Source organism: Ruminococcus sp. CAG:57 (genome assembly GCF_000435935.1).
Taxonomy (GTDB): Bacteria; Bacillota; Clostridia; order Oscillospirales; family Ruminococcaceae; genus Hominimerdicola; species Hominimerdicola aceti.
On the sequence record NZ_FR890678.1, the window covers coordinates 1 to 56,820 of the forward strand.

A 56,820-nucleotide genomic window follows, 5' to 3' on the forward strand; every position below is an offset into this window, starting at 1 on the left:
TTTTTTGCGCTGTCTACTTGACAGGGGGCGGGTCACTATGAGAGCCGTCGTTTTTTATGAGCTTCACTCCGTTCCGGTGCAGTTCCTCAACGTATTCCTCACTCGTCATCGTCCTGTTCCTCGGTGCTTTCGCTTCCCTCGCTCGTTTCAAGCGTGATCGTGTGGGTGTAGATCATGTGGTCGTTCAGACAGTCCAGAGAGCAGTAAGGCTGATTGGTGTCCTGATGCCTGTAATAGCTCTTGCCTGCGGGTATCTCTTTGTAACAGTTCGCACAAAACATTATTCCTCGTCCTTCCATAAATAAATCATAGCTTCATTGACAGCTCTCTGCGCCTGCATACGGAGCATATTGCCGATAGAGCCGACAAGATTGACAGCACCGATCTCTTTGGCTACCTGAAATTCACGGCTCGACTGCATAAGAAGCTCGGTCTGACGGTTTACAGCGTCCGTGACCTTTGTATCAAGCTCGTCAAGGTGCTTGTATATCTCGCCCTTGTCCACGATTGCCTGCAAGAGGTCGGGCCGCATATCCTCTATGTGGTGCAGATAGTACCTGATGTGGTCGGTGTGAAATACATAACGCTCCGTTTTGCCCGTCTTGGGGTTGATATGCGTGACCGTCTGCGTGTCGGTGTCAACAGCCCACAAGGGTGAGCCGCTGACTTCCTGTTTGCTTTTGAAGATCATGTGATCACTTCCGTTTCCGTGTGAAGTAATACGCTGCACCACCGACTCCTGCGAGAGCTGCAACTCCTGCAACAACAGGCAGAAGATTGGCTCCGGATTGCGCAGAATTGCCCTCAGAACCGCTTGTCGGAGCGTCGGGGGTATCGTTACCCTCTGCGGAAGAACCGCCCTCAGAAGCCTTTTCCGTTCCTCCTGCGACCTCTCCGATCACTCTCGGACTGTCCTCGCCCTTATCGTTTATCTCATAACCGCCTGTGCTTTCGTCGGGTTCGTCTTTCAGCGTACTGAACGGAGGAAAGCTGTCCACGGTATTGCCGTTCTTGTCGATCATCTGCCAGTTGCCGCCCTGAAGCGTGAAGCTGTAAAGGTTGTCCTCAGTCTCGATTGTCCAGCCACCGTCATTATCGTCCTCAAAGTCCCAGCCGTCAATAAGACTGCGGTAGTATTTGCGATAGCCGTGTGTGACCTCTCCTATATCGTTCCAGTTGTAAGCTCCCGTGCCGTAGTTCTCGTCAAGCCACTTGTCAAGCAGATGATGCTTGTACGATGCTTCGGGATAATCAAGCCCGTTATCGCCCTTGCCGTTCCAGAGATCTTCCCAAATGGCGGTTTCAAGACTTTCACGGTCGGGGGCTTCGGCAGCGGATGCTGTAAAGCCTGAGCTTAGTGCAAGTGCGGTGCAGAATAACGCTGTAATAATCTTTTTCATGATGATTACTCTCCTTTATATTTCAGGTATTGTTCTTAAAATAGAATTCTAACGCTTTTTCGATAGTTTCAGTGATCTCTTTTGGTTTTGTACCCTCTGCGAAATACTTGGTATAGGCGTAGTTGCTGATTTTCACACTTTTGGGCTTCGGTGTCTGCTCACTATCATCACCGTAGATGATACTGTGAACAGTATAACGGTCGATATATCCGTCGCTTTCGGCTGATGCACGGAGCATCTTGGCGATTTTATAGTCGATCTTATCTTCAACAGCACACTCGGCAACAACAGCCTGCGTATCTTCCGACAGGAAAGAAAGCTCCACACCTGTTCTGATAGCAATATCTCCGCTGTCCACAAGGGCTTTCAGCTCATCGATCAGCTTGTTGATGCGGATAAGGCGGACAACAGAGCCTTTGCTCACGCCGTACTCCTTGCCGACACTCTCGCTTGTGTCTAACTTTGAACCCACTGGATTCAAGGTTGTGTCGCCACTGATCTCGGCATTGGGATTTTCAAGAAGTGTCAACTCACGGATAATATCATTACGCTTGCCCGGTGAGAACATCTTACTGTGTCTGCTTGCGACAACAGCCGCTTGTTCAGATATTTTCAGGTCTGAAAATGACCTTTGGATAAGGTTGCTTTCGATGACATACATCTCTGCCTCGTCCTCGGTCAAACCCGTCTTGACGATAGCTGGCACGGTGGGCAGTCCTGCGAGTTTTGAAGCGTTCCAGCGGTTGTGACCGATCAGGATCTCATAACCGCCCTCGATAGGCTGTACGATGATCGGAGACAACACACCATTTTCCTTGATGCTGGCGACCATATCCTCAAGGCGTTCGCCCGAATACAGCTCAAACTTGTGGTTGTGGTAGGGGTGAAGCTGATCGCACGGTATCTGCTGAATAGCGGTCTGCGGTGCGGAGAGCATTGTTCCCAGGTCAAACTGCGGTGTATTCATCGTTTCATCTTCCTTTCCATGTCCGCAAGCTGTTTGCGAAGCTCACGGTTGTCAATATCAAGCTCCATGATTCGCTTTTTCAGCTTCTTGATCGAAACATCGGCACGGACGATCATATCCGCAAACCGCAGGAGCGTGTATTTATATCTGCGCTGATTGTAGTGAAATTCGTAGCAGAGCTTTCCTGAGAGCCTGTCACGGCTCTCGGAAAGGCTTGCAAGCACTTCCTTTGAAGTCTCTGCGATGATCTTGCTGTGGTCGGTGCTGAAATACTCGTTCAGCTCACCATCGCCGTGGGGAGTGAAAAGCCACGGCATTTTGTCGGTGTCAAAGGGCTTCATGACTCGTCCTCCTCGTCATCATCTTCATCGGTGCAGTAGTCAAGCCCGTTCTGGAGCTGAATGTAGATGCCGGAGTAGCGGTCATGCTCTGCGCCGTCGCTGTTCATCATCGCTTCAAGGAAATAAGCCTGTGCTTCTTCACGGTCGTCCCACACCTTGACTTCGCCGTAGCATTTGGTAGTGACCTTGCGGTTGGGGTTCATTGCGAGTTCGGGGATATTTAACATCTTGAAAGCACCTCCTGAGCCAATTCATCATATTCCTGACCTAACTTGTGACCTGTGAGACAAAGCGGTGTGCCGTTCTCGGAGCTTTTCGCCGCTTCAATGGACTTGCTGATGCTTGTCCTGAACAGCATTTCGCCGTACTTCTCGTTGAGTGTTTCGATCGCCGTTCTGCTGACCTTTGTGCGGTCAACCATAGTCGGCAGCACTCCGATGAGGTTCAGCTTCGGGTTGGTGTTCGCTTTGACAAGCTGTGTAAGTGCTTCGAGGGACTGCAAGCCGTCCATACTGAACTTCTGTGTCTGCACGGGTATCAGCACTCTGTCCGCAGCGGTGAGAGCATTGATAAGGAGCGTTCCGAGGGACGGCAGGCAGTCGATCAGCACGAAGTCATACGCTCCGATCACATCTTCCGTGAGTATCCTGCGGAGAATATGCTCCTTTGAGATCATCGTGACCATGAGCGTTTCCGCATTGGCGAGGTTAATGTCGGCGGGAATGTAGTCCACTCCTGCGGCTTCGCTGTGGCGGATAGCTTTCTGAGCTGTCTCGGCGGTCACGGGAGTTCCTGCGTAGAATGACATGATAAGCTGTGTCATGGTCGGGTTGCCGTCCGGCTCGTATTTCAGGTACTCGGAGAGATTTGCCTGCGGATCGAAGTCGATGAGAAGCACCTTCTTATCGTGTTTCAGGGCAAGGCAAGCTCCGAGATTATAGGCTGTGGTCGATTTGCCGACTCCGCCTTTCTGATTGCTGATTGCGATGATAGTCGTTTCCATTTTCTTATCCTCCTGTGATTTTGGCTCAGAACAGCGGATCGTCCTCTGTTCCTGCGTATGGGTTGCCGTTATCGGTCGGTGTGGTGTTCTCCTGCTTCTTCTTACCGCCTGAGAAGTGGATCTCCTCGACCTTGACCTCGATAGCCGAACGCTTCTGACCGTCCTTTTCATAGCGGTTGATGTGGACTGCACCGACAAGCGTTACCATATCGCCCTTGCCGAACCAATCGACTACCACATCAGCGTTGCGATTCCATGCGGTGCAGTCGAAGAAGTCTGTCTGTGCCTTCTCCTCGCCCTTACGCTTCGGGCGTTCGCAGGCAATGGTGAACTTGCAGAGGCGGTTATCGCCAACGGTCTTGATTTCGGGATCGGCAGTCAGTCTGCCGGCTACCATGAACTTGTTTAACATAGGATTTACCTTCCTTTCGTGGTCTGTGGTGTTTCGTGTTCCTGTTGTGCTTTTATTATACTATGCAATATCCCTATTGTCAAGTATAATTTTCAGAAGTTTTTGAATTTCGGCAATGCGCAGCAAATTATCTGATTTCCCCAGTGCAGCTTCACTATATTTTCGATTATACTTGACATATCCCCACTAATGTGATAGAATAACTGTAATAACCGATCAAGGGGTGATCTGATGTATAAGCACACTTGCCAGATCTGCGGAATGGAGTTTGAGTCTCCGTCAAGCAGAGCGAAATACTGCATCTACTGCCGTGACAAGGCTCAGGTCATGCGGAACAGGGCATACAAGGAGAAGAAGCAAGCCGGAGAAGCTGTTGCGATCGGCAGCGAACAGGTCTGCTCTATCTGTGGAAAGCCTTATAAGGTGACGGCTGGCTCTCAGAAGTATTGTAAGGAATGCCAGCAGAAGCAGGCTCGTTCCAAGAAAATATCCTCAAACGCTCAGTATGCCAAAGCGAATTACAAAACGCTGAAGCTGTATGTGTCCGCCGAGGAGCGTGATGCGATCAAGGCTTATGCGGAATCGCTCGGTATGAGCGTGAATAAGCTATTACTCACGGCGTTGGAGACTTTCAAAGAGTTGCAAAAGGAGAAGAAGCAAAATGAATCTGATTAAAAAACGAGTATCTTATAAATCGTCAAAAGATGGTAGTATCGAATATGGAGATTTATACAAGGCTATTCCTCAAGAACTGTATAATAGCTCTATTTTGGATTGTGTTATAGTTCGGTGCAATGAGTGCAATGAAATCGTAACTTATTGCAAAGAAATATATGACTTTCGCTTGAATGAAAAAAAGGGTTACTGCTTTTGCCCAGAATGTGCTAAGATTCTATTTAACATTTAATCACTCTAAATCCCCATTCTTTTTACGCTTGCGATCTTGCTGCTGCTCGCTGCGTTCCTGACGGAGAAATTCCTCAATGGTACGCTGTGCGTCGGCAAGGTCACGCGCCCGTTTATCTTCCTCACGAAACTGCATATCTTTCTGTGAACGCCCTTGCATAAGGGCGTTTATTTTTTGCTCCAAGCTCTCCACGGTCGGGATATGACCGGACGGGTAAAGCTCCAACACCTGAGCGCGGACTTTCCCGTATTCGTTCAGGTCATAGCTGTGGTCTTTGCGGTACTTCTTCGCAGCCAGACCGCTGAGAGTTTTCAGCTCCTCGGCGCACCTTTTGAACTTGCGGTACTGCCGCAGGACTTTCAGCTTGAATTTGAGATCGTCTATCTCCGTGTTCATGGTGTTCAGCTCGGAGAGAAGTGTTCGGCTGTGAGCATAGGTAGAGATAGCTTCACTGCGAAGATTTTCAGGCTCGATACCATACTCAGCGATCACATTCTTAGCAATACTGGCGAGCTTCATATTGCCACGGTCGATAGCGTCCTGAATAAACTTGTTCAGGGGCTTCTTCGTGATAACTCTGATCTTTGACCTCGGCACATAGATCATAACGCCCTTGTTCTGCTCAATACGCTGCCTGATCTGCTTTGTCTCGTAGAACCAGCCGAGTGTTCGGGCGCGTGTAAACTTGGCTCTCGGATTGCGTTCCTTCTGCTCGGCAAGCATAAATTTCAGGTCGATCTTGTGGTCGGGATTATACTCGACAAACACACCGAAATCGGCGCACTTCCTGAGAAAATCATCGAAGTCCTCGCTGACCTTGATGACCTGATCTATCGTGTATTTCAGCTTTGCCTTCCACGATAATCCCTGACGGTTCATATCCCATTCCCAATGGCTCTTGCCTTTACCCATTTCGGGGTGTTCGACTACGGAGAGATGATGCCGCCGGCATACCTCGTCTGCAAGGGTACGGAGCTTGTTGTATGACCTGTCTTTCTCTGTAAATCTGCGGTTCTCCAATGTCTCAAAAGTAAGCCCATTGATGAGGTTCGTATTATTGAAGATACAATGCAGATGAACATGACCTTTATCGGTATGGACTGCGAGATAGTATTGGTACTGATCTTTAAGGTATTTTTCGCACATTTCCTTGCCGATCTCCATAGCTCTTTCGGGAGTAACCTCCCCAGGCTTGAACGACATAATGAAGTGCTGGGCAATGACGGTGCTTCTGCCTGTACCTGTTGCTGTGACTTCAGCAAATTCTTTGGCAGCCTTGCTGGGTTCACGACTGCACATAAAGGTGCTGATCAGTCTGCCGTTGTCGGTCTTGGCAGCGGCAGCAATGTAGGCTATTGCTGAACCGACCGTAGCTGTGATTGGAAATATCTTAGTTGTTGCCATATCTTCTCAACTCCGTCCTTGATATTATCCATATCCTCACGGTAAACCTTGTCGGTACTGTTCACACGAACCGCTATCTGATTCACATTGTTGGAAATACTGCGGACAAGCCGTAACAATTCCTGCATATCCTCGGTGCTGAATTTCACGATAAGTGTATCAAAGAATGCGATACGCATAAACTCACTTTTAGACTTATAACCGCTGAGCCTGAACTTCTGCTCAAGGAAGTCGTATTCTTCCTGTGTCAACCGTACCTGAACGCTCCGTGTTCTCTTTATTTTATCTTTCATTCTCTCTCCTTTCTTTTCAGGGTTTTAGGGGCGGAAGCCCTCTGACAAGCATCTGCATTGAAAGTCACTCAAATCTCAATTTGTAGTGCATCAATGCCGTGCTTGCTAATTTTGAAACCGCCCTGATCGGGCGTTTTTCAAATTGAACCTGCGGCTCTCGGATTTTTCCTGCTTTGCTCAGGAATTGGAGCTGTGCGACTGAGCAAACATACCCCTTCACCTTACTACCGACATTTTCGGATTTTTGGGAAAGAAAAATCGAAATGTTCACAAAAAGTTTACAATTGACTATACTATAAAAATAGGGAGAACTATCCTGCATCCCAATAACTACTTTCCCTCAAAGCTTGACACTCAAAGATATACCGTGATATAATGAGGAAAAGGGGCTGAGATTTATGGCAGGTATGCGGTTCACGATCAGGTCTGAGGCTGACCTAATAAAAGCGATAAACAAGTACGGGTTTCTGCCGTTCTTCCGAAACAGTATCGAGGGCTTTTCCATAGAGGAGCATATAGCTCCTGAGCATTGGTATTATTCCGACAGCGCACAGTGGGATGCTTGGGACTGGAAAGGTCCGGTCATACAGAAAACAGGCTGTGCCTATGGAAAGTTTTTTGAACACAAGGCGGTATACATCAGCCGTGATTGGTTTCCGGACTTTGCAAACTATCGTCGTGACGGTTATGATTTCGATGCAAGGTATGATGAAGGGCTTGCAAAACATACTGACAAGGTGCTGTATGATCTGCTTGACAGTCATGCTCCCGTTATATCCAAAGAACTCAAACAGCTCGGAGATTACCGCAAGGGCGGCAATAAAGGTTTTGATACCTCTATCACAAGATTGCAGGAGCAATGCTATGTGATCACAAGCAACTTCATATACATGACCGACAAGCACGGGCAACACTACGGTTGGGGCGTAGCTGAATACTCAACTCCCGAAAAAATTTATGGGAGCCGCCTTTACCGATAAAGTCTATCAGCGAGAGCCGGAAGAATCCTATCAGCTTATCTTTGAACATCTGCGGAAGGTTCTGCCCCATGCAAGTGATGAACAGATAAAGAAGATATTGAAATAGAAAAAGAGCTGCACAGCTTTTGTGCAGCCCGATGAATAAACCTCCTGATTCTTGACACTCAAACTCCATTGTAGTATAATAGAGCAAGTGTGTGAAATCAGTAGGAGGTTATTACTATGATGGATTCAATTACAGTCGGTGCTAAGATCAAGATGACAGATACAGTCACCAGCGATTATCCTGTCGGCTCGACGGCGACGATTATTTACATAGACGAGATGGACAATGTTTTTATAGAATGGACAGATGGCAAGCTGTCCAAGTTCTCAGATAAACAGCTATTGAATGGCTTTGAGAAAACAGGTGCATAAAAGGTAGGCAGTCGGCAGCGATGTCGGCTGTTTTTCTTTTCCTGCCGATTGACCTTTTTCCGGCGGTATGGTATAATTATCCTAAGAGCTGATGCAAAAGGAGTGATGTATCATGGCAGTCTATATCGTATTCGACGTTGAAACGCCCAATCACGCAAATGACCGTATGAGTGCGATAGGCATTACTGCGGTCAGGGATAACAAGATTGCGGCAAATTACTTTTCGCTCGTTGATCCCGAAACACACTTCGATTATTTCAATACGCAGCTCACGGGCATAGATGCTGAGAAAGTCAAGGGCGCTCCGAATTTCGCAGAGCTTTGGAAGAAGATAGAGCCGATCATGAGCAAGGGTATCCTTGTTGCCCATAATGCTGTATTTGATATGAGCGTCCTCCGTGCGTGTCTGCGGAGTTACGGTATCAAATGGAAACCGTCTGCGGAATACCTGTGTACGGTCCAGATCGGCAGGCGTGTTCTTCCTGATATGAAGCATAACCTCAATGTAATGTGCGATCACTACGGTATCGCCCTGAATCATCATCAGGCGGACAGCGATGCCCGTGCCTGTGCGGAGATACTGCTGAAGTATATGGAAAGCGGCGTAGATGTCAATAAGTATGTAAAAAAATACTCCCTTACACCATAAAGCTGTGGTAATATATGTGCTTCCGAAGGACGGCTATGCCGTCCTTTTTCAGTTATCTCCAAGGTTTATGATGTGTTTCCCTTGCTTTTCAGCATACTGCATCGTCTTGTAAGCTCCGCCGCTGTTACGCTGAATACAGCAGACTATAAGATCTGATCGGTCTACAAGATTTCTGTTCCTGATCTGAATAGCTGACTTCGGGTGAGCATTTGCGGACTCCGCACATATCTCGACTTCATCATAGTAGCCGAGATATTCCTGTTCATTGTCACGGTATTCTGCTTTCATATATGGCAGAACCAGCGTAAAATGAGTATTACCATATCCGTACTGACGGACAGCTCTTTTAATGGCAGCAGAAGCAAGAAGGTCAAATTCTCCGTCCCTTCCTATGAGAAAGTCGATATACTCCTTCTGCCTGATAAGGTCGTACAAGAGTTTATCAAGAGCGTTCTCTATTTCTGATACTCGCTCGATGCTTCGATGCCCGAAAAAACTAACGGTGTAGATACTCAGCATATCGCTCATACTCCTTTGAAAACAGTATATACTAAGTATAACATGGTATCAATGTGGTGTCAATGTGACTGCATACAAAAGAAAGCTAAAGTGGTATGATAATAGTGAAAGTGAGGTATCGCTATGGCTATTATAAAAACATCGTTTACGCTTCGACTGGCTCTGATTGACCACGCAAAGATTAAGAAGATCGCTGAATCGCAGAATCGCTCCATTAACAACATGATTGAAACGCTTGTGAAGGATGCAATAAAGGAATATGAAAAGGAAAATGGAGAGATCAAACTTACTGATGAAGATATTATCGGTGAATGAGCGCTCCTTCCATTATGACAGACTTTGATCCCAATGGGTTCAAAGTAACCATTTGACGAGAGAGCTGTTGGGGAACGGCTCTTTTCTTATAATTACTGATTATATCCGGTTATCCGGTGTAATATATATCAGACAAGCATACAAACTCGGCTTTTGTTTGTTCCTATGCAGTACCATACAGAACAGATCGGATATTTCGATTAAAATGGAGGTGATAGCTGTGTACCGGACAATAACAATAGATGATAGTCTGCAATGATTGCCTTGCGGATTTCTTCTTTGCTGTAACAAATGCTGAGATTGTATGCCCATTGCATACAGCTTAAAGGCGGTCTGAGCAGATCAGACCGTTTTTTCTATGCCTGTTTGTGATAGAATGATGAAACTTCGCCTTGTAAGATGAAAAGTAGGTGAAATCGTTCCCGTTTGGAATATTATCAAAAAGGATAAAAAAGCCTTAATAAATCTATGCTTTTATCATCTTGCGGTTTATGGGAGGAGTGTAGGTCGGCTATCAGAAAACGGCGAAATACGGTGCTTTTGAATATGTGACCGTTCCCATTCGGGAACGCCTGACTACTGGCTTTTTCGCAGCTTATGGTTTATAATGATAGGGTACGCAGTCCATCATAGGACTAATTCTCTATACGGTGAACCTAAATGCGCGATAGGGTTACTCGATCACTGTATGGACAACTGAATAATGAGCGATCAAATGAACGAGTAATGTTTGATTGTCGGACGGATTATACCGAATGGCAGGATAACTATGTTCATTTGAGTATCTCCGTCCGACGGAAAGGACGGAGATTTCTTATGAGTAGTAATATTCTGATTCCTCGTATCGCTTTATTCAGCGAAATTGAAGAACCTCTCGATTATAAGGTGTTCGTGTATGGTACGAAAAACTCCCTTATGATCGACGCAGACACCTTTGGTGATGCACTTGCCCGTTACCTGAAAGAGTACAACATCAGCTATGATATGTTTGCCCGAATGACAGGCATCGGAAAAGGCTCTATTTCTCGTTATCTGAAAAATACCCGTCAGATCGGGCAGAAATACCTCTGTGCCGTATGTATCGCACTCAGGCTTCACCCTCTCCGGCGCGAGTATTTGTTTTCCAAGTCTGACAATGTTATTCCGGGTACTTATGGTTACAACGGTCTGGCAGCTCATATCATCAGAAACTATCTTGACGGCTGTGCATTCAGTGAAAAGTACACGCTTGAAGCTTGTAATAAGCGCCTGATTGAAATCAAGGCAAAGCCTCTTACAAAGCTGACCTCTATTACGGAGGGCAGCAAGTAATGGCGAGATTCATCTATATGCACCTCGGTGATGATATTCCAAAGAGAATAGAAAAGGAATACAACAAGATGCTCCGCAGGGAGAAGTACCTCGAAGAACGTGATGCGGAGTTCATGGCGCAGTCAACCGACTATGACAGAGTTCTTGAAGCGATACCCGATCCTGCAAGTCTCCCCATAAATTTGCTTGCTGAGGAGAACAGGAGAAGAAAAGACGCACGGCTTGACTATCTGCCCATCGCTTTGGAGAAACTGCGTCTCGATTTTCCGGAGGGATATAATGTGATCATCGACTATTTCTACTGCACAGAAAAGGTCACATTAACGGAACTCGCCACCAGATACGGTACTACGATAGATATTGTCAGATACAAAATCACAATTGCAAAAAAGAAACTCAAAGAGTATATCATCTTGCACGAAAATAACGGCTAAGAAATGTGCATAATGCCGATTTTTCTTTTTTGAAGAAAGAAATTTGCGAAAATCTTTCCCAAAAACGCAAATTTATCGGTAGTAAGGTGAAGGGGTTCGGCGGAGCAGACACCGAATGCCCCTCAAGTTCCTCCTTTCTTTTCATTGGAAAGGGTTATGTAGAGCTGAGAGGACGGCGCAGCTTCTTTGTCCATTTTCAGGCTGTGCCGTTCCCAAAGGCTCACATTCTTCTATCTCTATCTATGGTAAGCATAATATAGACTCCTTTCACTAAGACAGCAGAGATGCTGTCGGGAGAGCCTGAGCTACAGCTTGGGTTCTGCCAAAAACATCTCTGAATATGCTTGTTCCATTTCTCCTATTTTCAATTAGACAGCAATGCTGTCGCTCCTGCGACGGGGACGGATTCCGTTCCCGTCAATTGCAGGAGTTCTTTTACAGACACAAAAACACCGACAAGAAAGAGAGAGGGTGTTCTAATATGAATGAGATTTCAATCGCTGTGAGATACAACAACGATATGCGTACCGTCAGCGGACGGGAGCTTCATAAAGTTCTGAATGTCAGGACGCAGTATTCAATGTGGTTCGACAGAATGCGTGAATACGGATTTATCGAAAATACGGACTTTTTCACGGTAACCAAAAATGTGTACCGTGAAGATGGCAGACCAATGCCGCAGAAACAGATTGACCATAACCTGACCATTGATATGGCAAAGGAGCTGTGTATGATACAGCGTACCGAGATCGGTAATCGCTGCCGCAAATACTTCCTGAACCTTGAAAGACAATGGAACAGTCCCGATGCTGTTATGGCGAGGGCGTTACAAATTGCAGACCAGAAACTGGAGCTTGCAAATCAGCAGAATAATAATCTGATTGAAACAACCGCTGTTCAGGCGAAACAGATAGAAGTCATGAAGCCGAAAGCCGACTATTGCGATATGGTACTGCACTCCGAAGGGCTTATGCCCATAAGTACCATTGCGAAGGACTACGGCAAGTCGGCAATATGGCTGAACAAGTGGCTTCACGAACACGGTATCCAGTATAAGCAGGGACAGGTATGGCTTCCGTATCAGAAATATGCAGACAGAGGATATATGAAATCAAAGACACACACTGTTTATGATAAGAATGGTGATCTTACTGCCAAAGTCCATTCATATTGGACGCAGCAGGGCCGTATATTCATCTATCATCAGTTAAAGAAAGAGGGCATCCTGCCCCTGATCGAGCAGGACGATAGCTGAAATGCTGTCGGGAGTATCCGAAATTCGGGTACTGCCTACGGTGCTTCGCACACACCTCCTTGTTTTATTCGGCGGCTGATGTGCCGTCGGGAGCTACTACTCCTCGGAGTAGGGGCTGCCAACAGTACATCAATCTTTGGACATAAAAATAACCGACAGACGATGTATTACAGTATCTTGAAAACTGAATATGAAACATCAACGCTATTATGTTTTCTTTTTCTCCTGAGAGGAGGATCATCTATGGCGATAAGTGCAGATAAGAAGGATATAACCAACAAACTGCGTAAATATCCACCAGTTCTGACTGTAAAGGAAGTATGTGAGATTTTGAAGTTCAGGCCTACCAAAGTATATGGTATGATAAGCAACGGAGAGATAAAGCGCATAGATCATATCGGTCGGCATATCAGGATATTAAAAGCAGATTTGATCGACTTCTTAATTGCGCACAAAAACAACGGTTAAAATCCGGTCACAGCGCCGAAAACAGAGAATTGCGGTCACATAGTCTTGCATTATATTTGGTTCTGCGCTATAATGATAGAGTCAACAGCAGACTTCTACCGCTTTCAAATCGAAGGAGGATCATTATAATGAAAGCAAGTCTGCCTTATAAGTATATCACTTCCGTGAAGAACGGAAAACAGTATGTTGTTTTTGACTACAAGGACAGCGCAGGAAAGCGTAAGCGTAAATGGGTGAACACGGAACTTCCTGAGAAATGCACAAAGAAGGCTCTGAAAGAAGCGGTCGATCAGATCGTGGCAGAGTTTGACGAGCAGTTCAGAACGGGAACGATCGGTAAGACAAAAGCGAAATCTGCGGTGGATGTGCCGTATGCAGTTATGACGGAATCTGCTCCCGAAGCAAAGATGAAGCTGAGTGCCTATATCGACGAGTGGCTTACAGCAGTCAGACCGAACCTTGCCCGTACTACATTCAATTCGTACAAGAATTCCAACAAGCGTTTTGTAGAGTACCTCGATGAGCATTATCCCGATTTGACTCTTGGCACACTGAGATATACTCACGTTCAGGAGTTCCTCAATCACAAGCTCGATGAGGGGCGCAAGGGTAGCTGTGCAAAGCAGTATTATCTTGCAATTCACTCTGCTTTGGCGTATGCTGTTAAAATGGAATATATCCCGATACACCCTATGGACAAACTTGTCGTGCCGAGAGCAGATCGTTATGAAGCTACCTTTTATAATAAGGACGAGCTGAATACACTGTTCGAGACATTCAAAAATGATAAACTTGAGCTGATCGTGCATATCGCAGCCTACTACGGTCTGCGTAGAAGCGAGGTGCTTGGTCTGCGGTGGGACGCTATCGACTTCACCAATAAGACGATCACCATTCAGCGTAAGGTTATCAGTGACTATGACGAGGACGGTCACAGAAAGCTCTATGTGGAGAACAGGCTGAAAACCAATTCCACAAGAAGAACGCTCCCTCTGATACCGCACATCGAAAAGATGCTGTTGGATAAGAAGGAGCTTGAAGCTCACTTCAAGAAGATCAGCGGTAAATCATTCGATAAGGAGTTTGAAGGCTTCATCTGCCGTGACAACTTCGGAAAGTTAATCTCACCTGAGTATGTGACAACCCGTTTTCACTATGTCATTACCAAAGCTGGACTCCGTCATCTGCGTTTCCATGATTTGCGACATTCATGTGCGAGCTTATTGCTTGCGAATGATGTTCCGATGAAAGCAATCCAGGAATGGCTCGGACATAGCAACTATACAATTACGGCGAATCTTTATAGTCATTTGGAGTATAACGCTAAAGTCATTTCTGCGGAGACTATTGCAAGGGTGCTTGGCGGTGAAGCTGAAACAGAAGAACAGAAAAAAGTCACTGCTGAAACTGTTGAACCTGCACCTGAGAAGAAACCGGCACGAAAGAAGTCGGCAGCAAAAAAGACTGCGGACAAGAAATCCGCAAGCGTAAGGTCTACATCAAAAACAGCAGAAAAGCCTTCACCTAAAAAGTCAGGTGGTAGAAAAAAGAAAAGCGAAACACCCAAAGCTACGGGTGAATCACAAGTGTCAACATTATAAAATATAATATCGAAAAATGGATAGCGAGAAAAAGAGAACGAAAAAGAGCGATTTTGGTAGAAAAGTTGTTAGAAAAAAAGTGAGTTTCGACAATATATTCATCTACCACGAAAGCTGGTAAAGCCCATCAATACGCTGTTTGAGGGAAGAAAATATGGATTTGTTCATATAATCTCATTGACTAAATCAGCACTATATGCTATAATCAGTAAAACCGCAAACAAACCTCCAAAAAGGTGAATTGACTTTACTGTATGTCTGATTTTTCAAATATTTCTTACAACCCAATTGCTTCGACATGAATCCGATGCTCCACATCTGATATTCTTTTAGTGATTTACCATAGTCATTCAAACCTCTTGCTTCCTGACCCACGATCATAATGTTTTTCTTTCCCGCACCAAAATTATCACACACACCTCCTATAAAAGGTCTGGAAAATGTATAATTCATAGATGGCGTCACTTCTGAAGCAACCTTATTATACCAAGACGTAAATGCGTCCAGTAACTCCTCATTTATCTTTTTTACAGTTTCATTCTCTGCCATACCTACTCCTCCCCATATTTCAAAATAATGTCCCTAGCCACTGATACAACTCTGTCCGCCACGCTTTGAGGCTTGATTATTTTAACAAACTGACTATACTGCATAGTCCAATAAAACAGGGCGTTTTCATTGACCTTTAGTGATATTACGCATTTGTCATTGCTTTCTGACAACACGTTAAAGCCCTTACCAAACCAATCGATTATCTGCCCTATAAGGAAACGATCTACCTCAAGCTCTGCATTCACTGTCTCCCCACTGAACATATAAATATGGTCTTTCATGTATTTTGAAAGGTCAAAGCCATGGCTGTTGCCTGCCGTTTTTCGTATATCCTTCTGCGGCATATCTATCAACTGTATTTCCAGTATTTTATCGACCCGAAAATTTGCGATATTATCATATTTGTCAACATTGCAAATAAGGTAGTACCTGCCGTTTGCGGTCACTGTGTAATATGGATTAATTATATATTTGTCAGTTTTCTTCGGGTGCAGTTTTTTATCTGTTCCATATTCGCAGTATAAAAATTCTATCTGCTTTTTCTCCTCTATTGCCTGATTAAGCAACTCGACAGTATAAAGCACCTGTGCATTTTCTGTATGCCCAATAGTTTCATAATTCACTGAACCTTTAATTCTATTTTCAGCAAATGGACTTGACTGTTTTTCAATTTTGCTAATAAGTCTCTCCGTTTCTCTACCCGTAACATACCTTGAGAACAGCAAGCCGTCAGAAATAAGCTTTACCTCACTCGGCTCCAATGTGTGATTATAATATATATCGGTGATAATCACATTCACATCATCAACAGATTTCTGCGAACCATTTTTGCGCTCTATTTCTGTATATTCAATATCGAACCCAAACTCAATCAAATTCATAAGATTTCGCTTTACAGTTTTTCTGTCACAGGTAAGTTCAAAATCAGTTTGCAAGTATTCCTGTATATTTTTCTGCGTCAGCCTATGATCAACGTCAGAATGCCGTTTTATTACTTCCAGCGTCATTATAAGATTATTTTTTACAGGCTGTCTGCCCATACTTATCATCTCCTGTCTACGTATTTAATGCCAAACACGATGCGGTATTAGTTACTCATCTTTATTATATTGTACCGAGTTGCGTAGGACAAGTCAATGGATATGAGATGTTTTTCAGAATAAAATCAATGATTTTGTAGACATTTACAAATTTACAAATATGTTTTTGGCTACTATTAAAATCACAGAAAACTATCACAGCCTTTTCCCATACTATCGTATATCTCTTTACGAAGTTCTCTAAGTTTGGATTCACATTTGGCGATACTGTTAGTGTATGGAGATTTTTCTTTAAGTTCATTTGTAATATCATTAATTCACTTTTGAAATTCTTTATTCCGCTCTTGTATTTTGTCTGCTGTTTTTGCAAATTCTTTAAAAAAATTGATTATTCTTCGCATATTTCCATTGGCTGATGATCCCATTTCTATGTAAAAAGGAACGTTATTTCTGATCAAGCATATTGCATATTTTGACTTTTCAAGGTTGTTTCCGTCATATTCACGCTTTTTAAACCCTGCAAAAATTTTGTTATATGCCTCTTCAATTTTCCATATTCTGTCCTGATCTGACAGTGTGTTTGCTGTACCCTTTTTTCAAGATCAGATGGTTTTTTTTGCTGTGTGATATATTAAAGCCCGTGGACTTCCATATTGAGGAAACCCATGGGCTTTGTTGTACGTTTTTTACAGCGCTTTTTTTATATCATGCCAGACTTATGGGAATGTTCCCGTAGGTCTATTTGACCTGATTTTCTTTTATTATCCTGCCACTCTCAAAAGCACAAGCATTCTCAAGCGTTGTGCGGCTTATGGCGGCTAGGGCTTCTTCGGTGAAAAAGCCCTGATGAGAGGTGACGATAACGTTAGGAAAAGACAGAAGCCTTGCGGTCACGGAGCTTTCTAGGATATCCTCCTGTCGGTTTTCAAAGACGTTCTCCGTTTCTTCCTCATAAACGTCAAGACCCACTCCGTGGAATTTTCTGCTTCTGATACCTTTTATAAGGTCTTCGGTATTCACAAGCGCACCTCGGGAGGTATTTACGAAAACAACATTCTCTTTCATAAGGGAGATAGTTTCAGTATTGATAAGATGATAGCTTGCCTCTGTCAGCGGGCAATGGAGCGAGATAAGGTCGCTTTCCCGCAGGACTTCGCTAAGGGGATAATATTTCACAAAATCAAGGTCGGGGTTTTGATAAACGTCATAAGCTATAACACGCATACCAAAGCCGTGGCATATCTTGCACATTGCCGCACCTATCCTGCCTGTGCCTATTATACCAGCGGTCTTGCCATGAAAATCAAGTCCCATAAGACCATTCAGGCTGAAATTGTTCTCTCTTACCTTTATATAGCCCTTGTGTATTCTTCTTGTTACTGCAAGCGCAAGCGCCACGGCGTGTTCTGCCACGGCTTCTGGAGAATACCCAGGCACTCTAAGCACTGTTATGCCGTATTTATCGGCGGCTTTTATATCAACATTATTATAGCCTGCACATCGCATAAGAAGAAGTTTTACACCGTGTTCATGGAGCCGTCTAAGCACTGAGCCTGTTATCGTTGAGCTTACAAAGGCACACACGCCCTCACAGCCCTCGGCAAGCCTTGCTGTGTCTTCCGACAAGTCGGCTTCAAGGTAAACGCTTTCTATATCTGGATAGTTTTTTCGCTGCTTTTCAAATGAATCTATATCATACTGCTTTGCGTCATAGAATATTATTTTCATGGAAACTCCTCCAAATTTTAAAGTATTTCATTTTACGCTTGTATTTTTTGCAGCTGTTTATAAAAATATACGGTTTTTGCCTTAATAAGATAAAATTATCAAAGGTTGACAATTGTGCATAAATAGGATATAATATAGGTATCGGTATGTAAAAATATACTTTAAATATACTTTAAATGCCTGTTTTCTACAGAAAGGATATGATGCCAATGTCACAATTTTCGGAACTTCTCAGAGAATACATAAAGAAAAAAGATATTACTATAAAAGCCCTTGCCGAAAAATGTGGTATCGACAGAACATATCTTCATAAGATACTCAAAGGTGAAAGGAAAGTGCCAAGCGTAGATTTTGTAGAAAATATAAGCTTGCAGCTCATGCTTTCCACAGAGGATAAAAGCAGGCTCATGGAGCTTTATAACATTTCTGAGATGGGGGAAGATGTCTACAATCGCCGTAAGCAGGTGTCAAAGATAATACACGATATGGCAAACACCAACATGGAAGATCCTGACGCTCTGACTTTCAAGACAGAAGTTGATATTGACTCTGTGCCTGAGATATCCATCTACACCGACAAACGTGAGCTTAGAAAAAACCTGCAGGTGCTTATATGCAGCGATGTTCATAATGGTTCTGACATTCAGGTCATCGCTCAGCCAACAGAGTTTCTTACCAATCTGTTGTCCATTGCCGCAGAAGGCAGCGAGTCTGCCATAAACCATCTGTTCTTCTTTGACAACACCTCAGGTGAAAAAAACACCGCAAAATACAATCTGGATATTTTTCCGTTCATATGTCACCTTGCGCAAAAGCATGAAAAATATGAGGCTTTTTATTATTATGAGGGTGCGTCGGCATATTTCAACTCCACGAACATCATGCCAAACATAATGATAACGAATAATTTTCTGATCAGAACAGACAGCGATTATTGCGAGGGCGTTATATACAGATCTAAGCCTATGGTAGAATTTTATATGCGGCAGTTTGAAAAGTTCAAGACAAAATGTGCAAAGCTTCTCGACCACGCCGTGGATATCTTGGAATATGTTTACTTTTGGTACGATGACAACGCAAATTTCATCGGCGTGGATTTTCAGCCATGCACCATGCTTTGTCTTACAGAGGATATATACAACGCCCATGCACTTTTGCCAGCTGACGCAAAGAAATTTGTAAAAGCAAAGCTCACCATGGGCAAGAAGGCTCTTTCTGAACACAAATTTGTAAATCTGTTCAGTGAAAAGGGCCTTGCAGAGTTTATGACGACGGGAGAGATTTTTGAGCTTCCGAGAAATTCATATACTTTTCCCACTCTTGCAGAACGCAAGATAATGCTACAGATAATGATATCGCTTTGTGAAAACGGCATGGCAGACTACAGGATAATAAAGAACGACTATTTTGCGGTGTCGAAAAATCTTTGTATCAACATTTCTGACAACACAAGTCTTAACATCATTGCCAGAAACAACTGCTTCTCTGATTTTTCTTATTTGAAGATAAGCGAAACGAGCCTTGTTCAAGCTTTCTGGGATTATTTTCAGCACTTTATAGATTCTGACGCTGTTTGCTCACATGAAGAAACTATCGAGATACTCAGGTCTTATTTGTAAAAAATGGGCGACCAAAAGCCGCCCACTGTAATGATATTATTTAAGCTGTTCACGCATTAAAGTGAGCAGCTTTTTTTCACGTCTTGACACCTGCACCTGCGACATACCAAGTTGTTTTGCCGTTTCCATCTGAGTTTTATTCTGAAAATATCTCAGATATATAAGCTTTCTATCCTCCGCTTCAAGGGAAGCTATGACCTGACGGAGAGAGAGCCTGTCAGCAATTTCTATGTCAGGAGCATCAACAGGGATATCTATTTGTCCGTGGCGGTCGTCTTCATCTGAGCTTTCAGTAAGACTAACAGGGGGCAGGGCGACGTTCATGGCTAGAGTAACGGCTTCTTCGCTTTCTCCTGACAGCTCACAAAGCTCGCTTACTGTAGGTTCTCTCCCCTGCTGTATGGAAAATCGCTCACGCTCTCTTACAAGGCGCATGGAAAGCTCTTTTATGCTCCGTGACACTTTTATCGTGCCACCGTCACGGAAAAGCCTTTTTATCTCCCCTAATATCACTGGCACTGCATAGGTGGAGAATTTCACACCACGGTCGCTGTCAAAGGCTTTCGCAGCTTTTACAAGACCTATACAGCCTGCACCGTAGAGGTCGTCATACTCTATGCCACGGTTGCGGAAGCGGTTTGCGCACAGGTGAACAAGCCCCAGATTTTCTTCTGCAAGAGGGGTCTCGACTATGCTGCTCATTTTATACTCTTTCTTTCAAGGTTTTTTCAAGGATAAGGGTAGTTCCTTCTCCAAGCTTGCTGCGCACCTTCACTTTATCCATAAAGCTTTCCATGACCGCAAAGCCAAGGCCTGCTCTTTCCTCCTCAGGTGCAGTGGTGAAAAGCGGCTGCATAGCCTGCTCTATATCAGCGATACCGCAGCCCTTATCCCTTATTTTTATGTAGATGTGTCTGTTCTCGAATATCCTTATCTGCATGAATATCTCCCCTAGGGTGTTTCGGTATCCGTGGACAATGGCGTTTGTGACTCCCTCTGACACTGCGGTCTTGACATCTGCAAGCTCGTCGATCTGAGGGTCAAGCTGAGTAAGGAAACCGCTGACTGCAACTCTAGCAAAGCGCTCATTTTCAGAATAGCTGGGAAAACTGACTTTCATTTCATTAAGGGGTTTTCGTTTCAATTTTATCACTCTCCTTTGTTTTGTCATCGGGGCTTTCATTCTGTTCCTGAGCTGCTTTCTTCTCTTGTATATACGGGGCAATATCCGTGACTATCTTTGTGAGTCTGTGCATACCTGCAAGCTGCAAGACCTTTCGGATATAAGCAGGAGGCGACGCCACTATCACTTCGCCACCCATTTCTGACATTATCCTGTATCTGCCCATAACAAGCCCGATGCCTGAGCTATCCATAAAAGTCACCTGAGAATAGTCGAGGATAAGGGTAAGAGGGTTATGGCTTCTAATGGCTTTATCTATCTCTCCCCTGAAATATTTTGCTGTATGATGGTCGATATCGCCGCATATCTCTGCCACAAGAGTTCTGGCTGACGGATAGTTTTTTATCTCCACATTCATGCTTTATCATTCCTTTCATCTTTTCGTTTTATCCGCTGAAAATATATTATCACTTACAGTGGGATTTTTTTGTCGCATTATTGTATGAATGGAAAAAGGGCATAAAAAACAGGAACACACATTTGTGTGTCCCTGCCTAGGAAAACTATTATGTTCTATGCTTATGTATTAAAGTCCGTTAGGATTATTCTTAATGAAGTTCCAGCTATCTGCTGTCATTTCATCAAGACCATACTGTGCTTCCCAGCCAAAGACCTTCTTTGCCTTTGCTGTATCAGCATAGCAGGTTGCGAGGTCGCCTGCACGTCTTGGCTTTACTACATATGGGAGCTTCTTTCCGCAGGCTTTTTCAAAGCTGTGAAGAACGTCATAAACGCTTGAGCCTTTTCCTGTGCCGAGGTTTACGGCTTCAACACCCTTGTTTTCCATTACATACTTAACTGCGCAAAGGTGACCCTTAGCAAGGTCAACAACGTGGATATAATCTCTTACACCTGTTCCGTCAGGAGTATCGTAATCGTCACCAAACACACCGAGCTTTTCAAGCTTTCCTACTGCTACCTGACAGATGTAAGGAAGCAGATTGTTTGGTATACCGTTAGGGTCTTCGCCGATAAGACCGCTCTTATGTGCGCCGATAGGGTTGAAGTATCTCAGAAGTGAAACTGACCAGTCGTTGTCGGAAACATAAACGTCTCTCAGTATCTGCTCTATCATTACCTTTGTATAGCCGTAAGGGTTTGTTGCAGATGTAGGCATATCCTCAGTGTAAGGAGCTTTGTTTACAGGGCCGTAAACTGTTGCGGAAGATGAGAAAACTATCTTCTTACAGCCGTATTTTCTCATTGCCTTGATAAGCATGAGAGTGCCTGTGATGTTGTTATGGTAATATTCAACAGGCTTCTGAACAGATTCGCCAACCGCTTTAAGACCTGCAAAATGTATAACAGCGTCTATCTTGTTTTCTTCAAATATCTTTTCGAGCGCCGCAAGGTCAAGAAGATCTGCCTCATAAAAAGCAAAGTCCTTGCCTGTTATCTTCTTTATTCTGTTAAGAGCCTCCGGCTTTGAGTTTGAAAAGTTATCAACTATAACTACTTCATAGCCTGCTTCAAGAAGCTCAACGCAGGTGTGGCTTCCGATAAATCCTGCTCCGCCTGTAACGAGTATTTTTGCCATATTCTTTACCTCCCAAATATGTCAAGTTTTTTCTTACACTTACATTATACCATATTTTCACGTTTTTGCAATACCCTTTTTGTTTCAAACACATGGATTTTTGTTGCAAAGAGAATAAAAATATGCTATCATATCTATAACAGACCATCTCACAGAAAGGATCACACAGAATGAATACAGACCGCCATTCCTTTAAATCAGACCAGACGGACGCACTTTCGCTGTCAGTATACAACGTGGGCTATGAAAAATGTCAGGGGCTTCACAGTTGGGGAAGCGGTGTTCGTGACCATTATCTTATCCACCACATCATAAGTGGCAAGGGCGTATACAAAACGCCGCAGGGAGAGTATCACCTTAGCGCAGGGGACACCTTTCTCATTTACCCCTACACTGTTATAACATACACTGCCGACAAGAACGACCCATGGGAATACTACTGGGCAGGCTTCAATGGCTCTGACGCTGAATTTATCCTTGATCGTGCAGGCTTCACAAGAGAGTGTCCCGTTATCTCCGCAGACTTTGGAAGCGAGCTTAAAGACAGTCTTGAACGCATTTATCGTCTTAGCGGAAACAGAAGCTCAGATCTTGTGAAAATGACAGGTCAGCTTTACATCACGCTGGGCATTCTTATGGAACGCTCTGGAAGTCAAAGCCGTTCGGGGAGCACCGCAAAGGGATATGTCACAAAGGCGAAAAACTACATTGCACACAACTACACCCTTGGGATAGGGGTCGAGAATGCAACCGATTTCGTTGGCGTGAGCCGTGCCACGCTATATCGGGCTTTCATGGAATACGAGGGGCTTTCTCCTGCACAGTATATAACTGATTTCCGTGTAAACGCCGCCTGCCGTTTGCTGGAAGAAACTGAGCTTCCTGTGTCGGCTGTGGCAAGGTCGGTAGGGTATAATGACAGCCTTTATTTTTCAAGGATATTCCACAAGACAAAGGGTGTGTCACCTACGGAATACAGGGCTGACGCTTTGTGTACAAAAGGTGAAAACAAGGCGTTTTCGGTTGACAAGGGTATATAAATGAGATATAATAAATAGGTATAATCAGCTACGAAAGGGTCTTAAACAATGAATTTCTTTATGGTCGGCTCGTTTTTCATGCTTTTCATGCTAAACGCAGGCTGGACTTCTAATTACGTTATAAAGCTTGTAGGCTTTTTATTTTTCGCAGTGGGAACGGCTGAGGCTGAAGAACGCACTGACGCTTTCACACATCTTAAAAAGTCTGCTTACACTTCTTCCGCTATGTGCGCTCTTGCGGTGGTATGTCAGCTTCTATTGAAGCTTCTCTCCCCTGCGGCAATGGCGGCGAACGTTATAAGCATTTTGCTGTCGGCGGCAACTGTCTATATGTCACTGAACCTTATGAGAATGTTCCTTGTGGCGCTTGACAGCCACAGAGAGCTTGTGGAAGACGTTTCAAACATTGTAAGGCTTCAGGGCAGTTTCAACAAGCTTGCTCTCATGACGTTTATTTACTTTGGGGGCGACCTGCTCAACAGGCTAATACCAATAGAGTTCGTCACCACCCTTGCAGGCGTTATTGCGGCAATAGCAAAGATACTTGTGTATATTTTCCTGCTCATCATGCTTTACAACTTCAACAAGCTGAGGACAGATTATGAAAAACGCCGTGAAAGAGAAAACAAATAAGGATATTTCAAGAACGTCATGTTCACAAATGGCGTTCTGTTTTGTGTATAAAGGCAACAAAGAATAGGAGAACGAAAAATGCTATCAATAATAATACCAAGCTATAACGAGGAAGGCAACGTTGCAAAATGTGCTTCTGTTGTTTCAAAGCTTCTCAGCGAAAACGGTATAGACTATGAGCTTGTTTTTGTAAACGACGGCTCAAAGGACAGAACATGGGATATAATCTCAAACCTTGCACGCAATGACGAGCATATCGTGGGCGTGAACTTTTCAAGAAATTTCGGTAAGGAGAGCGCAATTTTTGCAGGACTTGAAACTGCAAAGGGCGACGCTTGCGTTCTGCTGGACTGTGATTTGCAGTTCCCGCCTGAGGTCATAATCGAGATGTACAACATCTGGAAAAACAATGACGTTGACATTGTTGAGGGCAGAAAAAATTCCCGGGGAAAGGAAAACCCTGTATACAAATTTTTCTCTCTGTGGTTTTACAAGATGATAAACAAGTCAAGCGGACTCGACATGGAAGCGGCTTCCGATTTCAAGCTTCTTGACAGGGCTGTGGTAGATTCACTGAATGCAATGCCTGAACGGCTGACGTTTTTCAGAGCAATGTCAAGCTGGGTAGGCTACAAGACGGAGCGTGTATATTTTGACGTTGCTGACAGAGAGATAGGCGAATCAAAGTGGTCTGTAAAGGGGCTTTTCAAATTCGCCATAAACAGCATAACCTCTTTTACCTCTGCGCCTTTGCAGATAGTGACAGTATGCGGTGTTATAACGTTTATTTTCTCTGTCATACTGGGACTTCATACCCTTATCAAAAAGCTTATCGGTGCGTCGGCGGTAGGATTTTCAACTGTCATAATCCTACAGCTTCTCACATCGAGTATAATAATGTTCAGTCTTGGAATAATAGGCTTTTATCTCTCAAAGATATACGAGGAGATAAAACAGCGACCTAGATACATAATCCGTGATATCATAAGAAAAGACGACGAGGAGAAAAAGAATGGAAAAGACTAAAACATCTCCCCTTTCATTTGTGAAAAAATGGTGTTATGATAAGCGGCTGTACTTTTTGGTGTTCTTTCTGCCTGTGGCAATAATGTTTTCAGCCTATGCGTTTTTCAAGATACACCCTATAGGCGACAGCTCGGTGCTTGTGCTTGATTTGAACGGTCAGTATGTTTACTACTACGAGCAGTTCCGTGACGCTTTCCATGGCAACGGCAGTTTTATCTACAACTGGTCACGAAACCTCAGCGGAGAAATGTTCGGTGTGTTTGCATATTATCTTGCAAGCCCTTTTATGCTGATACTTGTGCTGCTGCCGAGAACGATGATGGCGACCTCTATCCTTATTTTACAGCTTGCAAAGATAGGCACGGCGGCTGTGACGTTCATGTTCTTCTTAAAAAAGATATCAGTGCAGAAACCTAAGACTATCTCACTTATCATATTCCCTACCATGTATGCACTTATGTCATACATGGTGGTACAGCTTATGGACCCTATGTGGCTTGACGGACTTATCTATCTGCCGCTTATATGCTGGGGCGTTCACAGGCTCGTTGATGAGGGCAAGCTTGTGCCTTATATAGTGCCGCTGGCGCTTATGTTCATTGCACATTTCTACATCGGCTATATGGTGGGAATTTTCACGTTTTTCTACTTCTGTTGGTACTGCCTTTCAAGAGAGGGCAGGATATTGCCAAAAAAGTTCTTCTCACGCTGTGTGGCTTTCGGTATCGGCACGCTTGTTGCGCTTATGTGTGCGGCGTTCGTTCTTATAACCGTTTACAATTCTTTGAAGCTTGGCAAGTTTGAGTTCACTGACCCTGATTTCTCACTTGCAACGCAATTTGATTTCCTTACGTTCATAACAAAGCTTTTCCCAATGTCATATGACACTGTTTACCCTGAGGGTATGCCTATGATATACTGCGGAACAGCTGTATTGATACTTGTTCCGCTGTTCTTTATGAACGACAGGATAACAATGAAAGAAAAGACCTCCACAGGTCTGCTCACTTTCCTGCTTGTTATATTAATGTATATAAAGCCTGCTGATATGGCAATGCACGGCTTCCAAGTGCCGAACTGGCTGCCTTACAGATATTCTTTCATATTCTCATTCCTGATGATAGTAATGGCATTCAGGGCGTTTGAAAACCTCGAGGGCGTTACGGCAAAGAATATCGGCGGAATTTTCTTCGGACTTATGGTGTTCCTCTTCTGGTGTGAGCGTGAGAACTACTCTCACTTCCAGCTTTTTGAAACAAAGACAAGTGAAACAGGCGACACCACAAATGTGATACAGGGCATATGGGTATCCATGATAGCTCTGGCGGCATATTTCGCACTTATCTATCTTATCAAGAAATATCCAAAATCAAAGGCTGTTTGTATCGTAATGGTAGGCGTTCTTGCGGTTGAGCTTTTTGCAAACAGCGCTGACACTATCGACAAGATAGACACTGACGTTGCATACAGCAAATACACCTCTTATGAACCTTACATGACGCAGACGAGAAACGCTGTGTCAATGATGAAGGAATATGACCCGTCGCTTTTCTACCGCATGGAGGCAACTTTCCACAGAACCGTGAACGACCCTATCGGAACAGGCTACAAGGGCATTTCACATTCAAGCTCAACGATGAACGCACCTGCCCTTATGATGCTCCACAAACTTGGATATGCTTACGGCGGTCACTACACAAAATATGACGGCACAACTTTCATGACGGACGCTCTGTTTGACATAAAATATCTTATGGACAAAACGGGCAACACCTCTTTTGTAGGCACAAGAGTTAAAGTCCCTGAGGAATACAAGCTCACTACAGAATACACTGAGGGCGACGCAACATATAAATTCTACAACAACCCTAACGCTCTTGGTCTTGGCATGGTATCTTCGCCTAGTATTGAGGACGTGTCACTTTCTGAAGATAATCCTTTTGAAAATCAGAACATGGTATTCAACGCGCTAGCAGGCACAACAAAGGAATATTTCACAAAGATACCTGTTATAAACAGCGAAATGGAGAACGTTTCTACATCTCAGCTCACTGACGGACACACGAAATACTTCCCTACAGACACTTCCATTGCAGAATGTCACATTGACTATGTTGTGAAAATGGATAAGGACTCATATCTTTATATGTATCTTCCAACCAAATATGAGCGTTCCTGCAACGTGTGGATACAGGACGAGGACGATTATATGGACGGCTCTGAGCCTATGGAATATGCAGGTCAGTTCTTTGTGGGCGACAATTATTCTATTATGAATCTTGGCAAATTCTATGAGGGGCAGGAGCTTCGCATACGCATAACGGTGGCAAATGACGATAACGAAGCTTACTGGAAAGACCAGCTTTTCTACACCTTTGATTATGACAGCTTTGCACAGACCTGCGCTGATATGCAGAAAAATGTGCTTGAGGTCACAAGCTTTAAGGACACTTATCTCGAAGGCGCTGTTAATGCTGAAAATGACGGCTCTGTACTGTTCACGACCATACCATACGAAAACGGCTGGACTATCACTGTGAACGGCAAAAAGGTGACGGCTGAAAAATCTCTTGACAGCCTTATAACTATCCCTTTGGAGCAGGGTGAAAACAAGATAACAATGAAGTTCTCACCTGACTATTGGAAGGTATCTCTTATCATAACGGGCTTCGGTGTTGCCCTGTTGGTGCTTATATTCCTGTTTGAATATAAGCGTGGAAAAGTCATGAAAAAGGTGCTTGCAAAAGCTAACTTTACGGCTGAGAGCAGTGAGGAAGCCACAACCCCTGTGATAAATGACACAACTGATACAACGGACGAGCCGCTGAGGATATACCGACCTGACAATGATGATGACGAAAAGCTTCGGCACATAAACGAGATGATGAAAAATATTCTCGGTGAGGACGAGGATAGCGGCAAAAACGATAAATAGCGACGGAAGTTGCGAAAAAAATCTATTGACAAGGCTTTTATAAAATAGTATTATAATAGGGACGGAAATTCTATCCGCCCCTATTTTTTCGGACAGCGGATAAAGACTTCACAAATGAAAGGACTAATCAAAATGGCAAAAAAGATCTACACCAAAAAGCTTACATATGCAGGAATGTCCCTGTGTCTGCTGAGTTTTTTCGCATTCATTCTCTCTACGGCAGGCGCACTGGCTGACCCTGTGGGAAAGCTCGTTTACAACAACGTTTTCACAAACAAGATAGACTTTTTGTTCACCCCCGACATTTTCGCTTATGTGAACACCTATGGTCTTTCATGCGCACTCGCCATATTCAGCCTTGTGGCGTTTTTCACATCTGCAAGAGCAAAGGGCAAGAAAAAGCTTGATGGTGCATTCGCAGGCTTTCTTATCCTTTTCCCGCTTGTTGTGATGATAACAAAGGGCATAATGATATACTATGTTACGGTAAAAGGTCACTTCTCAAACGCTATAACAATGGGCTATGACAATGACAAGTTCAGGGTAGCCCTTTCACTTGCTGATGATGTTCTGCCATTTATTGCGGCTTTCCTGCTTTTTATCGGTGGACTTGTTATTGCAGGCAGACTTATGGGCGAAGATTTCGCCGTTGAGATACCTGTTGCCGCAAAGACGCCTGACAATGCCCCTGCGCCTATCCCAATGACTACACCGCAAGAACAGAGTTTTGCTCAGCCTGATATGTCACAGTTCAGAAAGCCCGACAATGCCGAGCCTGTTATGTCACAGAGCGTAGTTGAGCCTGAGATACCACAACAGACTGAGCCTATAGAACCACCTACAGAAACGGCTGAACAGCCTGTTGAGCAGACCTCACCTGAAAAGTGTCCTCACTGTGGCTCAGAGCTGAAGAGCGGAGCCAAATTTTGCAGCGTTTGCGGAAACAAGGTCTAAAAAGCTACACCAATACACTTCCATAAAAAATACGGCATATGCCACTTTTTCGGTGACATATGCCGTGTTTCATTTTTACTGTTCTGATACGCTGTGGCTTACAAGACCATGCTTTACTCGGTCACGGACCTCCGCTCTCTTTGCGTCGTTAAATCTGTCGAGAGTTCCAACAAGATAGCCTGTTATTCTTCTTATACGCTGAAAAGGCACGTCTGCAAAGTGATAATCAACGTCAACAAAGTCGCCGTCTATTTTTAGGTCGATAGTCTGGATAGTCTTTTCAGGGTAAAGCTTCTGCGCCCTGTCGATATATGAATTTATCTCTGCCTGGGACATCTCCCCGCCTGTTACGTTCACATTTACCATTTTACATTACCTCCATTTTTCTTTGTTGTACATATTGTTGCCACAATAAAAGGATACCACAATATCTTGTACTTGTCAATAGTTAATACCTACAAAGCACATGAGTATATTTTGTAGGGTATGCCTGCATGGTCAGCCTTTCATTTCTTCTCTTATGCCTCGCCAATCGGGACAGAACTTGCCCACCAAAGCCCAGAAATCCTTGCTGTGATCCATAAAGACCAAGTGGCAAAGCTCGTGGAGGCAGACATAATCAATGCACTCTCTGCGGAAAACGATAAGCTTTGAGTTTATGGAAATATGCCTGTTTGAGATACATCTTCCCCAGCTTGCTGTCAGCGGTTTTATTGTGACCTTTTCAGGCACAAGCCCTGTGGAGGCAGACATTTTCTGCATGCTTTTTGTTATCTCCGCCACTGTGAGATCGTTTATGAACTTGGTGGTCTGCTCTTTTACATAGGTCGTGTCGCTGGTCTTGTTCACGGCAATGAGAAGCTTGCCGTCCTCTATCTTGGGAGAAAAATACTTATCAGCTTGAACAAGGGTCAGGGTAAGCTCGTTCCCCAAAAGTCTGAGCCTTTCGCCATCACAGAAATCTTTCGGCAGACCCACCGACGCCTTGTTTTTTTGCTCTTTTATCCAGCCCAGATTGTTATTAATAAAGCTTTCAAGCTGCTGCTTTGAACAACCGTAAGGCACACGCACTGTCAAAGTGCCGTCACGCATACCCATATTAAGGCGACTTCTTTTGGCAACGTCAAGGACAAAGTCTATGCGCTCTCCGTTTTTATCCTCGATAAAAGTATTATATTTCGGCACTTCAAAGCCCCCATATCCAAAAACGCCGCACATTCTTTTGTGCGGCGCTGTATTTTTTACCACTGTACTGCTATAGAGCTGTCTGTTGTAAGATAATCCTTATAAATATATCCTGTGAGTGGACCGTCTATGTTCATGAAATTTATCTTCACATATCCGTTATCCTCATATTCAAGAACGTTTACCTGAACGCCCGGTGACATACAAACGATATTCTCAGCGTCATTATCAGGTGCCACATGAAGATAAGCATACTCTGTGACATACATTACCTCAAGCACATCTGTCTGGCTAGACTCGTCGCTGGACACATCTGTTACCGCACCGCTTTCGTCCACACTGCTGTTATCAGTAACGGACGTATCCGCAGGGGCGGTGCTGTTCACTGGCTCAGCCACAGACTCATTTGTATTTATGGTGGCAGTATTTATACCCTTTGGCACTTCTGAACTATTGCTTGCAAAAAGCCCCTTGGCAAGCAGAAGTATCACGCACAGCACAAATATGCCCACAACTATTATTGCGACAACGCTCGCCGTATTTCCCGAAGCCTTGCGGGAAACGTTATTCTTGTTATTATCCATATATTGCACGGCACAAGCCGTCACATTTCGCCTCCTTTTGCAGGAACACACCTGCACACCTGCAAACAAAGCACAGGTACATAAACATATTATAATATTTTTTATCATCAATGTCAATGACAGTTTAATTACAATATTGTCACATTTCACTCTTTAAGCCCTATTCTTGAGATATTTGCCATATTTGCACCGATATTTTGACATTATAGCCAAATAGGCGTTTACTAATTTGATTAAAATACATATTAACAGAATCAACAAAATGTGATATAATGAGTTTTAAGGGCGTGCCTTGGGAGGCGTTGCCCTTATAGTATAAAAGCAAGGGGGGCAGGAAGTTGCATAAAAAAATTATCTGCGGTGCATTGTCTGCTGCAATGTTCCTGACCCTTTTTTCAGCCTGCGGTCGATCTGAAGAGAGCGTGGTCAATACTAAAAACTCTTCGTTTATGGAACAAGAGGAAGTCGTTGACAGCCCTGCAAAGATATTTTTCTCGGCATGGAACGGCAGTGAGATAACCGCTGACACGGCTAAAGAGCATGGTATGATTTTCATGGACTCTTCAGAAGAAAGCGATATGCGCTGGGCTGAGTTCTGCGAGTGCGTAAAAAGCGGCACTGAGGCTGAGATAACAGTATGCACAAGCACGCAGGTGATACATGCTGAAAGCTCTTTGGAGGGGGACAGCGGTGTTCTTACCATAGAATCTGAGGACTTTTCTGAGGGCAGCATGAAGCTTTTCTCAAAAAATCTTTCTGCCGACAGCCTTTACAGCGTTTGTGAAAACGGATTGACGGTATATTACGCAGGAAGCAACAAGCTTTATCAGACAGAGAATGTAACAAGTGAGCTTACAGACGTTCCTTTTGAGCAAAAGATATACAAGTGCAGCAGTGAAGCCAACATGACATTCCCCTATCAAAAAATGTTTTCAAATTATGATGATTTCAATGAATATTATTTGAAATACAATGGTGAGCTGCAAATTCAGGAAATGAAAAAGGATATGGAAGCTTTTGAAAACGAAGGCGGCTTCAACAACCATGTTATTTTTCTAAAAGGAGAGCTTTCGGGATATGAGCATATCGACTACAAAGCAGTAAGGGCGGTCAAGGACAAGGATTCCCTTTTCATATATGTGGCTAAAGAGATACCTGAGAACAAGGCAGGGGCGACTTCAAAACGGCAGATAACTGTTACAGTGCCGTCAGAGTATCTTGACGAGATAAGCCCCAAAAACATAAAATGGATAGTTTTCACACAAGAGTGACAAAAGGCGGACAAGGTGTCTGCCTTTTTTTTATTCTGAAAGTTGACAGATAAAAGCATTAGTATTATAATAAGGTCAACACCTCATAAGGAGATATTTATATGAAGCTTTTTTACCCTGAGATATTTGATGAATTTGTCTGCACAGGCTCGCAGTGTTCTGACAACTGCTGTATGACCGATTGGGATATCGAGATAGACGAGGACACCTACGGCTTTTACAAAAAGCTTGACAATGATATAGGCAGGAAGTTTGTGAACTCAGTTACAGAAGACGAGGGCGTGAAATATCTTGTCCACTGTGACGGAAAATGCCCTATGCTCAACGAAAAGGGGCTTTGCTCTGTTCAGCTTGCTTACGGTGAGGAAAACATCTCAGACATATGCCGTGAACACCCGAGGTTTTACGAGTGGTTTGGAGATTACAAGGAGGCAGGCGTGGGACTTGCCTGCGAAGAAGCTGTGAGAATGTATCTTTCTGATGATGAGCCTGTAAGGTTTTTTACCAAAGAGATAGATGAAGAGCCTGACGACCTTGAGTTCGATCCCCAGCTTCTTGAAACCATGCTTTTTGCACGGACGGCTTTCATTGACCTGCTTCAAAACAGGGAATATTCTCTCCATGACAGGCTTGTGAACGTTCTTTCAGCGTCAGCGGAGATACAATATGCTCTTGACGAAGAGGATACAGAGGAGATAAAAGCCATTGCCCAGAAGCTTTCCCACCCTGAGATAATTGCAGAGCGTGTGGAGAGCTTGAAAAAGGCTTTTCCTGAAAAGCCTTTGGAAAATGCCGAAAATATGCTTTTATATCTTGAACGTCTTGACTTTATAGGCGACATTCTCCCACAGCAGATAAAGGACGCAAGCCGCTTTGTGAAAAAGCTTTCCGCACCCTTAAAGGCTCAGACGAGCGGCGAGTACGAAAAGCTTGCGGTGTATTTTGTATACAGATATTTTCTTAAAGCTGTGAGAGATTTCGACCTGCTGTCAAAAATAAAGGCTATGATAGTGTTCGTTTTTGCCGCAGAGGTCATAAACCTCAGTCGTGAGCAGGACGCTCCCGCACGCTTTGAAACCGTCAAGGAGCTTTGCAAGGAGATAGAATACTCAGGTGACAACATGGATAGGATATATGACGACAGCTATCTTTCCGATATTTTCTCCGATATTTCTATGCTTGCACTTCTTGAATGGACGCTTTAGAGAAGAAGGTAACCAAGCGCCAGAAGAAGCTTTATGTCTGCGCCCTGCTTGTATAATATGTAAATAAGCAGACCGATAAGGGCTTTTTCCTCGTCTATCTTTATATCGCCTAAATTCCCCCCAAGCAGACCGCTCAAAAGCGAACTGCTCTGAGGGGCTTTTTGTGGGCTATGAACATTCTGAGTGCGAGGGGTTTCCTCTGCTTTAGGTGATGCAGGCTCGCTATCAGGGCTTACGCCCACAATGCTTCGTGAACGCCTTTGCATTTCTCTCACACGGCGAATGGCTTCCTCCTGCATGGTGGTGAAATTATTGTCATCAGAATAAGCCAAGCAGATCACCTCCCAGAAGTCCGCTTTCTTTCAGTGCGGGATACACCGCAAAAAGCTTGAATATTTTTATGAGCCTGTCTATTTTCGCCTGATTTTCTTCTTTCAGCAGAGGTCGCAGAGCAAGAAGAAGCTGGATATTTTTATCGGGCTTTGAAGCCGACTGCATAATGCTTTGTATCTTCATAAGCTTTGCAATATCAAGCCCCCCTGTCTGTGTCGCTTGCGCAGGCTTGCTTTCCTCAGGAGGAGAAACGCCGCCTAGGCTTTGGAGAAGCTGAGAAAAGTCCATGTTCCGGGGGCTTTGTGGAGCTTCGCTCTGACCGCCCTGTTCTCCCTGTCCGCCGTTATCCGCCGTGAGCATATCCGCAAGCTCCTTTATCTGTTTCATGCTTTCCTCGTCATTAAGCACATTCTGTATTTTGTTCATCAGATCGTCCAATTATTTCACCGCCTGTTCAAGCTTTTGCCCTGTAAAATACTATTTTCCCTGAAGCTTTTTGAATATCGCCCTTGCCTGTGGTGAGGACAATATTTTCTCGGCAGTTTTCGGATCTGACAAAGCCTTTTGAAGCATCATAGCCTCGTTTTGTGGCATACCCTGAAGCGCCCTGTCATAAACTCCGCTTTCAAGCTGACCTTTCAGCACATCAGGAGTAGTGCCTAGCTTTCTTGAAGCCACTGCAAGAAGCGCCTGCATGGCTTTTGGATCCATAGAATTGAAGCTGTTTTTTGCGCTCATAAAAAATTCTCCTTTTTTCTATAGTATTTATAAATATTTATGTTATAATATTGCTTGTTATAACTGGTAAAGGGGTGTAACTATGAGAATAATCGTTTTTTCGGATACTCATGGAAATTATTCTGCAATGCACAAAATATTCAAGAGAAACGGCGACGCCGACCTGTTTATTTTTCTTGGTGACGGCGAACGTGACCTTGACAGCCTGAGAGTTCAGTATCTTGACAAAAAGATAGTAAACGTATCAGGAAACTGCGACTTTGCCTCGCTCACTCCCGAAAATGACATATACATGACCGATGACGGTATAAAGATATTTTTCACACATGGCCACAAGTGGGGTGTGAAATACTCTACCGACAGACTTTTTTACAAAGCCAAGGAAATAGGCGCACAGATAGCACTTTTCGGACACACACACTGTCGCTACTATGCCTATGAGGAGGGTATCCACATTTTAAACCCCGGCAGTGCAGGTCAGCCGAGAGACGGCAAGCCTGCAAGCTATGCCTATATTGACATTACAAAGGACGGTGGCATATTCTGTAGTCACGTTGACCTATAATATGCTCAGAGCTTAGATCTTGTTAAACAAAAAGCGGACGAACACTTTTCATGTTCGCCCGCATTTTTATGCTAAAAATTATTCTGATATCTCTTTTCTTACCCTTTCAAGCTCATCAAGGAACATCTGATCCGCATGGCTAAGGCGGTAATTGCTCTGATAGATAAGAACGTCCTTATTGGTCTTTTTGAAGCTATGACAAACTCTCTGCACAAGGCCATAACGCTTCAATATCTCCTTTGGCAGAGGACTTACCCACATAAAAGAGTCTGGACAAGCCGAGAGGATATCGAACTGACTTCCTCTCTCATAGACGTAAATATGCCTGCTGTGATTATTAAGCTCAGCGTTTTTCTTCTGATAAGTCGCTGAGATATTCGGCACGATATTATCCCCGTGCAATACCTCTATGTATTTATCAAGGACAGTTTCGTTTATCTCTTTTTCTTTAGCAAGCTGACTGTTTTCGCTTGTGATAAGTACATAATCGAACTCCCACACGTTATGATATTTCAGATTTTTCTCTTCTATCATAGACATGAAAAAGCTCTCATACGCCACAGGATAACGGATTATACCCATGTTATATTCGCATTCCACCACTGCGTTTATGGCTTCCATGGAGTTTGTTTCCCTTATTTTTGCGTCAAGCTCCACATTCGTGCCTAACTTGTTCACAAAGCAAGTGAAAGCATGGGTTATATAGCTTGCCCTTGGCAAAAGCAGAGAGAAGTTCACAGCGTTTTCACCATTATCCTTATAAAGGCTCTCCATTTTATCCATTTGCACAAGTATAGCCTTGGCATACTGCAGGAACTGTTTGCCCTTTTCTGTGGCAACAACACCCTTTGCACTTCTTTTAAAAATCGGTATGCCAACTTCTCTTTCCATTTCCTTTATGGCTTTTGAAAGGTTAGGCTGACCCATATAAAGTGCTGAAGCTGCTTTTGTGATAGACCCAAGTCTTTCGACCTCTACCATATATCTGAGATGAGTTAAATTCATAGTTTCCCCTTCTTTGTTATCGGTATATAAAATTTTAAGGCTGTCATATAATATTATATATGCTTTCTGTCAATTTCATTATAAAGCTTTGTTAAAAACTTGTCAACCACAAGGAGCGTTTTTTAACATTTATTTAACATAAAGCAAAGTCATTTACCTCTTGACAATGCCTTTATACTCTGTTATAATCTTATATGTTTAAGGCTTACTTCTGCCGCCGGGTAGAAGTTTTGCGTCGGACCTGCTGTCGTTAGGCTTTAAAAGACAGCGGTGTTCGGCGTTTTTTTGTGGGATAAACGGAGGGTAAAAATGAAGAAAAATTCACATCTTAGGGACTTTGCCAGATACGCTTCTCTGAACGTTCTTGGAATGATAGGTGTATCGTGCTATATCCTTGCGGACACGTTCTTTGTCGCAAAGGGCATGGGTGCAGACGGCGTAACTGCACTGAATATCGCCATTCCAATATACAGCCTTATCCACGGCACCGGACTTATGATCGGCATGGGCGGAGCGACAAAGTTTGCAATATACAAAAGTCAGGGACGTGACGAAGCAGGAAGCAGAGTTTTCACCTGTGCACTGCTTATGGCTCTGGTGCTTGGAGCGATATACTTTTTGGGCGGAGCGTTTTTCTCAATGCCACTTGCAAAGCTTCTTGGTGCAAAGGGCAGCGTTGTGGGCATGACTAATACCTACCTAAAAGTGCTTATGATGTTCGGACCGTTCTTTGTGCTTAACGACACTTTCAACTGCTTTATAAGAAATGACGGAAACCCAAAGCTTTCAATGGCGGCAATGCTTACGGGAAGCTTTTCAAACATAATACTTGACTATGTGTTCATTTTCCCGCTGGATATGGGCATTTTCGGAGCTATCCTTGCAACAGGGCTTTCGCCTGTCATAAGCCTTTGCATACTGAGCATATACAAATTCCGCAAAAAGAACAGCTTCCATATCGTCAGGGCAAGGCACGAAGGGAGAACTTTTGGCGGCATATTATCCATAGGCGTGCAGTCGCTTATAACTGAGCTTTCATCAGGCATCGTAGTGCTTGCGTTCAATATAATAATACTTGGTCTTGCAGGCAACACAGGAGTTGCAGCTTATGCAGTGATAGCGAATACTTCCATTGTGGCTGTATCCATATTCACCGGTATCGCACAAGGCGGTCAGCCGCTTATCAGTGCTGCTCACGGCATTGGCAACAAAGACCGTCTTAGAGCAGTGCTGAGATATTCTGTTATATCACAGCTTGTGATTGCGCTTATGGTTTACCTTGCTATTGCATTTTTCACAACGCCTATCGCCGCTATATTCAACAGCGAGCATATCGACTCTCTTCAGCGCATGGCAGAGGACGGCATGAAAATATACTTCACCGGATTGTTTTTCTCAGGCTTCAATATAATAATATCTGCATTTTTTGCGGCTTCTGAAAAAATCATACCAGCCCAGACCATCACCATATTAAGGGGCTTTGCTCTTATCGTGCCAATGGCTTTCATTATGTCCAAGGCAGCAGGATTAACTGGCGTATGGCTTGCTTATCCTGTCACGGAATTTATCGTAGCGGCAATATCCATAATATTCTATATAAGAAACAGACACAAGACATAAAACAAAAGGCAAAGCATCAGGCTTTGCCTTTTTATTTTTGCGTATTTGTGCATAAAGCTTGAAAAACGGTGATTTTTGTGATATTATAAAGGGTAGTGATAAATTTTGCGGAGGTCAACTGACAAATGATAAACACAAGCGGCAACACGCTGATAATAGATATAAGGGACGAGCTTTCTTTTGAGTATGGTCACATTGACGGAGCAGTGAACATCCCTGCCGAAAAGCTTGATAAAAGCGACCTGCCAAAGGACAAAAAGCTTCTTATCTGCTGTAAAAGCGGACTTATAAGCGACACTGAGGCCGAAAAGCTTCGAGAGCTTGGCTATGACGCTGAAAACCTGGAGGGTGGCTACTATGGCTGGCTGAGAGAAAAGCTTTCCAAAGAAGTCGTAGAGGATATCTCACAGGACGCTGAGCGGAGCATACAAAAGAAATTCCGCAAGGAGATATGGAACAGATTCACACAATCTGTGAACGAATATGAGCTTATAAAGCCTAATGACAGGATAGCGGTGTGCATATCGGGCGGCAAGGATTCAATGCTCATGGCGAAGCTCATACAAATGCTTCACCGCCACAGCAAGTTCCCTTTCGAGGTAAAATATCTTGTTATGGATCCGGGCTACAGCCCTGCAAACCGTGAGATAATCGAGCGCAACGCAAAGCGGCTTGGAATACCCATAACAGTGTTTGAGTCTGATATTTTCGACTCTGTATACAATGTGGAGAAAAATCCATGCTATCTGTGCGCACGAATGAGAAGAGGTCATTTATACAGCAAAGCACAGGAACTTGGCTGTAACAAGATCGCACTTGGACATCACTATGATGATGTTATCGAAACTATACTAATGTCAATGCTTTACGGCGGACAGATACAGACAATGATGCCAAAACTCAACAGCACGAATTTTGAGGGTATGCAGCTTATAAGACCTCTCTATATGGTAAGAGAGGACGACATAAAAAGGTGGCGTGACTATAACGGGCTGCGTTTCATACAGTGTGCCTGCAAGTTCACCGACACCTGCACCACCTGCGCACCTGACAGCAGGACAGTATCAAAGCGTATGGAGATAAAACAGCTTATCGCAAAGCTAAAGCTTGTTAATCCGCAGGTGGAATACAACATTTTCAAGAGTGTGGAGAATGTTATGCTCAATCAGGTCATTGCATACAAAGATGACGAGGGCAGACACAGCTTTTTGGAGAGATTTAAAGAGGAATAAAAAATCATCGCCGCAGGCGATACCTTAATTCCTCATTCCTCACTCCTCATTCCTCACTTATCTATAAGGTGGCATAATAATGATCTTTCTATTTCTTCTGCCCTTTTATCTGGGCGTATCATCATACATGATGTTCCGATTTTTCTACTGGATGAAGCACTGCAACCACAGATTTAACTGGCTGCGTTTCAAAGTGCCTTTTGCAGTGGTCTATCTTTTCATGGCGCTTTCGCCTGTTATAGCTTTTCTGCTTCCAAAATCCGCCGTTGCTATCGTCATAAGGCGACTTTCTACATACTGGATAGGCATTATGCTCTACTCACTCTTGTATGTGGTGCTTTTTGACCTGCTAAGACTTATCGCAAAGCACACGAAGCTCAAAAACACGCTGCTTTTTTCCCGTGGAAGCGTTATTTCCATAGGTTCGGTGGTTGTGGCTTGTGCGGTGGCGACCTGTCTTTACGGCATTTTCAATGCACGAAACATCAAGGTAAATGAATACAGCGTAACTGTCAACAAGTCATGCGGCAGTGACAAGCATTTAAAGGCTGTGCTTGTGGCTGACCTGCACATGGGTTACGCTATCGGTGTGGATCACATCACCAACATGGTTGAGAAAATAAACCAGCAGGACGCTGACATTGTTATAATAGCAGGAGATATTTTTGACAACAGCTATGACGGCATGGACGATCCCGAAGGTATAAAGGCACAGCTCAGGTCCATAAAGAGCAAATATGGTGTTTATGCTGTCTACGGCAACCACGATATAGATGAAAAAATTCTCATGGGCTTCACATTCGATTGGGGTGGCAAGCAGCTTCATAGTGAAAAAATGACAAACTTTATGAAAGAGTGTAACATAAAGCTTATCAATGATGAGTCTGTTTTGATAAACGATGAATTTTATCTTGTGGGCAGGCGTGACACTGACAAGCCCGGTACTGAGGACGGCACTCGTGCAGAGATATCAGAGCTTACGAAAGATCTTGACAAGACCAAGCCGATATTCGTGCTTTCCCACGAGCCTGACGAGCTTCAAAAGACCGCTGACGCAGGTGCGGACATAGATTTCTCAGGTCACACACATGACGGGCAGCTTTTCCCAGGCAATCTGACAATAGGTCTTTTCTGGGAAAACCCATGTGGCATGATAAAGAAAGATAATATGTACTCCATTGTCACCTCTGGTGTTGGTGTATACGGCACTTTCATGAGGGTAGGAACTGACGCTGAGATATGCTCTGTAGATATTGATTTTGCAGGTTAAGTTATATAGTAAAAGGTCTGTCACTTGATTTTGGTGACAGACCTTTTTTATGCTAAACAATATCTTTTTCAAAAACGGCTTTGATATTCATATCACCATTCACCTTAGCCTTTATCTCCGATTGGGTATTATCGCCATTTACGCCCTCCCAATGGTCAAAATGCCAGCCTGATTTTGCTTGTGCGTTCAATTTTATCTCACAGCCGTCAAAATATGTGCCGCTATAATCACTTTCTATTTCAACGCCCCCTATCAAAACGCTTCCCTGCTCGTTATCCGCTGATATCTTCACTGTTCTGCGCTCATAATAGTCAAACTCTCTTTCAAGATAGCCAAGCACTTTATCATATCTTCCCTCAATAAAATTCTGCCAACGTATTATCATAGGGTCTGTAGCTTTCGCAAGGTTTGCCCATGTTGGAAAACGGTCGAAATAATTATCAAGCTCGCCGTAATAGATATTCTTATAATATTCGAGATACTCCCCGAACCGCTCCGCAGTAAAGTTCACGCTTCCAAGCTGACACATTGCCGAGGTGAGCTTCAAATCAAATTCCTCGTTATCTATAAGGCTGCAAAGTATTCCGCCAAACTTTGTATAGCTTTGGCTTCTAAGATACGAGAACATATTTGTTTCCAGATCCTTCTCGTTATAATGCGAGCATGACGATTCCGTGTCGAAAAGCACAAAGCGCCATCTGCCATCTGCATAGCTATTGCCCTGCTCTATGGTTCTTGTGCGCCAGCAAGCATAGTTGTTCTGCGGCCAATCGTCATTGAAGATATACATTTCCGTGGCGGCATACTCCACAAGGTTATCCATATCTATCATTGCGCAGGCTTTGCGATAATTCTCCTCAATGGACATATCGTTTTCTGTGATAAACTTATACATATCATTGAAAAGCTTTTCGTCCTCAGCCTCACCCTCGCTCAGCTTATCATTTTTATACATGACAACGTTGCTTTTTGCAACATTATATCTATCCGCAAAATATCTGTCGCTGTAATCCGACTGCAAGGTATAAAGTCCCCAGTATTCACCGTCTATAAACACCACGCAGGCTGTTCCCTGCTGAGTTTCAACACCTCTGCCTGACACCATATTTTGTATCATCATGTCCTTGAACTTTGAGTAATTGGCGTCATTTCCGCCGTTTCTAAGCACAAAGGTCTTGCAGGAGGTGATAGCCTCGCCGTTTACATCTGTAAAGCTATCCCAGAAAGCTGTATCAAAAGAGCTTTTGCCGTAATCGTTTCGAGCATAAAGCCTGAACGACTTTTGATAATCCGCCCTAGACCAGCCACCTTGTATCCTTATGCCGCAATCCTGAGAAATAAGGCTGTTGCCCTCACTGTCGAAATACTCAACATAACATTCCTTTTCCCACTCTCTGCCACGCTGATTGTAGTTTGCAGGGATAGAGCCGTTCCAAGGGTGGTCGGGATTTTCTTCGTCATATTCTTTGTATACGTCCCCAAGACAGTAAATGCCCGTTTTTTCGTTGAAAAGCCCATCAGGATCGGTGGTAATGGATACTATAGGCAGATCGTTATGATCTGCACTTGAAACGTCCACAAAATAAGTGGCAGTAACAGTTTTTCCGCACTTTCCGCTTGTACCCTCTGCGCAGGCTCTTATGACAGTGCCTTTATCAACTGCACTTTTGGCAGGCAGTTTTATGCTGTCACGATAGTCAAGCTGTATCTTCATAGGGTCATAAGCCGAAAGGACATTTTCATCATCTGACCTGTCGTCAATTCTCAGGGCATTTTCATAGACCTTTCTTGTGTCTGACGTGGCAGGGTCGGTGCCGTCGGTGGTATAATACACCGTCTGACTCTCTCCTGCGGTTATCTCAAGGTCAAAAGCCTTTTCATAGCTACCTGCCGCCTGAGAAAACACAGGTGTATCTCCGATAGTTTTCTCTGCATTCGCCGCAAGAGGTGTAGGCTCTGAAACGTACATTTCACCCTTGACATTTTTAGAATAGCTCACGCCCTTGTTAAGCTTAGGCATTTTTATGCTCTCACACTGGAACGAGTCATATTTCAATATTATCTCCGCTTCGCTGACCTTGCCTATGCTGAAATCAGCGTGAGGAAAATCAGCATTTTCAAAGCCTGCTGACGAGCAGTATACTATTATATAGTCATGGGCTTTAATGACATATCCGCCCAAAGGCTGATCTCCACCGCCATTTTTTGAAAGTGAAAATCCCGTAAGTGAAATATCTTTATTTGTAGGATTATATATCTCTATCCAATCGCTTGGTTCTCCGTTTTTGTCCTGCATAGCTGTTTTCTTAGATGTTTCGCTGTTTGAGGGGCATATCTCGCTTATATATATTTTCGGCGGTCTTATTATCACCGCAGCGAGCATTACCACCGCTGCCACCGCCGCAAGACAAAGCCCTATCACGAAAGCCCTTTTTAGTCCCAATACAAAACCTCCTGCTCTGCAATACTACAGATATCATTATAGCCTTTTTTCACATTTCTGTCAACCAACTGCAAAACATACAAAATCCATGGGGATTTTCTCTGTGGCTTTTACTATTTCTACAATCCTTTTAACTTTTACTTGACAAACTTTTACGGCTGTGCTTTAATAGAGTAGTAGGGTAAAATCCCCGTAAATACGAAAGGAATGGTACATATATGAAGTTAAGAAAAGTTCTGGCACTTGCCGCTGCAGCGGTAATGGCTGTGGCTGCTCTTGCGTCATGCGGCGTTAAGGAGGACTCCTCCAACGATTCAAAGGCAGGCGGCTCATCAGAAAAGCACTATAAGATAGGCATTGTTCAGATAATGGAGCATACATCTCTCAACACTATCAGAGATGCTGTTATTGACAGACTTGCAGAGCTTGGCTATGTTGACGGCAAAAACTGCACTATCGACGCTCAGCAGGCTAATAACGAGTCAACAACTGTTCAGCAAATACTCGACCAGTTCAAGGCTGACGGTGACGATATCATCATCGCTATCACAACACCATGCGCACAGCTCGCAGCTCCATACTCTGAGGAGATACCTGTAGTATTCTCCGCAGTAACAGACCCTATCGGTGCAGGTCTTTGTGACTCGCTTGAAAGCACAGGGGCAAACATCACAGGCACATCTGACAAGCTCGCTATCACAAAGATACTTGACTTTGCGCTTGAAATGAAGCCTGAAATAAAAACTCTCGGTTATCTTTACAACACAGGCGAGGACAACTCAGTTTCTACCCTTAAAGAAGTAAAGGCTTACTGTGAGGAAAAGGGTATCACTGTTATCGAAGGCGCTGCTTCAAACACATCCGAGGTGCAGGAAGCTGCTCAGAACCTTGCCGCAAAGTGCGACGCTGTATTCTCACCTAACGACAACACTATCGCAGGCGCTATGGGTACAGTTACAGAAGTTATGAACAAGGCGAAGGTTCCAATGTTCGTTGGCGCTGACTCAATGGTAATGGACGGCGGTCTTGGCACTGTTGGTATCGAGTATTCCGACCTTGGAAAGGAAACTGCAAACATGGCAGCTCAGATACTCAGCGGTGAAAAGAAGGCTTCCGAGATACCAATAAAGGTATTCAACGAAGACCTCAGCACTTATATCAACAAGACAACTGCTGACACGATCGGTATCACTATTCCTGACGATATTGCAAACGGAGAAAAGACAGTTTACTTTAATTAAACTATTGCAAAATCAAATCAAACATAGTATAATAGTAGGGAGCGGGACTTTCGCTCCCTGCTATTTTTTATTGAAAGGAAAATTATATGAAACTGAATAAGAAAACAGTTATCTCGCTTATACCGAAAGCTGTGCTTTTGATCTTACTTCTTGTGATAATAAACACTCAGCTCACGGAAAGCGTTGTTACGGGAACATTTGAAAAGGGTCTTGTTTTTTCTATCCTTGCACTTGGAATATTCATCTCATTCAGGATACTTGATATCCCTGACCTATCAGTAGACGGAACTTTCACCCTTGGCGTTGCAGTATCAGTTATGCAAGCTTTCAACGGCGACCCTATCAAGGGCATACTGCTGTCAATAGTTGCAGGAGCTATCGCAGGAAGCGTGACGGGAATACTTATCACAAAACTCAACGTTCAGCCTATACTTGCAGGAATAATCACAATGACGGCTCTTTACTCCATAAACCTGAAAATCATGGACAGACCTAATATTTCACTCTATAAGAAAGATACTATATTTACAATGGCACAGAAATATTTCGGCGACTATTACAAGCTTGCGGCGGCAGGTATCGTGCTTGTTATTGCGGCTGTTCTGCTTTTCTGGTTTCTTAAAACTCAGGCAGGAATGTCACTTAGAGCCACAGGCGACAATGAATACATGGTAAGGGCTTCTTCAATAAACTCAGACAGAATGAAGATAATGGGCTTTGCCATTGCAAACGCTTTGGTATCCCTTTCAGGCGCAATGTACGCTCAGTATTCCTCGGCAGGCGACTCAAACAGCGGTACAGGTATGCTGGTGGTAGGTCTTGCTTCTATCATTATTGGTGAGATATTCTTCAGCAAGCACTCGATCCTCTGCGGAATACTTGCGGCGATATTCGGTGCGATAGCATACAGATTTGTTCTTGCTTTTGCAATGAATCTCGGTATGGACAGCAACTACACAAAGCTTTTCTCAGCCTGCATAGTTGCCCTTGCTATCTCTCTGCCTGCTATCAAGAAGTATATCACAAAGGCATACAAGCGTGTATGCAGTGACAAATAGGAGGTTTAAAATGCTTAAGCTTGAAAATATAAACATAACCTTCAACAAGAACACTGCCAACGAGCGTAAGGCACTCCAGCACATAGACCTTGATGTGGCTGACGGAGATTTCGTTACTGTAATAGGTTCAAATGGTGCAGGAAAATCCACACTTATGAACGTTATCAGTGGCAGCTACGAGGCTGACACCGGCAAGATATTCCTTGACGGAAAGAACATCACTCACCTAAAGGAGCACCAACGCGCAAGAACTATAGGCAGGCTTTTCCAAGACCCGCTGAGAGGAACTGCGCCAAACATGACCATAGAGGAAAATCTCGGCCTTGCCTACAGCCGTGGAAAGCGTCGTTCGCTGACTATCGGTATCAGGAAAAAGGACGTTTCAGTGTTCAGAGAAAGACTCAAGGAGCTTGACTTAGGTCTTGAGGACAGAATGAAAATGCCTGTGGGCTTGCTCTCAGGCGGACAGCGACAGGCGCTCACATTGCTTATGGCGACTATCGTTACACCAAAGCTTCTGCTTCTTGACGAACACACTGCGGCACTTGACCCTAAGACCGCAGAAAAGGTCATGAGGATAACCGAAAAAATAGTAAAAGAAAACGCACTGACTACTCTTATGATAACACACAACATTTCAAATGCCATTGAATACGGCAACAAGACTATCGTAATGAGCCAAGGCAAACTGCTTCTTACTATCGAGGGCGAGCAGAGAGCAAACATGACGGTGGAAAAGCTTATGAAGCTTTATTCCGACACCGCCGAGGACGAACTTTCAGACAAGATGATACTTCAAGAATAATCAGACATACAAAAAGCTGCGGAGTTTTCCCTCCGCAGCTTTTACTTTTGTTCTTTCACATAAGACTAAACATATGTTATATCTATTCCTGCGATCTTTGCTCTGCCCTTTATGATAAGGATCTTTTCTTTTTCATCATAAGCTCCGTTAGGCTGGTCTATTCCGCCAAGAACGCAGTCGGCTTCCACCTTTATGCCCCAGTTCTTCGGGATATAAAGCTCCACTCCGCCGCAAAGCACATCAACATTCAGCTCGACTTCGTTTCCTGCCATATCGGCAGAATCAAAGTACACCTCCATACCGCTGTAACGGCAGCTTATGTCAACTCTTTTCAATACCTTTGAGGTTATATATTTTGTGCAGCCTGAAAATTTTGCGTCGATACGCACATATTCCCCGTTGTCTGAGGATTTATCCCATGCAGGATTATCGGTAGTGTGGGTGGTCCACTTGCTTTGTGTAAACCTGTAGCGGTAAGGGAAAATAAATGAAAATCCCACGCTGAGAAGCAGTGCCGCACCCAAAACAGGCCATGGGGTGAACTTCTCGATACCGAGAGTTTCGTCAAAGAGTATCGCCATGATAGCCATAGGGAAGAATATTCCCCAGAAGTTAAGGTGTCTGACGCTCGTTACGATAACAGGAACGAGGAGCAGTGAGATCACAACGCTCCACACGCTTACACTTCCAAGCAGACCTGTGCGGTCAAGGATAAGCGCAACGCCTGCAAGGATAAAGAACAAGCCCCATATAAGATTTTTGTTTTTCATAGAAATCTCCTTTCTCCAAGTCTGAGCTTCAAAAGCTTGTAATAGCTTCGTGAGGCGTAAAGCTGTTTGTGAGTGCCTGCAAAGCTTATAAGGCTTGCAGAGGTTATGTTTCGCTCAACGGAATAGATGTGCTTTACATTCACGATTGCTGATTTTGACACCCGCACGAACTTTCGTGGAAGTATCTCTTCAAGCTCGAAAAGTTTCATTTTCACTTGAAAAACGTCGTCAGAGGTATGAGCGTTAAGATTATGTTCCCCTGTTTCAAAAAACAGTATGGAATCAAGGGGAGGATAGAACTGAACTGCGTCTTTGAAAAAAGCTATCTCAGGCTCGCTCTCAGCGGACTCAGCCGCCCTTTTCATTTTAAGCACACGTTCATCGGGCTGGGCGCACCTTATGACTATCTCGTCTTCAGACATATTCTCGTCTATCTCTATCCTGACCTTCACGCTTTCACCCCCGTTTTATCTGACAGCCTTATTATAATCTATTTTTCTTTTCATGTAAACCTCTTTTGGCTGACAGGTGCAGATTTCTATGCAAGAGGTAAATTTTATGGTCCAAAGGGGTGCTGACCATGCAGCACCCCCTTGATTTAGTTTTTTACCAGTAGCTTGCCTCGCTGCCCGTGCCGTTTTGCATATATTTGTATATGAGTTCAAAAAGCTCGCTGTTGTCAACATTGTTTTGTTCCATATAATCCACAACGCCCTGAGCGGTAAGACCGCTTGCATAGTCGCTGTTTCTAAGCAACATTGCAAACTCTGCCGCAGAGCAAGCCTTTGCAAAATTCTGTGACACAGCCTCTGTATAGTCAGAACACATAACAGACTTGTCTATAAGCTTGCTTTCGCTCGCCTCCGGGTCTTTATACCTCACTGAAACTGTGAGCATTTCTCCGCTGAGCTCGTTGGTTTCAGCCTTGCTCTCGTTATCCTGATATTTCAGCGACTTTTCATTGCCGTTATTTGGCACTATCTCATACAAAACCGTGACCTGCTGACCCGAGCCGATATCGCCTGCGTCCTTTGTATCGTCTTCAAAGTCTTCGTCATTGAGAATTCTGTTTTCATAGCCCACCAGCCTGTATGCTGAAACATTTTCGGGATTAAACTCTATCTGCACCTTTGCGTCCTTTGCGACAGTGAAAAGAGTTCCGCTCATTTCTGTTACAAGCACTCTTTTTGCTTCGTCAACGCTGTCGATATAAGCATAGTTTCCGTTGCCGTTATCAGCAAGGGCTTCAAGCCTGTTATCCTTATAGTTTCCTGAGCCGAAGCCAAGCACTGAGAGATATACCCCTGAGTCACGCTTTTGTGATATAAGGTCGGTAAGCTCTTCTTCACTTGACAGACCAACGTTCAGATCGCCGTCAGTTGCAAGGATAACTCTGTTGTTGCCGTCCTCTATGAAATACTCCTCTGCAAGCTTGTAAGCTGTGGTAATTCCTGCCGCACCTGCTGTCGAGCCGCCTGCTGACAGGCTGTTAAGTGCTGAAACTATCTCCTCGCTGTTGTCGCCACTTTCGCCCTCAAGAACAACGCTGTCGCTGCCTGCATAAGTGACGATAGAAACTCTGTCATCAGCCCCAAGGTTTTCAGCAAGCATTGAGAAAGCCTGCTGAACAAGAGGAAGCTTATCCTCGTCCTCCATTGAGCCGCTCACGTCTATGAGGAAAACAAGGTTTGTAGGAACGTCCTTGACCTTTGCTTCCCTTGCCTGAAGCCCCACCAGCATAAGCTTTGCTTCACTGTTCCAAGGACAATCAGAAAGCTCGGTATTTATAGACACCGCGCCCTCCGTAGGCTTTTCATAGTCATACTTGAAATAGTTTATGAACTCCTCTGTTCTAACAGCGTCAGGGTCGACCTCCCAGCCATCATTTATCATTCTTCTCACGTTTGTGTAGGAAGCCGTGTCAACGTCTGTGGAAAAGGTGGAAAGCGGTTCGTCTGAAACGAGCTTATAGCCGTTTTCCGTCAGGTGGTTATATTCCTCGGTATTGTAACCCCCTCCTATATTCGCCGTGCCGTCAGTATCTCCGGCTGTAACATTGCTGTATCTGTAGTTTCCCGTAGTTGTTCTTTCATTGTTATAGCTGCCGCTCTTTCTGCTCTCCGAGCCGTCATAACCGCTTCCGCATGAAGCAAGCATTGTCGCCGTCATCATAAGCGACAGAGTCATGGTCAAGTTTCTTTTTATGCTGTTTGAAGTTGTCTTTTTCATAGCTGTCATCTCCCGTAAAATAGCGTGGGCGATATGCCCTTGCGTTGTTAGCTACATAGTCCTCCACTTAGCAAGCAGGTCTTGCAGATCGTTTTTCGAGGAATATCTCATTCGGTCATAGAAATAATCGTTCTTGCTTTTCTGCGAGTCTTTAAGAATACCCGAGTCATCGTCAAGACTTTTCCAGCCGTTTTGAAAAACGATATCCCCGTCAAGAGAAATTTCTATCTGAGGTGCATTTTCAAAGGCCATAGAATAAGTGCCGTTTTCTTTCCTCAGTGGTATGAAATATTCTCTGTTTTCCTGCATGATATAAGGGGTAGAGCTTTCAATGGTGATATTTGTTTTGCTTTCTTCTCCTGTTTTTGATACAAGGCTGTTTATTCTCAGGGTGTAATGTGCGCTGTCGCTGTCGAGCCTTGCTGAAAGCACTGTCACATCTGCAAAGAAGTCTGTATCTTCCAGAACGCTGTCCTCTGTGAAATAATCATCGCCCTTTGGAATGTAGCTGTCCTCATAAGCCTTTGTGTCTGTGTGGCTGAAACTGAGCTGTTCGTATGTCTTTTCTTCTCTGTTTTCAAGCCTAGCCTTGTCAGCCGTTTCTACGCTATGCTTTGAAACACTGTCCGACTCTGAGCGGATATCGGCGTAAAGGCTTACGCCGCCGATAATAAGCACGAGCGAGGCTGCTGCCGCTGCAAATTTTCTGTAATTTCTGCGGCTTACTTTTATCTGTGTCTGATCTTTGTCCGTTTTGTTTTCAAGCTGTCCCTCTATCCTGTCCCAAAGCTTTTCCATGTCAGGGGCAGTATCAGAAATATGCTTTTTGTAAAGAAATTTTATGTTCTTAGCCATAGATACTGTCCTCCTTTATGGTCTTTTTTAGTTTGAAAACAGCCTGACGGTATTTCCATGTGACAGTACCCAGCGGCTTCCCCACTGCCCGACTTATCTCACGAAATGTCATATCCATTCCAAGCCTCATGTTCAGGATATCCCTTTCGCCCTCTGAAAGCAGCTTCAAAGCCTCCTCGAAGGTGAGCTTTCCGATCACATCGTCGTCTACCCGCATACTGTCCTGCTGTTCTTTGTGCCCTACTTCATCATCGTCAAGGGTCGGCGTTTCGTGCCGCCTTTTTCTGATAAAGTCAAGAGCGAGATTTTTCGCCATTACAGTCAGATATCGCTTATGCCCCGTTCCCTTTCGGTACTGACCTGCGGTGTCCCATAGCTTTAGGAAAAAATCTGATGTGAGGTCCTCAGCGTCCTGAGGACTTTTCACAATGTCAAGCATGATGTTATATATCACCTTGCCGTAGCATTGATAGATCTCCCTAAGCCCGTTTTTGTCATTTTTCAGGATCAGCTCCACCCTGAAATCGAACTCAGTGTCGGTCAAGTCTTTCACACCCCTCGATAACTTATATACGATTCTGCATGGGAGATTTTATGGCAAAATAGTATACAAATTTTACTTTTATTTTTTGTGTATTAACAACAAACTTATGTACAAACACGATTGTGCCGATAAGATATTTTAGCACATTAAAGCATATCTGTCAAATAAAAGAACACACCCCCGTCCATATGAACGAGGATGTGTTCTTCGTGTGAAGATCTATGAGAAATCATTTGGAGAGGTCAATATTTCTTACAGCGTCCCTTACCTTAAGAACAAAGGTCGGAGAAACTGAAAGCTCGTCAATGCCCATTCTCAGGAAGGTTTCTGTGAGAGTAGTGTCAGCCGCAAGCTCGCCGCATATACCTATCCATGCGCCGTTCTTGTGGGCATTCTCTGCAGACATTTCAATAAGTCTAAGTATAGCCTCATGGTGAGTGTCGCAGAACTGCTCTATATCAGGGTTCTGTCTGTCGCAAGCAAGGGTATACTGAGTGAGGTCATTAGTGCCAACGCTGAAAAAGTCCACAAGCTTTGCAAGCTTATCGCTTATGATAGCCGCCGCAGGGGTCTCTATCATGATGCCAAGCTCAACGCTGTCAGAAACTGTTATACCCTGTTCTTTAAGCTCAGCCTTGACTTCACCACACATAGCAAGGGCTTTTTCTACCTCTGAAACGCTTGTTATCATAGGGAACATTATGCCCAGATTGCCGTATACGGAAGCTCTGAAAAGCGCTCTGAGCTGAGTTTTGAATATCTCAGGTCTTGTAAGACAAATTCTTATTGCTCTGTATCCCAAAGCTGGGTTTTCCTCTTTTTTCAGACCGAAATAATCCACCTGCTTGTCAGCACCGATATCGAGCGTTCTTATGATGACCTTTTTCCCTGCCATGCTCTCAAGAACACGCTTATAAGCATGAAACTGCTGTTCCTCTGTAGGGAAATCTGAGTTTTCAAGATAGAGAAACTCGCTTCTGAAAAGACCTATTCCTCCTGCGTCATTGAGAAGCACAGCACCGATGTTGTCAACGCTTCCGATATTTGCATAAATGTTTATCTTTTTACCGTCCTTTGTGACATTCTCCTTGCCTTTGAGGGTCTGCAAAAGACGCTTTTTCTCCTCGTCTGCTTTCTGCTTTGCGGTAAGCTCAGCGGTGGTCTTTTCATCAGGGTCAACGAAAATCTCCCCTGTAAAACCGTCAACAATAGCAAAGTCGCCGTCCTTTATTTCTGACAGGAATTTGCTTCCTACGCCTATTACCGCAGGTATGTTCATATTTCTTGCAAGGATAGCTGTATGTGAATTTGATGAGCCATGTGCAGTAACGAAGGCAAGCACCTTGTCTTTATCAAGAGATATAGTTTCGCTTGGTGCAAGATCATCAGCACAAACTATCATCTTGTCGTCACCTGCTGAGCCGTCGCTGACATTGCCCGTGAGGTTTGCGATGATCCTGTTGGAAATATCCTTTACATCTGCGGCTCTTGCCTGCATATAAGGATCGTCCATTGATGCGAACATCTCCGCAAAGTTGTCTGCCGTCACTGCCACTGCATATTCTGCGTTGACCTTCTGGCTGTCGATGATATTCTCTATGGACTCGTTATAATCATCATCTTCAAGCATCATCATGTGTATCTCAAAGATCTGAGCATTTGTTTCGCCCACCTCCCTGAGAGCCTTGTCATAAATGCTCTGGAGCTGTTCTGTGGCTGCCTGCTTAGCTTTGGCAACTCGTTTCTTTTCCCCCTCGCTGTCTTCTGTGTGAATACGTTTTATAGCGGTATCCTGCTTTTTGAATACTGAGATCTTACCCATTGCTACCGCACCGTAAACGCCTTTTCCTGTATACTTAGTCATAAATATTCGCCCCTTTTCTCATAGATCTTATTATTTTTCACGCTTTTTCCAGCCGATGGGACGCCCCTGCGAACACGCCGCAGAAACGTCCCGTCGGCTGGACGGCTTTTACCGCCCAGCTGACAGATAATAATTAAAGTGTTTCCTCAAAAAATGCCTTGAGTGCTTCGGAAGCCTTGTCCTCGTCTGCACCCTCGCAGGTAACAGTAACAGTATCGCCCTGCTTAACGCCAAGACCCATAAGAGCCATAAGCTTTGTGATGTTCACGCTCTTTCCGCCCTTTTCGATAGTGCAAACGCTCTCGAACTCCTTTGCTTTCTTTGCAAGAAGTCCAGCCGGTCTTGCGTGGATACCAACTTCGTCTGTGATAGTGTAGCTAAATGTTTTCATGATGAATACCTCCAAATAATTATTTTATCTTCAAGATCATATCTCCTGCCGAAACGCTGTTTTGTGCAACAGGTTCAACAGACGCATAATCGTCCGTGTTGCCTATTATCAAAGGCGTTGTCACCTTATAGCCTGCGGCTTTTATCTTATCCATATCAAAACTTATGAGCAGGTCGCCTTTCTTGACCTCCTGACCGTCACTGACATGGGCCTCAAAATACTGTCCGCCAAGCTTTACAGTGTCGATACCGATATGGAGAAGTATCTCCACTCCATCGTCCGATACCATATTTACGGCATGCTTTGTGTCAAAAACGCTGTCTATCTTTCCGTCGCATGGAGCATAAAGCTTGCCCTCTGACGGCTCAACGGCTGCGCCCTCGCCGAGTATCTTTTGTGAGAACACCTCGTCCTCAACGTCCTCAAGCTTAACGGCAGTGCCGTTCATGTGGGAGTAAAGCGTTATTGTCTTGCCGTTAGTTTCTGTGTTTTCTGCACCCTCGGTCTGCGGTTTTTCTTCTATTTTATCAGAAGCTTTCTCAGTGCCGGTAATGCTGTCAGGGTCATCGCTGTATGGCGAGTCGATAAAATCCTCAAGATCTGATTTTATAACTGAGACCTTTGGTCCGTAAATGACCTGAATGCCGTTGCCCTTGTGGATAACGCCTGAAGCACCGCTGGCCTTGAGCATATCGTCCATGACCTTTGAGGCGTCATTTACTGTAACTCTAAGTCTTGTTGCACAGCAGTCAACATCTGAAAGGTTATCTTTACCCCCAAGACCTTTGAGTATCATTGCGCTTACAACGTCTGAAGCCCTCTTGTCTGTGCTCTTTACCTTTGCCGCCTTAGCCTCGTTCACGTCGCTTCTGCGATAAAGCTTAGGTTCAACGTCATCAGGCTCTCTGCCAGGTGTTTTAAGATTCATCTTTGTTATCATAAAGTAGAACACAAAGTAGTAAACAACTGCATAGATAAGCCCCACAACAACTATCCATATCCAGTGGGTCTTTGCGTTGCCCTGCAAAATTCCGAAGAGGGTCATGTCTATAAGACCGCCTGAGAACGTCATTCCAACGCCAACGTTAAGAATGTGCATAAGCATATAGGAAAGTCCTGCCAATACACAATGAACAGCGTACATAAGAGGTGCAACGAACAGGAATGTGAACTCCAAAGGCTCTGTTATACCTGTAATCATTGAAGTAAGAGCCGCTGACAGAAGCAAGCTTCCTACTACCTTTTTCTTTTCAGGACGAGCAGTTTTGTACATTGCAAATGCTGCAGCAGGAAGACCAAATATCATGAACGGGAATTTTCCTGCCATAAATCTTGTTGCCGATACTGAGAAAACTTCTGTTGACTTTGAAGCAAGCTCTGCAAAGAAGATGTTCTGTGCGCCTGCTACCATGTTGCCGTCTATCATCATCGAGCCGCCAAGCTCTGTCTGCCAGAAAGGCATATAGAAAACGTGATGAAGTCCGAACGGGATAAGAGCACGTTCAAGTATTCCATATATCCAAGTGCCTGCATAACCTGAGTTGAGTACAAGCACGCCAAGCTTTGAGATACCAAGCTGTACTACAGGCCACAGATAGAACATTATGATACCAACAATAAGGTATGTGACAGTTGAAACGATAGGAACAAATCTTGTTCCGCCGAAGAATGAGAGCACCTGCGGAAGTTCTGTTTTATAGAACTTGTTGTGCAGTGCCGCAACGCCAAGTCCTACAAGGATACCGCCGAAAACGCCCATTTGCAGCGTGGTAATACCAAGCACTGTCGTTGTGGAATTTTCTGCCATTGCCTCAACGCCGCCCTTTGCGGTGATAAGTGCGCTGATAGTGGTGTTCATTACGATATAGGCGATAGCACCCGAAAGGGCTGCGACTTCTTTTTCCTTCTTTGCCATTCCGATAGCAACGCCCATTGCAAACAGAAGCGCAAGGTTATCGAAAACGGCGCTTCCCGTTTTGCTCATTATGTCAAGTATAGTGTAAAGCACACCGCCCTCATAGATGAATTTGCCAAGATGATAGGTTTCGATAGTTGTGGCGTTGGTGAAAGAACTGCCTATTCCAAGAAGCAGACCCGCCACCGGCAGCAGTGCGATAGGGAGCATGAAAGAGCGTCCCACACGCTGCAATACGCTGAAAATTTTATCCTTCATAATAATAATATCCTCCAAAAAAATTATATCTCAGGCGAATTATCATTATGGTACCGTTAATGATAATACCGCAGCGAATACATTATATATAAGCTGTGGCAACAATGCCTATCCGCTTATTTTCTTCAGATGAATCGAAAGAGTTATCATTTCATCTTCCGATATAGTTTTAGCATAATTCTTCAAAATATGATCCTGCATATGCTTTGCGCATTTATACTGCTTTTTGAATTTCTTTTTTATGATATCAGCGAACTCCTCGTCCCTGCTGAGAACATTAGGAAGCTCCTGAGATTTGAAGAGTCTTTTCGCAAGATATTTTAAATGCACAAGAAATCTTTCATATGCCACCGAGTTCTTGTTTATCTTCCCTGCCAGACAAGCGTCCGCTATCTCAGCACAGCTGTTCACCATTTTAGTGATATCCTGTATCTGTTCCATTTTTGTGCCGAGCCTTGCGTTTATGATGTGCATTGCGATAAAGCCCGCTTCATCACCCCTTAGCTCAACGCCCAAACGCTGATATATCTCCGCCACGCAATATCTTCCAAGAGCAAGCTCCTTCGGGAAGCAGTCGCTTATGGCGTCCATAAGAGGATTATCAAATTCAAGTCCCTGCTTTTTTCTTTCAATGGCAAATGAGATGTGGTCTGAAAGTGTTATTATGAGCGACTCGTTTAGCTGTCCGTCGATATGTGAAGAAATATAGTCCACAAGATCTGCCGTAAGCTTTATATGCTCATATGGTATCTCGGTCAGGCACTCGATAAGTCTTTTTCTAAGCTCTGAGTCTGTGACAAGATACATTTTCTGAATCTTATCCTTATCAGGCTCGTCGCCGTATTTTTTTCCAAAGCCTATTCCCTTGCCTGAGATTATCTGCTCTTTTCCTTTATCGTCTATGACGCTTACGGTGTTATTATTTATCACCTTGATTATTTTCATTAAAAATCCCCCCTATAAAATAAAAAAACCAACCTTAATACGAACTCACACAATATGTTCGTACAAAGTTGGTCATGCCCAGTCTATAAATGAAAGGTAACACTCCAATAAAAGATGTTATGTATCAATTTCACTATAATTATATTAACACACCTGCATTTATTTGTCAACAGCATACATAAAATTTGTTTTCTGAATCTGTTTTTTTAACAAATAAACTCATTTTGTTTTGTATAAAACCTACAATTATCAGCCTGAAAAGCACAAAAAGCCGTGGAAACACTGCTGTCCCCACGGCTTTCGGTATGTTAAGAGAGTATCTGTATAGCTTTATTACTTTGTCATAAGCTCGCAAACAAGGTTTGCAAACTCAACAGGGTTGTCGATAGACATACCCTCGATAAGCAAAGCTTGATCGTAAAGAAGCTTTGTATAGTCTTTCAGCTTGTCCTTATCGTTAGCATAGAGGTCTTTCAGCTTCTCAAAGATAGGGTGATTTGGATTTATCTCCAGTGCCTTTTCAGCCTTTACCTTATTGCCGTCATTCTGAGGCATAGCGTTGAGGACCTTCTCCATTTCGATAGTTATGCTGCCGTCTGATGAAAGACAAACAGGGTGAGTTTTAAGCTTCTTTGAAAGACGAACTGTCTTTACCTTGTCAGCGATAGCTTCCTGCATGAAAGTGAACATATCCTTGTTCTCTTCGTCAAGCTTTTTAGCCTCTTCCTTTTCTTCCTCTGTGTCAAGGTCGAGATCAGCGTCGCTTATGGACTTGAAAGGCTTGCCGTCATAGTTTATCATCACCTTGATAGCGAACTCGTCAACGTCCTGTGTAAAGTAAAGAACTTCATAGCCCTTATCCTTGATCTTTTCAAGCTGAGGGAGCATTTCGATCCTTTCCTTTGTTTCGCCGCAGGCATAGTAGATCTCTTTCTGATCTTCTTTCATTCTTGAAACATACTCTTTGAGTGTAACGTTCTTGCCGTCAAATGAGGACGGGAACATAAGGAGATCTTTCAGAGTTTCGTTTGCAGCGCCGTATGACTGATAAATGCCAAACTTGAACTGAAGCCCGAATACGCTGTAGAACTTCTCATACTTCTCACGATCGTTTTTCAGAAGCTTTGCAAGCTCGTTCTTTATGGACTTTTCAAGGTTCTTTGCGATTATCTTGAGCTGTCTGTCCTGCTGTAAAAGCTCACGGGAGATGTTCAGTGAGAGATCCTCAGAGTCAACAACACCCTTTACAAAGCTGAACCAGTCAGGAAGCAGGTCTGCACACTTTTCCATTATCATTACACCGCTTGAATAAAGCTGGAGTCCCTTTTCATAGTCCTTTGAGTAATAGTCAAAAGGCGCACGGGCAGGTATATAAAGCAGTGCGTCATATGTGGCAACGCCCTCGTTCTTTGAATGGATATGTGCAACAGGTGGCTCATAGTCGCCGAACTTCTCCATATAGAAGTTGTTGTAATCCTCGTCCTTTAGCTCGCTCTTGTTCTTCTTCCAGATAGGGGTCATGCTGTTAAGGGTTTCGATAGCCTTGTGTACCTCAGGCTCTTTACCCTCCT

61 protein-coding genes (1 of these 61 only partly in view) are annotated in these 56,820 nt (G+C 44.0%); 25 read left to right on the top strand and 36 right to left on the bottom strand.

The annotated features are described in order from the left end of the window. Nucleotides 1–98: 98 nt before the first annotated feature. The 8 genes from QVO88_RS00115 to QVO88_RS00150 are packed head-to-tail and all read right to left on the bottom strand — an operon-like array spanning nt 99 to nt 4,123. Nucleotides 99–281: a hypothetical protein gene (locus tag QVO88_RS00115; protein WP_022286500.1), complete on the bottom strand. Its 183-nt coding sequence runs from the start codon at nt 279–281 to the stop codon at nt 99–101. Continuing rightward, on the bottom strand, nt 281–691 hold the full coding sequence (locus QVO88_RS00120) for a hypothetical protein (RefSeq protein WP_022286501.1): 411 nt from the start codon (nt 689–691) through the stop codon (nt 281–283). Before QVO88_RS00120 ends, QVO88_RS00115 begins: the two co-directional genes overlap by 1 nt. 4 nt (nt 692–695) lie before the next feature. After that, nucleotides 696–1,400 (bottom strand): hypothetical protein, encoded by a 705-nt coding sequence (locus QVO88_RS00125; RefSeq protein WP_022286502.1) that lies wholly within the window; start codon nt 1,398–1,400, stop codon nt 696–698. A 22-nt stretch (nt 1,401–1,422) separates the two neighbouring features. Beyond that, entirely contained in the window at nt 1,423–2,367 is a 945-nt protein-coding gene (locus QVO88_RS00130; protein ID WP_022286503.1) for a ParB/RepB/Spo0J family partition protein, read from the bottom strand. Beyond that, nucleotides 2,364–2,708, bottom strand: a complete 345-nt coding sequence (locus tag QVO88_RS00135; RefSeq protein WP_002852006.1) for a hypothetical protein — start codon at nt 2,706–2,708, stop codon at nt 2,364–2,366. Before QVO88_RS00135 ends, QVO88_RS00130 begins: the two co-directional genes overlap by 4 nt. Next, the gene (locus tag QVO88_RS00140) at nt 2,705–2,935 is read right to left on the bottom strand and encodes a hypothetical protein (RefSeq protein WP_022286504.1); all 231 of its coding nucleotides are present in this window, start codon (nt 2,933–2,935) and stop codon (nt 2,705–2,707) included. Before QVO88_RS00140 ends, QVO88_RS00135 begins: the two co-directional genes overlap by 4 nt. Next, entirely contained in the window at nt 2,929–3,711 is a 783-nt protein-coding gene (locus QVO88_RS00145) for a ParA family protein (RefSeq protein WP_022286505.1), read from the bottom strand. Before QVO88_RS00145 ends, QVO88_RS00140 begins: the two co-directional genes overlap by 7 nt. A 25-nt stretch (nt 3,712–3,736) precedes the next feature. Continuing rightward, complete coding sequence (locus QVO88_RS00150; RefSeq protein WP_022286506.1) at nt 3,737–4,123, bottom strand: single-stranded DNA-binding protein; 387 nt, start codon at nt 4,121–4,123, stop codon at nt 3,737–3,739. Between the two features lie 231 nt (nt 4,124–4,354). On the opposite strand from QVO88_RS00150, the gene QVO88_RS00155 reads away from it, so the two are divergent. Further along, a complete protein-coding gene (locus QVO88_RS00155; RefSeq protein ID WP_022286507.1) occupies nt 4,355–4,798 on the top strand; it encodes a hypothetical protein in 444 nt (147 codons plus the stop codon). Nucleotides 4,799–5,030: 232 nt separating this feature from the next. Here the strand turns inward: QVO88_RS00155 and QVO88_RS00160 are convergent, their stop codons facing one another. Next, nucleotides 5,031–6,434, bottom strand: coding sequence for a relaxase/mobilization nuclease domain-containing protein (locus QVO88_RS00160; RefSeq protein WP_022286509.1), 1,404 nt, complete (start codon nt 6,432–6,434; stop codon nt 5,031–5,033). Then, complete coding sequence (locus QVO88_RS00165; protein ID WP_022286510.1) at nt 6,383–6,727, bottom strand: MobC family plasmid mobilization relaxosome protein; 345 nt, start codon at nt 6,725–6,727, stop codon at nt 6,383–6,385. The genes QVO88_RS00160 and QVO88_RS00165 overlap by 52 nt, the downstream gene beginning before the upstream one ends. Nucleotides 6,728–7,125: 398 nt before the next feature. Between QVO88_RS00165 and QVO88_RS00170 the strand changes: the two genes are divergently transcribed. The 3 genes from QVO88_RS00170 to QVO88_RS00180 all read left to right on the top strand — a co-directional run bounded on the left by QVO88_RS00170 (nt 7,126) and on the right by QVO88_RS00180 (nt 8,773). Beyond that, nucleotides 7,126–7,707, top strand: a complete 582-nt coding sequence (locus tag QVO88_RS00170; protein WP_022286511.1) for a hypothetical protein — start codon at nt 7,126–7,128, stop codon at nt 7,705–7,707. Nucleotides 7,708–7,929: 222 nt separating this feature from the next. After that, entirely contained in the window at nt 7,930–8,124 is a 195-nt protein-coding gene (locus QVO88_RS00175; RefSeq protein ID WP_022286512.1) for a hypothetical protein, read from the top strand. Between the two features lie 112 nt (nt 8,125–8,236). Next, entirely contained in the window at nt 8,237–8,773 is a 537-nt protein-coding gene (locus QVO88_RS00180) for a 3'-5' exonuclease (protein WP_022286513.1), read from the top strand. A 48-nt stretch (nt 8,774–8,821) separates the two neighbouring features. Here the strand turns inward: QVO88_RS00180 and QVO88_RS00185 are convergent, their stop codons facing one another. Then, nucleotides 8,822–9,292: a hypothetical protein gene (locus QVO88_RS00185; RefSeq protein ID WP_022286514.1), complete on the bottom strand. Its 471-nt coding sequence runs from the start codon at nt 9,290–9,292 to the stop codon at nt 8,822–8,824. Between the two features lie 123 nt (nt 9,293–9,415). Between QVO88_RS00185 and QVO88_RS00190 the strand changes: the two genes are divergently transcribed. The 6 genes from QVO88_RS00190 (at nt 9,416) to QVO88_RS00215 (ending at nt 14,676) form a co-directional block, all read left to right on the top strand. Continuing rightward, the gene (locus QVO88_RS00190; protein WP_022286515.1) at nt 9,416–9,607 is read left to right on the top strand and encodes a hypothetical protein; all 192 of its coding nucleotides are present in this window, start codon (nt 9,416–9,418) and stop codon (nt 9,605–9,607) included. A gap of 816 nt (nt 9,608–10,423) precedes the next feature. Then, on the top strand, nt 10,424–10,918 hold the full coding sequence (locus QVO88_RS00195; RefSeq protein WP_022286516.1) for a helix-turn-helix transcriptional regulator: 495 nt from the start codon (nt 10,424–10,426) through the stop codon (nt 10,916–10,918). After that, nucleotides 10,918–11,352, top strand: coding sequence for a hypothetical protein (locus QVO88_RS00200; protein ID WP_022286517.1), 435 nt, complete (start codon nt 10,918–10,920; stop codon nt 11,350–11,352). The genes QVO88_RS00195 and QVO88_RS00200 overlap by 1 nt, the downstream gene beginning before the upstream one ends. A gap of 481 nt (nt 11,353–11,833) precedes the next feature. Next, nucleotides 11,834–12,607 (top strand): phage antirepressor KilAC domain-containing protein, encoded by a 774-nt coding sequence (locus QVO88_RS00205; RefSeq protein WP_022286518.1) that lies wholly within the window; start codon nt 11,834–11,836, stop codon nt 12,605–12,607. Between the two features lie 243 nt (nt 12,608–12,850). Continuing rightward, a complete protein-coding gene (locus QVO88_RS00210; RefSeq protein WP_022286519.1) occupies nt 12,851–13,075 on the top strand; it encodes a helix-turn-helix domain-containing protein in 225 nt (74 codons plus the stop codon). Between the two features lie 128 nt (nt 13,076–13,203). Next, a complete protein-coding gene (locus QVO88_RS00215) occupies nt 13,204–14,676 on the top strand; it encodes a tyrosine-type recombinase/integrase (protein WP_022286520.1) in 1,473 nt (490 codons plus the stop codon). A 192-nt stretch (nt 14,677–14,868) separates the two neighbouring features. On the opposite strand, the gene QVO88_RS00220 is transcribed toward QVO88_RS00215, so the two are convergent. From QVO88_RS00220 to QVO88_RS00230, 3 genes are all read right to left on the bottom strand, one after another. Next, the gene (locus QVO88_RS00220) at nt 14,869–15,225 is read right to left on the bottom strand and encodes a hypothetical protein (RefSeq protein WP_022286521.1); all 357 of its coding nucleotides are present in this window, start codon (nt 15,223–15,225) and stop codon (nt 14,869–14,871) included. A 2-nt stretch (nt 15,226–15,227) separates the two neighbouring features. Next, a complete protein-coding gene (locus tag QVO88_RS00225; RefSeq protein ID WP_022286522.1) occupies nt 15,228–16,268 on the bottom strand; it encodes a YafY family protein in 1,041 nt (346 codons plus the stop codon). Nucleotides 16,269–17,006: 738 nt separating this feature from the next. After that, nucleotides 17,007–17,996 (bottom strand): 2-hydroxyacid dehydrogenase, encoded by a 990-nt coding sequence (locus tag QVO88_RS00230; RefSeq protein ID WP_022286523.1) that lies wholly within the window; start codon nt 17,994–17,996, stop codon nt 17,007–17,009. A gap of 209 nt (nt 17,997–18,205) precedes the next feature. Between QVO88_RS00230 and QVO88_RS00235 the strand changes: the two genes are divergently transcribed. Then, nucleotides 18,206–19,615 carry a helix-turn-helix domain-containing protein gene (locus tag QVO88_RS00235; protein ID WP_022286524.1) on the top strand — a complete coding sequence of 470 codons (1,410 nt, stop codon included), beginning with the start codon at nt 18,206–18,208 and terminating at the stop codon, nt 19,613–19,615. A gap of 36 nt (nt 19,616–19,651) precedes the next feature. Here QVO88_RS00235 and QVO88_RS00240 read toward each other — a convergent pair whose 3' ends face one another. From QVO88_RS00240 to galE, 4 genes are all read right to left on the bottom strand, one after another. Further along, nucleotides 19,652–20,317, bottom strand: coding sequence for a sigma-70 family RNA polymerase sigma factor (locus QVO88_RS00240; protein ID WP_022286525.1), 666 nt, complete (start codon nt 20,315–20,317; stop codon nt 19,652–19,654). Nucleotide 20,318: 1 nt separating this feature from the next. Further along, complete coding sequence (spoIIAB, locus tag QVO88_RS00245; protein ID WP_138339527.1) at nt 20,319–20,735, bottom strand: anti-sigma F factor; 417 nt, start codon at nt 20,733–20,735, stop codon at nt 20,319–20,321. 4 nt (nt 20,736–20,739) lie between these two features. Beyond that, a complete protein-coding gene (locus QVO88_RS00250; protein WP_022286527.1) occupies nt 20,740–21,156 on the bottom strand; it encodes an anti-sigma factor antagonist in 417 nt (138 codons plus the stop codon). Between the two features lie 168 nt (nt 21,157–21,324). After that, nucleotides 21,325–22,335 (bottom strand): UDP-glucose 4-epimerase GalE, encoded by a 1,011-nt coding sequence (gene galE, locus QVO88_RS00255; protein WP_022286528.1) that lies wholly within the window; start codon nt 22,333–22,335, stop codon nt 21,325–21,327. A 170-nt stretch (nt 22,336–22,505) separates the two neighbouring features. On the opposite strand from galE, the gene QVO88_RS00260 reads away from it, so the two are divergent. The 5 genes from QVO88_RS00260 to QVO88_RS00280 all read left to right on the top strand — a co-directional run bounded on the left by QVO88_RS00260 (nt 22,506) and on the right by QVO88_RS00280 (nt 28,923). Beyond that, entirely contained in the window at nt 22,506–23,375 is an 870-nt protein-coding gene (locus QVO88_RS00260) for an AraC family transcriptional regulator (protein ID WP_022286529.1), read from the top strand. 48 nt (nt 23,376–23,423) lie between these two features. After that, the gene (locus tag QVO88_RS00265; RefSeq protein WP_022286530.1) at nt 23,424–24,008 is read left to right on the top strand and encodes a hypothetical protein; all 585 of its coding nucleotides are present in this window, start codon (nt 23,424–23,426) and stop codon (nt 24,006–24,008) included. 78 nt (nt 24,009–24,086) lie between these two features. Beyond that, nucleotides 24,087–25,034, top strand: coding sequence for a glycosyltransferase family 2 protein (locus QVO88_RS00270; protein ID WP_022286531.1), 948 nt, complete (start codon nt 24,087–24,089; stop codon nt 25,032–25,034). After that, nucleotides 25,021–27,969, top strand: coding sequence for a YfhO family protein (locus tag QVO88_RS00275; RefSeq protein ID WP_022286532.1), 2,949 nt, complete (start codon nt 25,021–25,023; stop codon nt 27,967–27,969). The genes QVO88_RS00270 and QVO88_RS00275 overlap by 14 nt, the downstream gene beginning before the upstream one ends. Before the next feature lie 114 nt (nt 27,970–28,083). Beyond that, complete coding sequence (locus QVO88_RS00280; RefSeq protein WP_288177652.1) at nt 28,084–28,923, top strand: zinc ribbon domain-containing protein; 840 nt, start codon at nt 28,084–28,086, stop codon at nt 28,921–28,923. A 75-nt stretch (nt 28,924–28,998) separates the two neighbouring features. On the opposite strand, the gene nrdD is transcribed toward QVO88_RS00280, so the two are convergent. The 3 genes from nrdD to QVO88_RS00295 form a co-directional block, all read right to left on the bottom strand. Then, the gene (gene nrdD / locus QVO88_RS00285; RefSeq protein ID WP_022286534.1) at nt 28,999–29,289 is read right to left on the bottom strand and encodes an anaerobic ribonucleoside-triphosphate reductase; all 291 of its coding nucleotides are present in this window, start codon (nt 29,287–29,289) and stop codon (nt 28,999–29,001) included. 132 nt (nt 29,290–29,421) lie between these two features. After that, nucleotides 29,422–30,141 (bottom strand): M48 family metallopeptidase, encoded by a 720-nt coding sequence (locus QVO88_RS00290; protein WP_022286535.1) that lies wholly within the window; start codon nt 30,139–30,141, stop codon nt 29,422–29,424. A 23-nt stretch (nt 30,142–30,164) separates the two neighbouring features. Beyond that, the gene (locus tag QVO88_RS00295; RefSeq protein ID WP_038672938.1) at nt 30,165–30,692 is read right to left on the bottom strand and encodes an SH3 domain-containing protein; all 528 of its coding nucleotides are present in this window, start codon (nt 30,690–30,692) and stop codon (nt 30,165–30,167) included. Nucleotides 30,693–31,030: 338 nt separating this feature from the next. Here QVO88_RS00295 and QVO88_RS00300 point away from each other — a divergent pair, with 338 nt between their 5' ends. Together QVO88_RS00300 and fliB are read left to right on the top strand one after the other, a co-directional pair. Beyond that, the gene (locus tag QVO88_RS00300; protein WP_022286537.1) at nt 31,031–31,963 is read left to right on the top strand and encodes a hypothetical protein; all 933 of its coding nucleotides are present in this window, start codon (nt 31,031–31,033) and stop codon (nt 31,961–31,963) included. Nucleotides 31,964–32,064: 101 nt separating this feature from the next. Beyond that, nucleotides 32,065–33,168 (top strand): flagellin lysine-N-methylase, encoded by a 1,104-nt coding sequence (gene fliB, locus QVO88_RS00305; protein WP_022286538.1) that lies wholly within the window; start codon nt 32,065–32,067, stop codon nt 33,166–33,168. Here fliB and QVO88_RS00310 read toward each other — a convergent pair. The 3 genes from QVO88_RS00310 to QVO88_RS00320 are packed head-to-tail and all read right to left on the bottom strand — an operon-like array spanning nt 33,165 to nt 34,239. Beyond that, nucleotides 33,165–33,500: a hypothetical protein gene (locus QVO88_RS00310; protein WP_022286539.1), complete on the bottom strand. Its 336-nt coding sequence runs from the start codon at nt 33,498–33,500 to the stop codon at nt 33,165–33,167. The two genes, fliB and QVO88_RS00310, sit on opposite strands and share 4 nt — an antisense overlap. Continuing rightward, nucleotides 33,487–33,939: a hypothetical protein gene (locus tag QVO88_RS00315; protein ID WP_022286540.1), complete on the bottom strand. Its 453-nt coding sequence runs from the start codon at nt 33,937–33,939 to the stop codon at nt 33,487–33,489. The genes QVO88_RS00310 and QVO88_RS00315 overlap by 14 nt, the downstream gene beginning before the upstream one ends. A 39-nt stretch (nt 33,940–33,978) precedes the next feature. Next, nucleotides 33,979–34,239, bottom strand: a complete 261-nt coding sequence (locus QVO88_RS00320) for a hypothetical protein (protein ID WP_022286541.1) — start codon at nt 34,237–34,239, stop codon at nt 33,979–33,981. Nucleotides 34,240–34,321: 82 nt separating this feature from the next. Between QVO88_RS00320 and QVO88_RS00325 the strand changes: the two genes are divergently transcribed. After that, on the top strand, nt 34,322–34,804 hold the full coding sequence (locus QVO88_RS00325; protein WP_022286542.1) for a metallophosphoesterase: 483 nt from the start codon (nt 34,322–34,324) through the stop codon (nt 34,802–34,804). A gap of 78 nt (nt 34,805–34,882) precedes the next feature. Here the strand turns inward: QVO88_RS00325 and QVO88_RS00330 are convergent, their stop codons facing one another. Further along, nucleotides 34,883–35,809: a LysR family transcriptional regulator gene (locus QVO88_RS00330; protein WP_022286543.1), complete on the bottom strand. Its 927-nt coding sequence runs from the start codon at nt 35,807–35,809 to the stop codon at nt 34,883–34,885. Nucleotides 35,810–36,118: 309 nt separating this feature from the next. Here QVO88_RS00330 and QVO88_RS00335 point away from each other — a divergent pair, with 309 nt between their 5' ends. The 3 genes from QVO88_RS00335 (at nt 36,119) to QVO88_RS00345 (ending at nt 39,931) form a co-directional block, all read left to right on the top strand. Then, nucleotides 36,119–37,429: an MATE family efflux transporter gene (locus QVO88_RS00335; RefSeq protein ID WP_022286544.1), complete on the top strand. Its 1,311-nt coding sequence runs from the start codon at nt 36,119–36,121 to the stop codon at nt 37,427–37,429. 125 nt (nt 37,430–37,554) lie between these two features. Beyond that, on the top strand, nt 37,555–38,661 hold the full coding sequence (locus QVO88_RS00340; RefSeq protein WP_022286545.1) for an ATP-binding protein: 1,107 nt from the start codon (nt 37,555–37,557) through the stop codon (nt 38,659–38,661). Nucleotides 38,662–38,740: 79 nt separating this feature from the next. Next, nucleotides 38,741–39,931: a metallophosphoesterase gene (locus tag QVO88_RS00345; protein ID WP_022286546.1), complete on the top strand. Its 1,191-nt coding sequence runs from the start codon at nt 38,741–38,743 to the stop codon at nt 39,929–39,931. A 52-nt stretch (nt 39,932–39,983) separates the two neighbouring features. On the opposite strand, the gene QVO88_RS00350 is transcribed toward QVO88_RS00345, so the two are convergent. After that, nucleotides 39,984–42,374: a CotH kinase family protein gene (locus QVO88_RS00350; RefSeq protein WP_022286547.1), complete on the bottom strand. Its 2,391-nt coding sequence runs from the start codon at nt 42,372–42,374 to the stop codon at nt 39,984–39,986. A gap of 218 nt (nt 42,375–42,592) precedes the next feature. Between QVO88_RS00350 and QVO88_RS00355 the strand changes: the two genes are divergently transcribed. The 3 genes from QVO88_RS00355 (at nt 42,593) to QVO88_RS00365 (ending at nt 45,478) form a co-directional block, all read left to right on the top strand. Continuing rightward, nucleotides 42,593–43,615, top strand: a complete 1,023-nt coding sequence (locus QVO88_RS00355; protein WP_022286548.1) for an ABC transporter substrate-binding protein — start codon at nt 42,593–42,595, stop codon at nt 43,613–43,615. A gap of 86 nt (nt 43,616–43,701) precedes the next feature. Then, nucleotides 43,702–44,673 carry an ABC transporter permease gene (locus QVO88_RS00360; RefSeq protein WP_022286549.1) on the top strand — a complete coding sequence of 324 codons (972 nt, stop codon included), beginning with the start codon at nt 43,702–43,704 and terminating at the stop codon, nt 44,671–44,673. A 10-nt stretch (nt 44,674–44,683) separates the two neighbouring features. Beyond that, nucleotides 44,684–45,478 (top strand): ABC transporter ATP-binding protein, encoded by a 795-nt coding sequence (locus QVO88_RS00365; protein ID WP_022286550.1) that lies wholly within the window; start codon nt 44,684–44,686, stop codon nt 45,476–45,478. 65 nt (nt 45,479–45,543) lie between these two features. On the opposite strand, the gene QVO88_RS00370 is transcribed toward QVO88_RS00365, so the two are convergent. The 10 genes from QVO88_RS00370 to htpG form a co-directional block, all read right to left on the bottom strand. Then, nucleotides 45,544–46,248: a hypothetical protein gene (locus QVO88_RS00370; protein ID WP_022286551.1), complete on the bottom strand. Its 705-nt coding sequence runs from the start codon at nt 46,246–46,248 to the stop codon at nt 45,544–45,546. Continuing rightward, nucleotides 46,245–46,700, bottom strand: a complete 456-nt coding sequence (locus QVO88_RS00375) for a LytTR family DNA-binding domain-containing protein (protein WP_022286552.1) — start codon at nt 46,698–46,700, stop codon at nt 46,245–46,247. Before QVO88_RS00375 ends, QVO88_RS00370 begins: the two co-directional genes overlap by 4 nt. A gap of 154 nt (nt 46,701–46,854) precedes the next feature. Beyond that, the gene (locus tag QVO88_RS00380; RefSeq protein WP_022286553.1) at nt 46,855–48,477 is read right to left on the bottom strand and encodes a von Willebrand factor type A domain-containing protein; all 1,623 of its coding nucleotides are present in this window, start codon (nt 48,475–48,477) and stop codon (nt 46,855–46,857) included. Nucleotides 48,478–48,528: 51 nt separating this feature from the next. Then, the gene (locus QVO88_RS00385) at nt 48,529–49,332 is read right to left on the bottom strand and encodes a hypothetical protein (protein WP_022286554.1); all 804 of its coding nucleotides are present in this window, start codon (nt 49,330–49,332) and stop codon (nt 48,529–48,531) included. Then, nucleotides 49,325–49,885 carry an RNA polymerase sigma factor gene (locus QVO88_RS00390; RefSeq protein ID WP_265290851.1) on the bottom strand — a complete coding sequence of 187 codons (561 nt, stop codon included), beginning with the start codon at nt 49,883–49,885 and terminating at the stop codon, nt 49,325–49,327. Before QVO88_RS00390 ends, QVO88_RS00385 begins: the two co-directional genes overlap by 8 nt. Before the next feature lie 220 nt (nt 49,886–50,105). Further along, a complete protein-coding gene (ptsP, locus tag QVO88_RS00395; RefSeq protein WP_022286556.1) occupies nt 50,106–51,740 on the bottom strand; it encodes a phosphoenolpyruvate--protein phosphotransferase in 1,635 nt (544 codons plus the stop codon). Nucleotides 51,741–51,873: 133 nt separating this feature from the next. Next, nucleotides 51,874–52,131, bottom strand: a complete 258-nt coding sequence (locus QVO88_RS00400; protein WP_022286557.1) for an HPr family phosphocarrier protein — start codon at nt 52,129–52,131, stop codon at nt 51,874–51,876. Between the two features lie 19 nt (nt 52,132–52,150). Beyond that, nucleotides 52,151–54,304: a PTS transporter subunit IIABC gene (locus QVO88_RS00405; protein ID WP_022286558.1), complete on the bottom strand. Its 2,154-nt coding sequence runs from the start codon at nt 54,302–54,304 to the stop codon at nt 52,151–52,153. Between the two features lie 108 nt (nt 54,305–54,412). Next, complete coding sequence (locus QVO88_RS00410; protein WP_022286559.1) at nt 54,413–55,249, bottom strand: PRD domain-containing protein; 837 nt, start codon at nt 55,247–55,249, stop codon at nt 54,413–54,415. Between the two features lie 333 nt (nt 55,250–55,582). Beyond that, nucleotides 55,583–56,820: the 3' portion of a molecular chaperone HtpG gene (gene htpG / locus QVO88_RS00415; protein ID WP_022286560.1), read on the bottom strand. Its footprint extends 652 nt past the window's final position; only the last 1,238 of its 1,890 coding nucleotides appear in the window; its start codon lies off the right edge, out of view; the stop codon is at nt 55,583–55,585.

Coding starts and splice junctions, on each gene's coding strand:
- QVO88_RS00115 (WP_022286500.1), bottom strand. CDS start 281: ATGTTTTGTGCGAACTGTTACAAAGAGATACCCGCAGGCAAGAGCTAT.
- QVO88_RS00120 (WP_022286501.1), bottom strand. CDS start 691: ATGATCTTCAAAAGCAAACAGGAAGTCAGCGGCTCACCCTTGTGGGCT.
- QVO88_RS00125 (WP_022286502.1), bottom strand. CDS start 1,400: ATGAAAAAGATTATTACAGCGTTATTCTGCACCGCACTTGCACTAAGC.
- QVO88_RS00130 (WP_022286503.1), bottom strand. CDS start 2,367: ATGAATACACCGCAGTTTGACCTGGGAACAATGCTCTCCGCACCGCAG.
- QVO88_RS00135 (WP_002852006.1), bottom strand. CDS start 2,708: ATGAAGCCCTTTGACACCGACAAAATGCCGTGGCTTTTCACTCCCCAC.
- QVO88_RS00140 (WP_022286504.1), bottom strand. CDS start 2,935: ATGTTAAATATCCCCGAACTCGCAATGAACCCCAACCGCAAGGTCACT.
- QVO88_RS00145 (WP_022286505.1), bottom strand. CDS start 3,711: ATGGAAACGACTATCATCGCAATCAGCAATCAGAAAGGCGGAGTCGGC.
- QVO88_RS00150 (WP_022286506.1), bottom strand. CDS start 4,123: ATGTTAAACAAGTTCATGGTAGCCGGCAGACTGACTGCCGATCCCGAA.
- QVO88_RS00155 (WP_022286507.1), top strand. CDS start 4,355: ATGTATAAGCACACTTGCCAGATCTGCGGAATGGAGTTTGAGTCTCCG.
- QVO88_RS00160 (WP_022286509.1), bottom strand. CDS start 6,434: ATGGCAACAACTAAGATATTTCCAATCACAGCTACGGTCGGTTCAGCA.
- QVO88_RS00165 (WP_022286510.1), bottom strand. CDS start 6,727: ATGAAAGATAAAATAAAGAGAACACGGAGCGTTCAGGTACGGTTGACA.
- QVO88_RS00170 (WP_022286511.1), top strand. CDS start 7,126: ATGGCAGGTATGCGGTTCACGATCAGGTCTGAGGCTGACCTAATAAAA.
- QVO88_RS00175 (WP_022286512.1), top strand. CDS start 7,930: ATGATGGATTCAATTACAGTCGGTGCTAAGATCAAGATGACAGATACA.
- QVO88_RS00180 (WP_022286513.1), top strand. CDS start 8,237: ATGGCAGTCTATATCGTATTCGACGTTGAAACGCCCAATCACGCAAAT.
- QVO88_RS00185 (WP_022286514.1), bottom strand. CDS start 9,292: ATGCTGAGTATCTACACCGTTAGTTTTTTCGGGCATCGAAGCATCGAG.
- QVO88_RS00190 (WP_022286515.1), top strand. CDS start 9,416: ATGGCTATTATAAAAACATCGTTTACGCTTCGACTGGCTCTGATTGAC.
- QVO88_RS00195 (WP_022286516.1), top strand. CDS start 10,424: ATGAGTAGTAATATTCTGATTCCTCGTATCGCTTTATTCAGCGAAATT.
- QVO88_RS00200 (WP_022286517.1), top strand. CDS start 10,918: ATGGCGAGATTCATCTATATGCACCTCGGTGATGATATTCCAAAGAGA.
- QVO88_RS00205 (WP_022286518.1), top strand. CDS start 11,834: ATGAATGAGATTTCAATCGCTGTGAGATACAACAACGATATGCGTACC.
- QVO88_RS00210 (WP_022286519.1), top strand. CDS start 12,851: ATGGCGATAAGTGCAGATAAGAAGGATATAACCAACAAACTGCGTAAA.
- QVO88_RS00215 (WP_022286520.1), top strand. CDS start 13,204: ATGAAAGCAAGTCTGCCTTATAAGTATATCACTTCCGTGAAGAACGGA.
- QVO88_RS00220 (WP_022286521.1), bottom strand. CDS start 15,225: ATGGCAGAGAATGAAACTGTAAAAAAGATAAATGAGGAGTTACTGGAC.
- QVO88_RS00225 (WP_022286522.1), bottom strand. CDS start 16,268: ATGGGCAGACAGCCTGTAAAAAATAATCTTATAATGACGCTGGAAGTA.
- QVO88_RS00230 (WP_022286523.1), bottom strand. CDS start 17,996: ATGAAAATAATATTCTATGACGCAAAGCAGTATGATATAGATTCATTT.
- QVO88_RS00235 (WP_022286524.1), top strand. CDS start 18,206: ATGTCACAATTTTCGGAACTTCTCAGAGAATACATAAAGAAAAAAGAT.
- QVO88_RS00240 (WP_022286525.1), bottom strand. CDS start 20,317: ATGAGCAGCATAGTCGAGACCCCTCTTGCAGAAGAAAATCTGGGGCTT.
- spoIIAB (WP_138339527.1), bottom strand. CDS start 20,735: ATGAAAGTCAGTTTTCCCAGCTATTCTGAAAATGAGCGCTTTGCTAGA.
- QVO88_RS00250 (WP_022286527.1), bottom strand. CDS start 21,156: ATGAATGTGGAGATAAAAAACTATCCGTCAGCCAGAACTCTTGTGGCA.
- galE (WP_022286528.1), bottom strand. CDS start 22,335: ATGGCAAAAATACTCGTTACAGGCGGAGCAGGATTTATCGGAAGCCAC.
- QVO88_RS00260 (WP_022286529.1), top strand. CDS start 22,506: ATGAATACAGACCGCCATTCCTTTAAATCAGACCAGACGGACGCACTT.
- QVO88_RS00265 (WP_022286530.1), top strand. CDS start 23,424: ATGAATTTCTTTATGGTCGGCTCGTTTTTCATGCTTTTCATGCTAAAC.
- QVO88_RS00270 (WP_022286531.1), top strand. CDS start 24,087: ATGCTATCAATAATAATACCAAGCTATAACGAGGAAGGCAACGTTGCA.
- QVO88_RS00275 (WP_022286532.1), top strand. CDS start 25,021: ATGGAAAAGACTAAAACATCTCCCCTTTCATTTGTGAAAAAATGGTGT.
- QVO88_RS00280 (WP_288177652.1), top strand. CDS start 28,084: ATGAAAGGACTAATCAAAATGGCAAAAAAGATCTACACCAAAAAGCTT.
- nrdD (WP_022286534.1), bottom strand. CDS start 29,289: ATGGTAAATGTGAACGTAACAGGCGGGGAGATGTCCCAGGCAGAGATA.
- QVO88_RS00290 (WP_022286535.1), bottom strand. CDS start 30,141: ATGTGCGGCGTTTTTGGATATGGGGGCTTTGAAGTGCCGAAATATAAT.
- QVO88_RS00295 (WP_038672938.1), bottom strand. CDS start 30,692: ATGGATAATAACAAGAATAACGTTTCCCGCAAGGCTTCGGGAAATACG.
- fliB (WP_022286538.1), top strand. CDS start 32,065: ATGAAGCTTTTTTACCCTGAGATATTTGATGAATTTGTCTGCACAGGC.
- QVO88_RS00320 (WP_022286541.1), bottom strand. CDS start 34,239: ATGAGCGCAAAAAACAGCTTCAATTCTATGGATCCAAAAGCCATGCAG.
- QVO88_RS00325 (WP_022286542.1), top strand. CDS start 34,322: ATGAGAATAATCGTTTTTTCGGATACTCATGGAAATTATTCTGCAATG.
- QVO88_RS00330 (WP_022286543.1), bottom strand. CDS start 35,809: ATGAATTTAACTCATCTCAGATATATGGTAGAGGTCGAAAGACTTGGG.
- QVO88_RS00335 (WP_022286544.1), top strand. CDS start 36,119: ATGAAGAAAAATTCACATCTTAGGGACTTTGCCAGATACGCTTCTCTG.
- QVO88_RS00340 (WP_022286545.1), top strand. CDS start 37,555: ATGATAAACACAAGCGGCAACACGCTGATAATAGATATAAGGGACGAG.
- QVO88_RS00345 (WP_022286546.1), top strand. CDS start 38,741: ATGATCTTTCTATTTCTTCTGCCCTTTTATCTGGGCGTATCATCATAC.
- QVO88_RS00355 (WP_022286548.1), top strand. CDS start 42,593: ATGAAGTTAAGAAAAGTTCTGGCACTTGCCGCTGCAGCGGTAATGGCT.
- QVO88_RS00360 (WP_022286549.1), top strand. CDS start 43,702: ATGAAACTGAATAAGAAAACAGTTATCTCGCTTATACCGAAAGCTGTG.
- QVO88_RS00365 (WP_022286550.1), top strand. CDS start 44,684: ATGCTTAAGCTTGAAAATATAAACATAACCTTCAACAAGAACACTGCC.
- QVO88_RS00370 (WP_022286551.1), bottom strand. CDS start 46,248: ATGAAAAACAAAAATCTTATATGGGGCTTGTTCTTTATCCTTGCAGGC.
- QVO88_RS00380 (WP_022286553.1), bottom strand. CDS start 48,477: ATGAAAAAGACAACTTCAAACAGCATAAAAAGAAACTTGACCATGACT.
- QVO88_RS00385 (WP_022286554.1), bottom strand. CDS start 49,332: ATGGCTAAGAACATAAAATTTCTTTACAAAAAGCATATTTCTGATACT.
- ptsP (WP_022286556.1), bottom strand. CDS start 51,740: ATGACTAAGTATACAGGAAAAGGCGTTTACGGTGCGGTAGCAATGGGT.
- QVO88_RS00400 (WP_022286557.1), bottom strand. CDS start 52,131: ATGAAAACATTTAGCTACACTATCACAGACGAAGTTGGTATCCACGCA.
- QVO88_RS00405 (WP_022286558.1), bottom strand. CDS start 54,304: ATGAAGGATAAAATTTTCAGCGTATTGCAGCGTGTGGGACGCTCTTTC.
- QVO88_RS00410 (WP_022286559.1), bottom strand. CDS start 55,249: ATGAAAATAATCAAGGTGATAAATAATAACACCGTAAGCGTCATAGAC.